This window comes from Hamadaea sp., from assembly GCF_013362815.1.
Lineage (GTDB): Bacteria > Actinomycetota > Actinomycetes > Mycobacteriales > Micromonosporaceae > Hamadaea.
Genome location: NZ_JABFVK010000082.1, coordinates 1 through 47,014 on the forward strand (window position 1 = coordinate 1; position 47,014 = coordinate 47,014).

55 protein-coding genes and 1 riboswitch are annotated in these 47,014 nt (G+C 70.4%); of the genes, 31 read left to right on the forward strand and 24 right to left on the reverse strand.

From position 1 onward, the window contains the following. Positions 1 to 95: 95 nt before the first annotated feature. A complete protein-coding gene (locus tag HOV77_RS29665; RefSeq protein ID WP_290868026.1) occupies positions 96 to 1,046 on the reverse strand; it encodes a GNAT family N-acetyltransferase in 951 nt (316 codons plus the stop codon). A 52-nt stretch (positions 1,047 to 1,098) separates the two neighbouring features. On the opposite strand from HOV77_RS29665, the gene HOV77_RS29670 reads away from it, so the two are divergent. From HOV77_RS29670 to HOV77_RS29685, 4 genes are read left to right on the forward strand one after another with little or no spacing between them, the layout of a single operon-like run. Next, positions 1,099 to 1,926, forward strand: a complete 828-nt coding sequence (locus HOV77_RS29670; RefSeq protein ID WP_290868029.1) for an aldo/keto reductase — start codon at positions 1,099 to 1,101, stop codon at positions 1,924 to 1,926. Between the two features lie 54 nt (positions 1,927 to 1,980). Beyond that, the gene (locus HOV77_RS29675) at positions 1,981 to 2,472 is read left to right on the forward strand and encodes a hypothetical protein (protein WP_290868031.1); all 492 of its coding nucleotides are present in this window, start codon (positions 1,981 to 1,983) and stop codon (positions 2,470 to 2,472) included. 40 nt (positions 2,473 to 2,512) lie between these two features. Beyond that, positions 2,513 to 3,481: a quinone oxidoreductase gene (locus tag HOV77_RS29680; RefSeq protein WP_290868033.1), complete on the forward strand. Its 969-nt coding sequence runs from the start codon at positions 2,513 to 2,515 to the stop codon at positions 3,479 to 3,481. Continuing rightward, positions 3,478 to 3,900, forward strand: coding sequence for a DUF3052 domain-containing protein (locus tag HOV77_RS29685; protein WP_290868035.1), 423 nt, complete (start codon positions 3,478 to 3,480; stop codon positions 3,898 to 3,900). Before HOV77_RS29680 ends, HOV77_RS29685 begins: the two co-directional genes overlap by 4 nt. On the opposite strand, the gene HOV77_RS29690 is transcribed toward HOV77_RS29685, so the two are convergent. From HOV77_RS29690 to HOV77_RS29725, 8 genes are all read right to left on the reverse strand, one after another. After that, the gene (locus HOV77_RS29690) at positions 3,897 to 4,529 is read right to left on the reverse strand and encodes an HAD-IA family hydrolase (RefSeq protein ID WP_290868037.1); all 633 of its coding nucleotides are present in this window, start codon (positions 4,527 to 4,529) and stop codon (positions 3,897 to 3,899) included. The two genes, HOV77_RS29685 and HOV77_RS29690, sit on opposite strands and share 4 nt — an antisense overlap. Next, on the reverse strand, positions 4,526 to 5,209 hold the full coding sequence (locus HOV77_RS29695; RefSeq protein WP_290868040.1) for a 2-phosphosulfolactate phosphatase: 684 nt from the start codon (positions 5,207 to 5,209) through the stop codon (positions 4,526 to 4,528). The genes HOV77_RS29690 and HOV77_RS29695 overlap by 4 nt, the downstream gene beginning before the upstream one ends. A 111-nt stretch (positions 5,210 to 5,320) precedes the next feature. Next, positions 5,321 to 6,097: a phosphotransferase gene (locus tag HOV77_RS29700; protein ID WP_290868043.1), complete on the reverse strand. Its 777-nt coding sequence runs from the start codon at positions 6,095 to 6,097 to the stop codon at positions 5,321 to 5,323. Between the two features lie 237 nt (positions 6,098 to 6,334). Next, positions 6,335 to 7,210, reverse strand: a complete 876-nt coding sequence (locus HOV77_RS29705) for a hypothetical protein (RefSeq protein WP_290868046.1) — start codon at positions 7,208 to 7,210, stop codon at positions 6,335 to 6,337. 25 nt (positions 7,211 to 7,235) lie between these two features. Continuing rightward, complete coding sequence (locus HOV77_RS29710) at positions 7,236 to 7,457, reverse strand: ferredoxin (protein WP_290868049.1); 222 nt, start codon at positions 7,455 to 7,457, stop codon at positions 7,236 to 7,238. Beyond that, a complete protein-coding gene (locus tag HOV77_RS29715; RefSeq protein WP_290868052.1) occupies positions 7,457 to 8,671 on the reverse strand; it encodes a cytochrome P450 in 1,215 nt (404 codons plus the stop codon). The genes HOV77_RS29710 and HOV77_RS29715 overlap by 1 nt, the downstream gene beginning before the upstream one ends. 97 nt (positions 8,672 to 8,768) lie before the next feature. Beyond that, the gene (locus HOV77_RS29720; protein WP_290868055.1) at positions 8,769 to 9,527 is read right to left on the reverse strand and encodes a MerR family transcriptional regulator; all 759 of its coding nucleotides are present in this window, start codon (positions 9,525 to 9,527) and stop codon (positions 8,769 to 8,771) included. A gap of 60 nt (positions 9,528 to 9,587) precedes the next feature. Further along, positions 9,588 to 10,400, reverse strand: coding sequence for a class I SAM-dependent methyltransferase (locus HOV77_RS29725; protein ID WP_290868058.1), 813 nt, complete (start codon positions 10,398 to 10,400; stop codon positions 9,588 to 9,590). A 58-nt stretch (positions 10,401 to 10,458) separates the two neighbouring features. Between HOV77_RS29725 and HOV77_RS29730 the strand changes: the two genes are divergently transcribed. Beyond that, positions 10,459 to 11,433: a GNAT family N-acetyltransferase gene (locus HOV77_RS29730; protein WP_290868061.1), complete on the forward strand. Its 975-nt coding sequence runs from the start codon at positions 10,459 to 10,461 to the stop codon at positions 11,431 to 11,433. A 22-nt stretch (positions 11,434 to 11,455) separates the two neighbouring features. On the opposite strand, the gene HOV77_RS29735 is transcribed toward HOV77_RS29730, so the two are convergent. Continuing rightward, positions 11,456 to 12,370 (reverse strand): serine/threonine dehydratase, encoded by a 915-nt coding sequence (locus tag HOV77_RS29735; RefSeq protein WP_290868064.1) that lies wholly within the window; start codon positions 12,368 to 12,370, stop codon positions 11,456 to 11,458. A gap of 114 nt (positions 12,371 to 12,484) precedes the next feature. Then, complete coding sequence (locus HOV77_RS29740) at positions 12,485 to 14,761, reverse strand: glycosyl hydrolase family 18 protein (protein ID WP_290868068.1); 2,277 nt, start codon at positions 14,759 to 14,761, stop codon at positions 12,485 to 12,487. A 272-nt stretch (positions 14,762 to 15,033) separates the two neighbouring features. Here HOV77_RS29740 and HOV77_RS29745 point away from each other — a divergent pair, with 272 nt between their 5' ends. The 3 genes from HOV77_RS29745 to HOV77_RS29755 all read left to right on the forward strand — a co-directional run bounded on the left by HOV77_RS29745 (position 15,034) and on the right by HOV77_RS29755 (position 17,187). After that, complete coding sequence (locus tag HOV77_RS29745; RefSeq protein ID WP_290868071.1) at positions 15,034 to 15,339, forward strand: GNAT family N-acetyltransferase; 306 nt, start codon at positions 15,034 to 15,036, stop codon at positions 15,337 to 15,339. A gap of 223 nt (positions 15,340 to 15,562) precedes the next feature. After that, positions 15,563 to 15,970 carry a YciI family protein gene (locus tag HOV77_RS29750; RefSeq protein ID WP_290868073.1) on the forward strand — a complete coding sequence of 136 codons (408 nt, stop codon included), beginning with the start codon at positions 15,563 to 15,565 and terminating at the stop codon, positions 15,968 to 15,970. Then, positions 15,967 to 17,187, forward strand: a complete 1,221-nt coding sequence (locus tag HOV77_RS29755; RefSeq protein ID WP_290868076.1) for a sigma-70 family RNA polymerase sigma factor — start codon at positions 15,967 to 15,969, stop codon at positions 17,185 to 17,187. The genes HOV77_RS29750 and HOV77_RS29755 overlap by 4 nt, the downstream gene beginning before the upstream one ends. Here the strand turns inward: HOV77_RS29755 and HOV77_RS29760 are convergent. Then, positions 17,162 to 18,007 (reverse strand): hypothetical protein, encoded by an 846-nt coding sequence (locus HOV77_RS29760; RefSeq protein WP_290868080.1) that lies wholly within the window; start codon positions 18,005 to 18,007, stop codon positions 17,162 to 17,164. The two genes, HOV77_RS29755 and HOV77_RS29760, sit on opposite strands and share 26 nt — an antisense overlap. Positions 18,008 to 18,078: 71 nt before the next feature. Here HOV77_RS29760 and HOV77_RS29765 point away from each other — a divergent pair, with 71 nt between their 5' ends. Further along, positions 18,079 to 18,369, forward strand: a complete 291-nt coding sequence (locus HOV77_RS29765; RefSeq protein ID WP_290868082.1) for a CD225/dispanin family protein — start codon at positions 18,079 to 18,081, stop codon at positions 18,367 to 18,369. A gap of 2 nt (positions 18,370 to 18,371) precedes the next feature. Here the strand turns inward: HOV77_RS29765 and HOV77_RS29770 are convergent, their stop codons facing one another. Then, positions 18,372 to 20,258 (reverse strand): TetM/TetW/TetO/TetS family tetracycline resistance ribosomal protection protein, encoded by a 1,887-nt coding sequence (locus HOV77_RS29770; RefSeq protein WP_290868084.1) that lies wholly within the window; start codon positions 20,256 to 20,258, stop codon positions 18,372 to 18,374. A gap of 172 nt (positions 20,259 to 20,430) precedes the next feature. Between HOV77_RS29770 and HOV77_RS29775 the strand changes: the two genes are divergently transcribed. Beyond that, positions 20,431 to 22,053 carry a RecQ family ATP-dependent DNA helicase gene (locus HOV77_RS29775; protein ID WP_290868087.1) on the forward strand — a complete coding sequence of 541 codons (1,623 nt, stop codon included), beginning with the start codon at positions 20,431 to 20,433 and terminating at the stop codon, positions 22,051 to 22,053. Here the strand turns inward: HOV77_RS29775 and HOV77_RS29780 are convergent, their stop codons facing one another. Then, positions 22,054 to 23,352 carry an FAD-dependent monooxygenase gene (locus HOV77_RS29780; protein ID WP_290868089.1) on the reverse strand — a complete coding sequence of 433 codons (1,299 nt, stop codon included), beginning with the start codon at positions 23,350 to 23,352 and terminating at the stop codon, positions 22,054 to 22,056. A gap of 71 nt (positions 23,353 to 23,423) precedes the next feature. On the opposite strand from HOV77_RS29780, the gene HOV77_RS29785 reads away from it, so the two are divergent. The 4 genes from HOV77_RS29785 (at position 23,424) to HOV77_RS29800 (ending at position 26,143) form a co-directional block, all read left to right on the forward strand. Then, positions 23,424 to 24,071: a TetR/AcrR family transcriptional regulator gene (locus HOV77_RS29785; RefSeq protein ID WP_290868090.1), complete on the forward strand. Its 648-nt coding sequence runs from the start codon at positions 23,424 to 23,426 to the stop codon at positions 24,069 to 24,071. Beyond that, complete coding sequence (locus tag HOV77_RS29790; protein WP_290868093.1) at positions 24,037 to 25,266, forward strand: transglutaminase domain-containing protein; 1,230 nt, start codon at positions 24,037 to 24,039, stop codon at positions 25,264 to 25,266. Before HOV77_RS29785 ends, HOV77_RS29790 begins: the two co-directional genes overlap by 35 nt. 85 nt (positions 25,267 to 25,351) lie before the next feature. Beyond that, positions 25,352 to 25,597 carry a DUF3040 domain-containing protein gene (locus tag HOV77_RS29795; RefSeq protein WP_290868095.1) on the forward strand — a complete coding sequence of 82 codons (246 nt, stop codon included), beginning with the start codon at positions 25,352 to 25,354 and terminating at the stop codon, positions 25,595 to 25,597. Between the two features lie 57 nt (positions 25,598 to 25,654). Further along, positions 25,655 to 26,143, forward strand: a complete 489-nt coding sequence (locus HOV77_RS29800; RefSeq protein WP_290868098.1) for a MaoC family dehydratase — start codon at positions 25,655 to 25,657, stop codon at positions 26,141 to 26,143. A gap of 7 nt (positions 26,144 to 26,150) precedes the next feature. Here the strand turns inward: HOV77_RS29800 and HOV77_RS29805 are convergent, their stop codons facing one another. Then, positions 26,151 to 26,606 carry a MarR family transcriptional regulator gene (locus tag HOV77_RS29805; RefSeq protein ID WP_290868100.1) on the reverse strand — a complete coding sequence of 152 codons (456 nt, stop codon included), beginning with the start codon at positions 26,604 to 26,606 and terminating at the stop codon, positions 26,151 to 26,153. 66 nt (positions 26,607 to 26,672) lie between these two features. On the opposite strand from HOV77_RS29805, the gene HOV77_RS29810 reads away from it, so the two are divergent. Further along, positions 26,673 to 27,887, forward strand: a complete 1,215-nt coding sequence (locus tag HOV77_RS29810) for an MFS transporter (protein ID WP_290868102.1) — start codon at positions 26,673 to 26,675, stop codon at positions 27,885 to 27,887. 95 nt (positions 27,888 to 27,982) lie between these two features. Next, positions 27,983 to 28,432 carry a hypothetical protein gene (locus HOV77_RS29815; RefSeq protein ID WP_290868105.1) on the forward strand — a complete coding sequence of 150 codons (450 nt, stop codon included), beginning with the start codon at positions 27,983 to 27,985 and terminating at the stop codon, positions 28,430 to 28,432. Positions 28,433 to 28,434: 2 nt separating this feature from the next. Here HOV77_RS29815 and HOV77_RS29820 read toward each other — a convergent pair whose 3' ends face one another. Then, the gene (locus HOV77_RS29820; RefSeq protein ID WP_290868107.1) at positions 28,435 to 28,827 is read right to left on the reverse strand and encodes a GntR family transcriptional regulator; all 393 of its coding nucleotides are present in this window, start codon (positions 28,825 to 28,827) and stop codon (positions 28,435 to 28,437) included. Continuing rightward, positions 28,824 to 29,606, reverse strand: coding sequence for a hypothetical protein (locus HOV77_RS29825; RefSeq protein WP_290868109.1), 783 nt, complete (start codon positions 29,604 to 29,606; stop codon positions 28,824 to 28,826). The genes HOV77_RS29820 and HOV77_RS29825 overlap by 4 nt, the downstream gene beginning before the upstream one ends. A 37-nt stretch (positions 29,607 to 29,643) precedes the next feature. On the opposite strand from HOV77_RS29825, the gene HOV77_RS29830 reads away from it, so the two are divergent. Then, complete coding sequence (locus HOV77_RS29830; RefSeq protein WP_290868111.1) at positions 29,644 to 30,210, forward strand: hypothetical protein; 567 nt, start codon at positions 29,644 to 29,646, stop codon at positions 30,208 to 30,210. A 15-nt stretch (positions 30,211 to 30,225) separates the two neighbouring features. Next, positions 30,226 to 30,293, forward strand: a riboswitch (guanidine-III (ykkC-III) riboswitch). 6 nt (positions 30,294 to 30,299) lie between these two features. Further along, positions 30,300 to 30,545, forward strand: a complete 246-nt coding sequence (locus tag HOV77_RS29835) for a hypothetical protein (RefSeq protein ID WP_290868114.1) — start codon at positions 30,300 to 30,302, stop codon at positions 30,543 to 30,545. On the opposite strand, the gene HOV77_RS29840 is transcribed toward HOV77_RS29835, so the two are convergent. From HOV77_RS29840 to HOV77_RS29850, 3 genes are all read right to left on the reverse strand, one after another. Further along, entirely contained in the window at positions 30,542 to 31,054 is a 513-nt protein-coding gene (locus tag HOV77_RS29840; protein ID WP_290868117.1) for a hypothetical protein, read from the reverse strand. The two genes, HOV77_RS29835 and HOV77_RS29840, sit on opposite strands and share 4 nt — an antisense overlap. An 83-nt stretch (positions 31,055 to 31,137) precedes the next feature. Next, a complete protein-coding gene (locus HOV77_RS29845; RefSeq protein ID WP_290868120.1) occupies positions 31,138 to 31,347 on the reverse strand; it encodes a hypothetical protein in 210 nt (69 codons plus the stop codon). Positions 31,348 to 31,460: 113 nt separating this feature from the next. Beyond that, positions 31,461 to 32,357: a MurR/RpiR family transcriptional regulator gene (locus tag HOV77_RS29850; RefSeq protein WP_290868122.1), complete on the reverse strand. Its 897-nt coding sequence runs from the start codon at positions 32,355 to 32,357 to the stop codon at positions 31,461 to 31,463. Positions 32,358 to 32,526: 169 nt separating this feature from the next. Between HOV77_RS29850 and HOV77_RS29855 the strand changes: the two genes are divergently transcribed. The 4 genes from HOV77_RS29855 to HOV77_RS29870 all read left to right on the forward strand — a co-directional run bounded on the left by HOV77_RS29855 (position 32,527) and on the right by HOV77_RS29870 (position 36,801). After that, entirely contained in the window at positions 32,527 to 33,810 is a 1,284-nt protein-coding gene (locus HOV77_RS29855) for an extracellular solute-binding protein (protein ID WP_290868125.1), read from the forward strand. Positions 33,811 to 33,905: 95 nt separating this feature from the next. Beyond that, the gene (locus HOV77_RS29860) at positions 33,906 to 34,850 is read left to right on the forward strand and encodes a sugar ABC transporter permease (protein WP_290868127.1); all 945 of its coding nucleotides are present in this window, start codon (positions 33,906 to 33,908) and stop codon (positions 34,848 to 34,850) included. Continuing rightward, the gene (locus HOV77_RS29865) at positions 34,847 to 35,695 is read left to right on the forward strand and encodes a carbohydrate ABC transporter permease (protein WP_290868130.1); all 849 of its coding nucleotides are present in this window, start codon (positions 34,847 to 34,849) and stop codon (positions 35,693 to 35,695) included. Before HOV77_RS29860 ends, HOV77_RS29865 begins: the two co-directional genes overlap by 4 nt. Continuing rightward, entirely contained in the window at positions 35,692 to 36,801 is a 1,110-nt protein-coding gene (locus tag HOV77_RS29870; protein ID WP_290868133.1) for an anhydro-N-acetylmuramic acid kinase, read from the forward strand. The genes HOV77_RS29865 and HOV77_RS29870 overlap by 4 nt, the downstream gene beginning before the upstream one ends. Here the strand turns inward: HOV77_RS29870 and HOV77_RS29875 are convergent. After that, complete coding sequence (locus HOV77_RS29875; protein ID WP_290868136.1) at positions 36,784 to 37,239, reverse strand: GNAT family N-acetyltransferase; 456 nt, start codon at positions 37,237 to 37,239, stop codon at positions 36,784 to 36,786. The genes HOV77_RS29870 and HOV77_RS29875 overlap by 18 nt on opposite strands. Positions 37,240 to 37,276: 37 nt before the next feature. Here HOV77_RS29875 and HOV77_RS29880 point away from each other — a divergent pair, with 37 nt between their 5' ends. The 4 genes from HOV77_RS29880 (at position 37,277) to HOV77_RS29895 (ending at position 39,652) form a co-directional block, all read left to right on the forward strand. Next, positions 37,277 to 37,813: a gluconokinase gene (locus tag HOV77_RS29880; RefSeq protein ID WP_290868138.1), complete on the forward strand. Its 537-nt coding sequence runs from the start codon at positions 37,277 to 37,279 to the stop codon at positions 37,811 to 37,813. 165 nt (positions 37,814 to 37,978) lie between these two features. Further along, positions 37,979 to 38,794 carry a hypothetical protein gene (locus HOV77_RS29885; protein ID WP_290868141.1) on the forward strand — a complete coding sequence of 272 codons (816 nt, stop codon included), beginning with the start codon at positions 37,979 to 37,981 and terminating at the stop codon, positions 38,792 to 38,794. 90 nt (positions 38,795 to 38,884) lie between these two features. After that, entirely contained in the window at positions 38,885 to 39,232 is a 348-nt protein-coding gene (locus HOV77_RS29890) for a hypothetical protein (protein WP_290868144.1), read from the forward strand. A gap of 63 nt (positions 39,233 to 39,295) precedes the next feature. Further along, complete coding sequence (locus tag HOV77_RS29895; protein ID WP_290868147.1) at positions 39,296 to 39,652, forward strand: hypothetical protein; 357 nt, start codon at positions 39,296 to 39,298, stop codon at positions 39,650 to 39,652. Positions 39,653 to 39,731: 79 nt separating this feature from the next. Here the strand turns inward: HOV77_RS29895 and aroH are convergent, their stop codons facing one another. The 3 genes from aroH to HOV77_RS29910 form a co-directional block, all read right to left on the reverse strand. After that, on the reverse strand, positions 39,732 to 40,112 hold the full coding sequence (gene aroH / locus HOV77_RS29900) for a chorismate mutase (RefSeq protein ID WP_290868150.1): 381 nt from the start codon (positions 40,110 to 40,112) through the stop codon (positions 39,732 to 39,734). 46 nt (positions 40,113 to 40,158) lie between these two features. Beyond that, positions 40,159 to 41,001, reverse strand: coding sequence for a helix-turn-helix transcriptional regulator (locus HOV77_RS29905; protein WP_290868153.1), 843 nt, complete (start codon positions 40,999 to 41,001; stop codon positions 40,159 to 40,161). A gap of 161 nt (positions 41,002 to 41,162) precedes the next feature. Beyond that, the gene (locus tag HOV77_RS29910) at positions 41,163 to 41,363 is read right to left on the reverse strand and encodes a lipid A biosynthesis lauroyl acyltransferase (RefSeq protein WP_290868156.1); all 201 of its coding nucleotides are present in this window, start codon (positions 41,361 to 41,363) and stop codon (positions 41,163 to 41,165) included. A gap of 423 nt (positions 41,364 to 41,786) precedes the next feature. Between HOV77_RS29910 and HOV77_RS29915 the strand changes: the two genes are divergently transcribed. The 5 genes from HOV77_RS29915 to HOV77_RS29935 all read left to right on the forward strand — a co-directional run. Further along, complete coding sequence (locus tag HOV77_RS29915; RefSeq protein ID WP_290868159.1) at positions 41,787 to 42,443, forward strand: response regulator transcription factor; 657 nt, start codon at positions 41,787 to 41,789, stop codon at positions 42,441 to 42,443. Beyond that, a complete protein-coding gene (locus HOV77_RS29920; protein ID WP_290868162.1) occupies positions 42,415 to 43,473 on the forward strand; it encodes a HAMP domain-containing sensor histidine kinase in 1,059 nt (352 codons plus the stop codon). Before HOV77_RS29915 ends, HOV77_RS29920 begins: the two co-directional genes overlap by 29 nt. A gap of 384 nt (positions 43,474 to 43,857) precedes the next feature. Beyond that, on the forward strand, positions 43,858 to 46,083 hold the full coding sequence (locus HOV77_RS29925; protein WP_290868165.1) for a sensor histidine kinase: 2,226 nt from the start codon (positions 43,858 to 43,860) through the stop codon (positions 46,081 to 46,083). Further along, positions 46,080 to 46,712 (forward strand): response regulator transcription factor, encoded by a 633-nt coding sequence (locus HOV77_RS29930; protein WP_290868168.1) that lies wholly within the window; start codon positions 46,080 to 46,082, stop codon positions 46,710 to 46,712. The genes HOV77_RS29925 and HOV77_RS29930 overlap by 4 nt, the downstream gene beginning before the upstream one ends. Positions 46,713 to 46,799: 87 nt before the next feature. Continuing rightward, positions 46,800 to 47,014 (forward strand): hypothetical protein (locus tag HOV77_RS29935; RefSeq protein WP_290868171.1); only part of this gene is annotated, 215 nt, incomplete at its 3' end.

Genomic DNA, 47,014 nt, shown 5'->3' on the forward strand with positions numbered 1-47,014 from the left:
TAGGCAATCACCAACCCACCCTGCCCGGCCGGCTGACATCCCTGCCCATCTAAACGATCATGGACCCACGGAAACCCTCGAAGACGCCCGAAGGTTCATGATCGGCGAGACAGGGATCTCTCGACCCGGACGTGACCGCCGCGGCGCCGGTAGCCGTAGCGCTCGTTGACCGCCAGCATCGGCGCGTTCGCCGAGTCGTTGCCCGCTCGCAGGAAGTCCGCGCCGATGTCGCGGGCGTACCGGATCGTCGCGCGTTTCAACGCCGACGCGACGCCCCGGCCGCGCCACTGCGGCAGCACGCCGGTGAAGGCGTGGTTGAGCGAATTCGTCTCCGGCTGATACGTCACAAGGGCCAGCCCGACCGCCTCGCCGCCGGCCAGCGCGAGGAACGCGCCTTCCGCGCGAAAGCCCCGCCGGTTGAGCACCGCCTTCTCGAACTGCTCGTACGGCCGGGCCGACGCCGTACGCGCGCCCGGCATGTCCGGCACGGTCCGCTCGTGCACCTCCCACAACATCCGCCGGGCCTGCTCGCCGCCGCCCAGCGCGGCCAGCGACACCACGCCGACCCCCGGCGGATCCGGCATCGCGAGCAGGTCCAGGTCGGCGTCGGCCACCATCAAGAACGACTGGTACGCACGGCGCACCACCACGTATCCGTGACGCAGCGCGAAAGCCGTGCCGGCGTCCTCGACCGGTCCGGGGACGACCCCGCCGATCCGGGTCGCCCCGTGGCCGGCCGCGAACTGCTCCACCTGCGCCAGCAGCCGGGAGCCGAGGCCGTCCCGGCGACGCGCGGCGGTCACCACGACGTCGGCCTGGAACAGCCCCTCCGGGTTCGACGGATCGCGGATCGCGTTGGCGTACGCGACGACCCGGTCGCCGGCCAGCGCCACGAGTTGCACGGCGATCCGGCCGGCGGGAGCGGTGCGGGCGTGCTCGACGATCTCGTCGGCCGGCACCGGCCGCTGCCAGATCTCCGAGACGAGAGCGGCCACCCCGGCGGCGTCATCGGGATCTCCGGGGTCGTATGCGCGGACGGTCGTCACACTCCGCAGCGTTGTCCGGCCGCCCGCCGTTCGCAAGTGAAATCATCGGAGCATGCAGACAGTCACGTTGAACAACGGCGTCGTCATGCCGCAGCTCGGTTTCGGCGTCTGGCAGGTGCCCGACGACCAGGCGCACGACGCCGTCGCCACCGCGCTGCGCGCCGGATACCGCAGCATCGACACCGCCAAGCTGTACTTCAACGAGCAAGGCGTCGGCCGGGCGCTCGCCGAGTCCGGGATCGCCCGCGACGAGTTGTTCGTCACCACCAAGCTGTGGAACGACGAACACGACCACGACAAGGTGCTGCGGGCGTTCGACACGAGCCTGGCCAAACTCGGTCTGGACTATCTGGACCTCTACCTCATCCACTGGCCGGTGCCCCGCCAGGACAAGTACGCCGAGGCGTGGCGCGCCCTGGTCGAGCTCTACGAGGCCAAACGCGTACGCGCGATCGGCGTCTCCAACTTCACCCAGGCCAACCTGACCCGGATCATCGACGACAGCGGCGTCGTCCCGGCGGTCAATCAAGTCGAGCTGCACCCGCGGTTCACCCAGGCAGCCCTGCGCGCGTTCCACACCGAGCACGGCATCGCCACCGAGGCGTGGAGCCCGCTCGGCCAGGGCAAGGGACTGCTCGACGACCCGGCGCTGGCCAAGATCGCCGACGCGCACGGGCGTACCCCGGCCCAAGTCGTGCTGCGCTGGCACCTGCAGCTCGGAAACATCGTCATCCCGAAGTCGGTGACCCCGTCGCGTATCGCCGAGAACATCGACGTGTTCGGCTTCGAACTGTCCGACGCGGACATGGCCGCGATCGACGGGCTGCACGCCGACGGCCGCATCGGCCCCGACCCGGCAAAAATGAACTGGATGGGCTGAGCCGACCTCACCGGTGGGGCGGTACGGGTTGATCGGGCGAGGCAGACTGGACTTATGACAGCCCGCATCGCGCTCGTGGCGCTGGTCGACCGCCAAGGACGCATCCTGGTGCACCTGCACGACGACCAGGCAGCCGACCGGCCCAACCGGTGGAGCCTGCCGCACGCGCGCGTCGAACCCGGCGAAAGTCCTGCCGCGGCGGGCGTGCGCGTCGCGGCACAGGTCGCCCACGTGCCCGTCGACGGCGACCTCGAACAGTTCTGGTCCGGGTACGCGCCCGGCCACCCGGTGCTGACCGTCGCCTTCTGCGGGCGTACCCGGGCGACGCCGGAGGACGTGGCACAGGTCGTCGAGATCTCCCCCGCCGGTGAGCTGCCCGAACCCACCCGGGTGCACAAGGTGTTCCTGCCCGGCGACGAGATCCTGTCCGGCCGGGCGTTCACCCTGGCGTCGGGCTACGTCCTGGCCCGGTTCGTCGACTCGGCCCAATATCAGCGGCTCGCACCGGGCGCCGCGCTGCCGCCGTACCTGCCCGGACTGGCCTGACGAGCGCGCCACCCGGCCCGGCCCGCACTAGGGTGAGGGGATGCATGCGATTGTCGTCGACGCCCCCGGCGGTCCCGAGGTCCTGACCTACGCCGAACGCCCCGACCCGCGGCCCGGCCCCGGGCAGGCGCTGGTGAAGGTCGCCGCGTCCGGGGTGAACTTCATCGACGTCTACCACCGGGAAGGCCGCTATCCGCTGCCGTTGCCGCTGGTGCCCGGCTCGGAAGGAGCCGGGATCGTCGCCGAGGTCGGCGACGGCGTGACCCACGTGGCCCCCGGCGACCGGGTCGCCTGGTGCTCGGTGCCGGGCAGCTACGCCGAACTGGCGGTCGTGCCGGAGAAGATGCTGGTCCACGTGCCGACCGGGGTGGACCTCGACCTCGCCGCCGCCGCGATGCTGCAAGGCCTGACCGCGCACTACCTGACCCGCACCACGTACCCGGTCCGCGAAGGCGACCAGGTGCTCGTCCACGCCGCCGCCGGAGGCATGGGACTGCTCCTGACCCAGCTGATCAAGCTGCAAGGCGGGCGGGTCATCGGCACAGTGTCCACCGAGGAGAAGGAGAAGCTCGCCCGCGAAGCCGGAGCCGACGAGGTGATCCGCTACGACCACGTCTCCTTCCCGGAAGCGGTCAAGGAACTCACCGGCGGCCGCGGCGTCGACGTCGTCTACGACGGCGTGGGAGCGTCCACCTTCGAAGGCGACCTGCAATGCGTACGCCCCCGGGCAATGATCGCCCTGTTCGGCGCGGCCAGCGGCCCGGTGCCGCCGTTCGACCTGCAGCGGCTGTCCGGCCTCGGCTCGCTGTTCGTGACCCGGCCGACCCTGGGCCACTACATCGCCGACCGCGACGAACTGCTCGGCCGGGCGCACGACCTGTTCGGCTGGATCGCCGGCGGCCAGCTGCGGATCCAGGTGTCGCAGCGGTACCCGCTCGCCGACGCCCGGCGTGCCCATGAAGAGCTCGAAGGACGGCGTACCACCGGAAAATCGATCTTGAACGTGTGAGCCGGAGGCGACACATGGCGGGTTACTCCGGCACTCCCCTGCCGCGCAAGCTCGGCATCACCGCGACCACCCGCCTCGCGGTCCTCCACCAGCCCACGGACCTCACCCTCGACCTGGGCGTCACCGCCCGCGCGACCCTGCGCGGCCCCCTCGACGTCATCCTGCTGTTCGCGACCGCCCGGTCCGAGCTCCGCCACGCCCTTCCACGGGTACGCACAGCGATGGCCCCCGACGCCGCCTTCTGGGTCTGCTGGCCCAAACAAGCCGCCGCGAAGAAAGGCCTCGCCGCCCCGACCGACCTCACCGAAGACGCCGTACGCGACATCGCCCTGCCGACCGGCCTCGTCGACGTCAAAGTCGCCGCGATCGACGAAATCTGGTCCGCCCTCAAACTCGTCATCCGCCGCGAACTGCGCTAACGCACGATCCCGACCAGCTCGCCGAGCGCGGCGATCCGATGAGTCGCCTGCGAGAAGTCCTGCCCCCGGGTGAACTCGTTGTCGACCACGACGCAGTCGATGCCCGCCGCCACCGCCGACCGCAACCCCCGCGCCGAATCCTCCACGACCAGCGTCTCCGCCCTGCCCGCCCCGAACCGCTCCAACCCCGCCAGATACGGCTCCGGATGCGGCTTCGCCCGCGTGTAGTCCTCCCGGACCAGCACGAACTCCATGAACTGCCGAAGCCGCCGCTCAGCATGAATCAGCTCGAAATCCACCCGCTTCGACGTCGTCACGATCGCCAACCGGGCATACTGCGCCAACTCGGCCAGCGCCTCGGCGACACCGTCGATCTCGATCGCCTCCGTACGCAGAAACTCCTGGTAGTAGACGTCCCTAGCCACCCGCTGCCGGCCGATCGTCTCCTCGTCGAGCCCCGCCGCCCGCGCCTGCACCCACGACCCCAGACCCAGACTCATGTCCCGCAGATACCGATCCCGGTCCAGCGCCACCCCGACCTCGGCCAACGCGCGCTCAGCCGCCCGGAAATACCACAACTCGGTGTCCACCAGCACACCGTCATGATCGAACAAGATGTACTTCTTCACACCCGGCCCCCCACCGTGGACCTCAGCACCATCAGCCCATCCTCGACGGCAGCCACCATCGCGAACGCGAACCGGTCGACCTCCAAACACATCGCGACGTCATCGGGATGCACCCCGGGGCGTACGCCCTCCGACAACTCCGCCGCAGCCCGCGACCGCGCCGCCCGGCGCACGAAATCAGCGGCATCCGTCGCGACCCCGGCCGCCCGGCCGGCGATGTACTGCGCACACGCCAGATCCTCCTCCGCCCGACCGTCCTCGCCGGTCACCACGAACGTGACACCGTCACCCCCGTACGCCCGCACCCGCTCCGCCGTCGCCCCGGCCACCACGAAACTCGCGCACAACACCAGCGAAGCATCCCTCACCGCCAGCGCGCCGACCGTCCCCGCCGTCGTCTTCTGCACGATCGTCCGCCCAGCCACATCCACCGACCGCAACCGCCCCGGCGAGTTCACACAATCGAACCCCGGCGCAGGCGGACCATCCTTCAACGCCAACCAGTCGCCATGCCGGCCCTTGAGCGCCAGCGCCTCCTCCAGCGACCCGGCCAGCACAACCTTCTCCGCACCCAACGCGAACGCCCAAGCCGCCGTCGTGAAAGCCCGCATGACGTCGACCACCACCGCCATCGACGGCGACTCAGCCAACTCGCCGATGCCGACGAAACGCGAACCCATGACACCCATGATCGTGTACGCGACACCGGAAGCGAGCGCCAGGGGGCTATCGTCTGCGCCGCTGTTCGAAGACATCGTGCTCATGGCGCGGGGGTATCACACGGCCGCCGCTCACCCCGCCAACGCGAGCAGCCTCGCCGCCTGAACCTCCAACGCCCCCGGCGGATTCCGCCGCGCCGCCGGCCCACCCGGCAACAGCAGATGCAGCCAGAACGCGGCCCACCACATCCGCGCCAGCAGCAACCGGTCACCGTCGACACCCAAATCCACGAACCGCGCACAGAACAGCTCCGCGTCCACGTCACGCGCCGACAGATGCTCCACCAAAGTCGCCAACTCGTACGCGACATCGGACGAACCGGCGTCCTCGAAGTCCACCACCCGGACGCGTACGCCGTCCCACAAGTAGTTCGCCAGATTCGGATCCCCATGCCCGACGACCAGCGCAGTGCCTGGCGGTGACGCCGGCAGCGGCCGCAGGCCGAGCGCCACGTCGTACGCTTCCCCGGCGATGCCCACCGGCCGCGGAGCACCTACCAACCGGTGGCGTACCTCCTCACAGCAGTACGCCGGATCGAACCGCCGCAACGGCAACGACCCCACCGGCACCGACCACAGACGCCGCAACGCCACCTCCAGCGCCGCCAGGCGTACGTCGTCCAGCGGGCCGGACATCGGCTCGCCGGGAAGGACGGTCATCGACAGCCACGGCGGATCGTCGTCCACCCCCGACTCGATCAGGCGCGGCACCAGATCCGGAACCGACCGGGCCACCTCGGACAGCACCGTCCACTCGCGTACGTGCTCTCCCCGGTCCCACGAGGCGTACCGCTTGACCAGCACATCCTCGGTCACGACGAACCGATGCGTCGAATTCAAGATCGACAAGGGCGGCTCCTTTGAGTCGGTGCGCCGAAGGCGCTCCTGTTAATAGGTCTACGTAGCATCACACCGCGTAGGACGTCCTAGGACACTAGAAATGACGACAGACGCCGGTGGTACGCGGTGCACGCTTCACTAGCCCGTAGACGTCGATGACGTACCACCCGGCGGCGCATCCGAAGGCGACGCCTTCGCGGTCTCCCATCGGCGAGCCGATCACTTCCCGTAGGGCGTCCTAGGACATCAGATATGCGGTGGAGTCAGCGCGCTGACGGTGAACGGATGCCCGACGGGATAACCGCTGCGCTCGGCGAACAGCTGCGAGTTGACCACGAACAGCCGCCCGTCGAGGTACGCCGCCGTCGTCGGAGTGTCCGCCACCGGGCGCTCCCACCGCCCGAGGATCTTGCCCGTACGCCCGTCGGCCGACAACGACAGCGCGGTCAGCCACATCTTGATGACGCCGTCGGACTCGGAGTTGTCGCAGGCGTACAGGACGTCATCGACCCAGACGAGGCCGTCCCCGGCGACGTGCGCTCCCCCGAGATCCACCCGTTCGGCGGTGGCGGTGACGGTGTCGACCCGCCACAGCACCTCCTCCGCCTGATCGCACACGATCAGGGTGCCGGGCGCCGGACCGGGGACGATGCCGTTGAGGAAGCAGTCCTCCGCGTCGGGCGCGCCGAACGGGCCGAGGTCGACGAACTCCTCGGCCGGGCCCACCTCGCCGTCGACGGCCAGCCGCCAGATCACCGGCCGTTTCGAGTCGCTGACATAGGCGTACCCGTCGAGGATGCAGATGTCGTTGAGACCCGTGACCTCGGCCTCGACCGTGACCCGCGCGGACAGTGTGCCGGTGGCCGTGTCGTACGCGAAGATGTGGCCGGTCTCCCAGCCGCACACCAGCAGGCGGCCGAGCGGGTCGCCGGTGAGCCCGAGCGCGTGGGTACGCCCGTCGGCGCCGGCCGGTTGCCAGACCTCCAGCGTGGGCGTGCCGATCCGTCCTCGATAGATGGTGCCGTGCCGCGAGCTGGAGACGTAGAAGGCGTCGCCGTGGGCCGCGATGCCTTCGGGCATGACGTCGGGCGGACCGGGCGGCAGCGCGTAAGAGTCGATCACCCGCCGCAGGCTACCCGAGGGACGCTCAGGCGTAGGGGTCGATGATCTCCCCGGTCGCCGCGTCGCGCAGCTCGATCGCCTCCATCGGGCAGTTGGCCGCCGCGTCCCGTACGCGCTCGTCCGGCTCGATCGGCGACGTCACGGGAACCGAGCGGTCATCCGCGTCGAGCTTGAACCGGTCGCGAGCGACCCCGACGCACATCGCCGAACCGATGCACTGCGACCGGTCCACGGTGACGGTCCACATCAAGCGTCCCACCGGACCGGCAGGGTGGCGACCGAGCGCACGATCATCGTCGGCTTGAAGGCGATGTCGGCGTCGTCCACCGCGATCTCGAAGCCCGGCAGGTTGCGCAGGATTCCCGACAGCGCCTCCTGCAGCTCCATCCGGGCCAGCTGCGCGCCCAGGCAGTGGTGTACGCCGGCGCCGAACCCGAGGTGGCCGTGCGAATCGCCGCGGTCGAGGTCGAGGCTGTCCGGGTCGGCGAAGACCCGCGGATCGCGGTTGGCCGAGGCGAGCGCCGGCAGCACGGCCTGACCGGCCGGGATCGTGACGCCGGACAACTCCACCGGCTCGGTGGTGACCCGCGCGATGCCGCCGCCACCCGCGCCGAGCTGCGTGAAGCGCATCAACTCTTCGACCGCGGCCGGGACCTGCGACGGATCGGCCTGCAGCGCCGCCCACTGTTCCGGGTGTGCCCGCAGGGTCAGCAGCATCATCACGATCTGGTTGGCCGTCGTCTCGTGCCCGCCGATGAGCAGCGACACCCCGAGGTTGACCAGTTCGGCCTCGGACAGCCGATCGCTGTTGTCGCGGGCGTTGATGAGGGCGGTCATCAGGTCGTCGGCCGGATGCCTGCGCTTGTCGGCGATCAATTCGGACAGGTAACCCTGCAGACTCTCGAACGCCGCCGAGATGATGGCCGGATCGCGGCTGCGGTCGCCCATCACCGAGTCGGACCAGCCGTGGAACCGGTACTGGTCGGACTCGGGCACGCCGAGCAACTCACAGATGACGCGTACGGGCAACGCCAGGCTGAAGTTGTCGACCAGGTCGGCGGGCTGGGGCAGCTTCCGCAGCGCGAGTAGCAGGTCGTCGACGATGGACACGACTTGGGGCCGCAGTTGCTCGACCCGGCGGGCGGTGAACGCACCGGCGACGAGCCGCCGCAACCGGGTGTGCTCGGGCGGGTCCAAACCGATGATGGACTCGCTCGCCAACCGGCCCAGTCCCGACTCGACGTTGCCCGCGACGGCCTGCGCCCGGGAGAACCGCGGATCGGTGAGCACCTGGCGTACGTCGGAGTGCCGGGTGACGAGCCAGGCGGTGGCGCCGTCGGGGAAGACGATCGGCGCCACCGGCTGCTCTTCGCGCAGCTCGCCCAGCTCGGGCGACGGATGGTAGAGCGACGGCGGCTCGGCGAACGGAAACGAGACAGGCGACCGGTCGGCCATGGTCATCACGACCCCCTCGTGGTGGTTTACCCCGCCGACGCTAGCAACAAATGCGTCAATTTCTCAATGCGTCCGGCATGAGTGAACCAGGCCCCGGGAAGGGTCAGGCTCGCGTGATGGCGTTCGCCACGATCGCGTCGTGCACGTACTGCGCCAGACCGGGGCGGTGCTGGTCGTAGTTCCGGGTGAACCGCTCGTCGGCCAGGTAGAGCTCGGCGAGACCGGTGTGGATCTCGTAGGTGCACTCGTAGTAGAACTTCGTGATCTGCTGCCGGTGCTCCTCCGCCAGCGCCATGGCCGCCGCGCTGTCGGCCGGCACGCCGGCGGCGTACGCGGTGACGAAGCGCTCCAGCAACTCGGCCGACTCCTGCTGGATTCGCTGCCAGTCCTCCTTGGTGTACCGCTTCGTCCGGCGCGCCGACTCGGCGTACGCGTCGGTGCCGCCCCAGCGCTGCTCGGCCTCCTCGGCGTACTGGTCGGGGTCGAAGTCTCCGAAGACTTCGAACTTCTCCTCGGGAGTGAGGTCGATGCCCACCTTCTTAGCCTCCAAGACGTATTCGACCGCCGCCACCATCTCCCGGAGCCGGGCGATCCGGCTGGTCAGCAGCCGGTGCTGCCGGCGCAGATGCTCGTCCGCGTCCGCGTCCGGGTCGTCGAGGATGACGGCGATCTCCTCCAGGGTGAACCCGAGCTCCCGGTAGAGCAGGATCTGCTGCAGACGGTCCAGGTCGGCGTCGTCGTAGCGCCGATACCCGGCACTCGTGCGGCCGCCCGGCGTCAGCAGCCCGATCTCGTCGTAGTGGTGCAGCGTGCGTACCGTCACTCCGGCCAGCTCGGCGACCTTGCCCACGGTGTAGCTCATGGTTTCCCTCTCTCCACCGACCTACAGTGCCGCCTCCCGTTACGTGAGGGTCAAGTTCCGTTAGAAGTCCACGACGATGATCATGGGACGGCGGCGGCTCAGCCCGGGAACGCTCTTCAGCCGCGGCGCGAGCCAGCCCGCCAGCCCCCGGCCGACCCGGGGCTGAACCTCACGGACGCTGGAGATCCCCGGCGACAGCGCCCGCAACCGGGGCAGATCCCGCGGGGTGACGAACCAGTGCAGCGGCGGCGGCTCGAACGCGCTGCGGCCGCGTACGTGCCGCACGACCTGCTGATCGATCGCCGGGGTGATCGCGTCGAAGATCATCCGACCGCCGGGAAACCGCTCGGCGAGGGTGGCGATGAGTCCTTCGGCCTCGGCGGGCTGCAGGTACATCAGCAGGCCTTGGGCCGTGACGAGTACGCCGCGCGCCGGATCGGCCTCGGCCAGCCACGCCGGATCGAGCGCGGAACCGGCCCACAGGTGCTGCCGGTCCTCCTGCGGCAGCAGCCGCCGGCGCAGCTCGACCATCGGCGGCAGGTCCACGGTCAGCCAGCGCACCTGCGGGTCGCCGACCCGCCAATAGGTGGTCTCCAGGCCCTCGCCCAGCGCGACGACCTGCCCGCCGGGGTGCTCACCGAGGAACCGGCGCACCTCGTCGTCGAAGGTCCGCGCCCGCAACGCCATGATCTGCGGCTGCACCGGGAAGCCCGCGCCGAACCGGGCCTCGAACGGATAGTCGAACTGCTCGATCAGATGCACCGCCATCGGGTCGGGCAGCACGGTGTCCGGCCGACGGGCCTCGCGTACGCGGTGATAGAGCGTCCACAACGCGGTCTCCGGCACACCGCTCAGGCCCGGGTCGATCCCCATGATCGAATCGTATCGGCGCGAGGCCCGCTACAGATGCACCGACCGGTAGGGTCGTCAGGTGACCGAAGAGACGGATGTCGCGCCAGAGCCGGAACTCGAGACCACCTGGGACGGGCTACCGATCGCCCCGGACAATCCGCGCGGCTCCGGCGTGGTGGTGCGCCGGTCCACCCCGGACGGGCCGGAGTTCCTGCTGCTGCATCGTATGCACGAAGGCCCCGACTACGAGGGCGACTGGGCGTGGACCTCACCGTCCGGCGCCCGGCACCCCGGCGAACCCGTGCTCACCGGCGCGCTCCGGGAACTCGCCGAAGAGGCGGGCCTCGAAGGTCTCGACGTACGCCCGGTCGACCTGTCCGGCGGCTGGGCCGTGTTCGCCGCCGAGGCCGATGCGGCCGCCGACGTCGTCATGGTGGATCCCGAGCACGACCGATTCGAGTGGCTGCCTCGCGAGGTCGCGCTGGCCCGGCTCGCGCCGGAGTCGGTCGCCGACAACTTCCGGCGCGGGTCCGGCGTACCGCTGCCCCGGATCGCCTTCCGGCCCTTGGCGCGGACGGACTTCCCCACCCTGCTCGGCTGGCTCGGCGAACCGCACGTCGCCCGGTGGTGGCGGCACCGGCCCGAGAACCTCGACTCCATCGAGCGCAAATACGGACCCCGCGTCGACGGCAACAGCCCGGTACGCGTACACGTGCTGCTCGTCGACGGCGTCCCGGCCGGGATCTTCCAGGATTACCGCACCGCCGACTATCCGGCGTACGCCGCCGCAGTCGCCGATTCCGAGGCGATCGCGATCGACTACCTCATCGGCGATCCCGGGCTCGTCGGGCGCGGCATCGGCCCGCAGGCGATCTGGGCGTACGCCCGCGACGTGGCCCCGGCCGCGCCCCGCGTGGTCGCCTCACCGGACGAGACCAACGAAGCGTCGATCCGGGCCCTACTCAAGGCCGGTTTCCGGTACGAACGTGACGCCGCGGTCGAGGACCGGACCGAGGCCGTCTGCGTCCTCGACCGGGCCCGCGTCTTCGGATAAGGCCGCCGGCCCGCGCTTTCGGTCAGAGGTCGCCGGGATCGGTGTTGGCCCCGCACACGACGACCGCCACTCGTTCGCCGTCGGCGGGCCGATAAGCGGTCAGCCCGGCGTACGCGGCGGCGGCGCCCGGCTCGGCGACGATCCGCCACTCGTCCCACAACCGCTGCCGGGCGTCCCGGATGGCCGCGTCCTCGACCAGTACGCTCACCAGCCCGGTGTGCGCTGCGACGGCGTACGCGATCGCACCGGCGCGCCGCGCACCGAGGGAGTCGGCGGCGTACCCACCGACCTCGACGTCCACCGGGCCACCCCGATCGAGCGCCGTATGCAGAGTCGGCGCGGCGACCGGTTCGACGGCGACGACGCGTAGCGGTGTGTCGGCGAGGGCGGCCGCGATGCCGCCGACGAGCCCGCCCCCGCCGACCGCCACGAGCACGGTGTCCACCGGCGCGGCCGCGTCCTCGAGCAGTTCGAGCGCGATCGTTCCCGCGCCGGCCACCATCTCGCGCTGGTCGTACGCATGACAGACGAACGCGCCGGTCTGCGCGGCGCGGTCGGTGGAGGCGGCCAGCGCGTGGCTGTATTCGCTGCCGGTCTGCACGACCGTCGCGCCGAGCGACTGGAGCCGCTTGACCTTGACGGCCGGCGCAGTGGCTGGAACGTGGATCTCGGCCGGCACGCCGACCTGGGCGGCGGCCCACGCGACGGCCAGCCCGGCGTTGCCGCCCGACGCCGCGATCACCCCGGCCGGGCCGAGATCGCCTCGTTCGGCGGCGGCGAGCACGTTGTTGAGCGCTCCCCGGGCTTTGAACGAACCCGTGTGCTGGAGGTATTCGAGCTTGAAGACCAGGTCGGGAGCCGCCTCGAAGACCGGCGTACGCCGGATCCGGCCCTCGATGCGATGCCGGGCGGCGGTGATGTCCGCAAAACTGATCATGCGACCAGGGTAGGCGGCTCCCCGCTTCGCGCCGGATCAGGGTTCCCGGTCGTATCCTGGCCAAGATTCGACCGGGAACCCTGATCCGGCGCCAGAAGCGACAGCCCGAAAGCCTCAGAGGCCGGAGCTCACCGCCGTGATCAGCGTCCCGGACGCGGTGTCGCCCGACATCTCCCAGATCATCGTGCCGAGCAGGCCCTTGCTCTTCAGCCAGGCCATCTTCTGCCCGATCGACCAGGTGTCGTCGAACGACCACCACTGCCCGTTGGCCCCGGTGTAGCAGTACGTCGAGATCGACTGCGGGTCGTGGTAGACCGTGCAGCCGGGCACGCTCGCGATCAGGTTCGAGTAGCCGCGCGTACCGGCTTCCTCGGCGAACTGGCCCGGAGCGGCCCCGGTGGCCGACTGCCACTCGCCGTTGACCCCGCCGGCCGCCACGCCCTGCCAGCCCCGGCCGTAGAACGGCAGGCCGAAGGTGAGCTTGCGCGGGCTGACCCCGGCGTCGAGGTAGCTCTGGATCGCCAGGTTCACGCTGAACTCGAAGGCGTACGGGTCCTGTGTGTCGCGGTAGAGGTTGGCCTGGTGGCCGGTGCGGTTCGGCTCCCACGAGTTGTCCGAGCCGGCTCCGTGGAAGTCGTAGCCCTGCACGTTGGCGAAGTCCAGCGAGCTGAACACCCCGGTCGGGCTGATGTCCCAGCCCGCCGCGATCTTCGCCGGGTCCGCCGGGGTGAAGGCGGTGAGCAGGTACCGCTTGCCGGTGGTCACGGTCAGCGCGTCCATCTGCCGCCGGAACTCCGCCAGCAGCAGCGTGTTGTTCGCCTTGTCCGCGGGGCTCACGTGATTGCCCGCGTGGCCCTCCGCGCCGGGCCACTCCCAGTCCAGGTCGATGCCGTCGAAGATGCCGGCCGCGGTGCCCGGGCCGCCTGCCCCGTTGTACGCGGGCAGATTGCCCTTGAGGTAGATGTCCAGACAGGACTGGACGAACTTCTGCCGGCTCGCCGCGGTCGCAGCGACGTCGGAGAAGTACTTGGAGTATGTCCAGCCGCCGATCGAGATGAGCACCTTGAGGTTCGGGTACTTCGACTTGAGCTTCTTGAGCTGGTTGAAGTTGCCGCGCAACGGTTCCCAGCCGGTGTCGGCGACCCCGTCGACCGACTGCGCGGCCGACATCGGGCGGCCGTAGTCGGCGTCCGCGTCACCCGCGCCGGTGCCCTGGTCGGGATCCTGCGGGTTGCTCGTCACGCCCTTGGTGACGCCCTGCAGGCAGGTGAGGTTCACCGGGTCGATGTTGGCGAACGCGTAGTTGATGTGGGTCAGCTTCGCCGCCGAGCCACTGGTGTCGAGGTTGCGGACGAAGTACTGACGTCCATAGATGCCCCATTGGACGAAGTAGCCGACCTTGGCGTACTGGCCGGAGCCGATCACGTCGTCCGTCGTGACGCTCACGGAGTTGCTCGCCGCCGACACGTTGTCGTAGGTGTCGCGCGCCTTCACCGTGAACGCGTACGCCGTCAGCGGGGACAGCCCGGACACGGTGGCGCTCGTGCCGGTGACGCTGGCCCGGAGGGTGGTCCCGGTGTAGACGTCGTACCCGGCGATCCCGCTGGCGTCCGTGCTGCCGGTCCAGGCCAGGCTCACCGTCGTCGAACTCTTCGCGGTCGAGCGCAGCCCGCTCGGCGCTGTCGGCGCGGTGGTGTCGTCGGCCGGGTTCAGCGTCGTCACGCTCACCGGCGTACTGGCCGCCGACAGATTCCCCCGGGTGTCCTTCGCCCGGACACTGAGCGAATAGGCGGTGTTCGGGGTCAGCCCGGTCACGACCGCGCTGGTGGTGGTGCTGGAAGCGACGACCGTCGTCCCCGACAGCACGTCATAGCCCGCGATCGGGAAGTCCGTCGCGGCCGCGGCGGTCCAGGACAGCGACGCCGTCTTGGTGGTACGCCCGGTGACGGTCAGGCCAGTGGGCGTACCGGGGGCGCGGTCGGCGCTGCCGTCGCACTTGTTGCCGTTGATCCGGCAGTTCAGCGGAGCCGCCCCCGACCCGTACGCGATCCACCAGGGGCTGTAGGGCTCGGTCGTCGCCCCGGCGGCGACCGTCCCGTTGTAGTGCGCGTTGACGATGGTCACGTGCGAACCGGACTGGCTCGCGACTCCGTTGTAGACGTTGCCCAGGGTGGCTCCGGACGGCAGATCGAACTCCAGCGACCAGCCGGTGATCGCCGCCGCCGTGGGATTGGCGACGACGTACTTGTCGAGATACCAGGAACCGTTGTTCGCCGCCGAGAAGGTGGCGGTCAGCCCGGCTGCGGCGTACGCGGCGGGCGCGGCCGCGAGCAGCGTGGTCGCCACGATTCCCGCGGTGAGCAGCGCGCCCATCAGGCGTCTGGTGCGCATGAGCCCTCCTCAATATTTTTAGGAAACTTTCCTGAATATTTAAGGCTGGACCGCGCCCGCGTCAATGCCACATTCAGATTTCTGAATAAGTTGCGCGAGACAACGTCCAGCGGGGAGGCGGCTCATGGGCTCTGGCCGGCGTCAAGGCTGGGCCTGCCGCGCTCGTCTTACTTCGAATGAGCTGCCCGCTTTGATGGCAACGGGCAGTCTCAGCGGCGGCGCGAGACACCTGCGATTCGTTCACGATCTGGCGGTGTCGATAACCTGCGGCCATGTATCTGTTCGTTCTCGACATCGATGGGGTGGTCGTCGCGACGACGTACCTGAATGTGATCCCGAACCTCACTCGGGCCGCGTCGCCGTACGCCGTGATAGAGAACGTCGTGGTTGACGAGACGCTGCGGGGCACAGGCCTGGGCAAGCGGATCATGGCTGACACGCTCCAAGCCGCATGGGACGTGGGCTGCTACAAAGCAATGCTGATGACGGGCTCGCGCAAGCCTGCTGCACACGCGTTCTACAGGGCGTGCGGTTTCTCGCCGGACGCCAAGACGGCGTACCTCGCTCGACCATCGTGACGCCGCACCAGATCAGCACCTCGCTCGTGAGGCTCGGTAGACAAGCGGGAAAGGAAAGCTGACGACCGGCAACATCGCAGTCGCCTGGCGGGCCGGGCACACGATCGCGGCGCCGCTGCCGAACCGTGGGGCGAACGGCGAATTAGTCCGCGCAGCGTGTCCGGTCTCCTGCCGCGGCTCCGACGTCCCAGGTGAAAGGATCGTCCAGGAGAAGGAGACCACGATGAAGTACATGATCCTGACGTTCGGCTCGCAGGCCGACTACGACCTGATGAGCGGCAAGGGCGACTACGCGCCGGAGGACTGGGCGCCGATGTACCAGTTCATGGAGAACTTCAACCGCGAGCTGGCCGAATCCGGCGAACTCGTCGACACCAAGGCGCTCGTCGCCCCAGTGCACACCCGTCGCGTACGCGGGCTGGAGAACGGGGTCCCGGTGGTGACCGACGGCCCGTACGCGGAGACCGAGGAGGTGCTCGCGGGCTGGTGGATCGTCGAGTGCGACGGCTTCGACCGGGCCACCGAGATCGCCGCCAAGCTCTCGGCCTGCCCGAGTCCGGGCGACATCTGGGCCAACGGGTACGCCGACGTCCGGCCGATCGCCGACGGCCGCGACGAACTGGAACTGTGACCGGGTTCGAAGTACCCGAGGATCTGCTGCGCAACCTCGCGCCGCAGGTCCTCGGCGCGGTCGTCCGCCGGTTCGGGCACTTCGACCTGGCCGAGGACGCCGTTCAGGAAGCGCTGCTGGCCGCGGCGACGAGCTGGCCCGCCGACGGGCTGCCGGACAATCCCCGGAGCTGGCTCGTCGCGGTCGCCGGCCGCAAGCTGACCGACCTGTTGCGCAGCGAGCAGGCGCGGCGCGCCCGCGAGGAGCGGTACGCGCTGCTGACGGCGGGCACGAACACGCAATCGGGCGGCCCCGAGGAAGACGACACCCTCGTCCTGCTGTTCCTGTGCTGCCATCCGTCGCTCACGCCCGCTTCGCAGATCGCGCTGACGCTGCGGGCCGTCGGCGGCCTCACCACCGCCGAGATCGCCCGGGCGTTCATGGTTCCCGAGGCCACGATGACCCGGCGGATCACCCGCGCCAAGCAGACCGTCGCCACCAGCGGCCAGCCGTTCGCGCTGCCCTCGCCGGCCGACCGTGATCAGCGGCTCGCCGCCGTGCTGCACACGCTCTACCTCGTCTTCACCGAGGGGTACGCGACGACGGCCGGTCAGGCACTGACCCGGGTAGAGCTCACCACCGAGGCGATCCGGCTCACCCGGATGCTGCACCGGCTGCTGCCGGACGAACCCGAGGTCGCCGGGCTCCTGGCGCTCATGGTGCTCACCGACGCTCGCCGCGCTGCGCGTACCAGCTCGGACGGAACCTTGGTGCCGATGGCCGAACAGGACCGCGGCCGGTGGGACCGTGATCTGATCGCCGAGGGCGTCGCCCTGATCACCGAGACGCTGCCGCGCGGGCCGGTGGGCCCCTACCAGCTGCAGGCCGCGATCGCCGCGCTGCACGACGAGGCGGCGACCGCCGCGGAGACGGACTGGCCGCAGATCCTCGCCCTCTACGAGGTGTTGCTGCGGTTGGGCGGCAATCCGGTCGTCGCGCTGAACCACGCGGTGGCCGCCGCGATGGTGCACGGCCCGCAGACGGGGCTCGATCTGCTCGAACCGCTCACGGCCGAGGATCGCCTTCGCGAAGATCACCGCTTGTACGCCGTCCGCGCGCATCTGCTGGAGCAGGCCGGGCAGGCGGAGGAGGCCAGACAGGCGTATCGCGACGCCGCCGACCGAGCGCGCAACCTCCAGCAGCAGCGCTATCTCAACGGTCGGGCCGCTCGGCTGTAACCGGAAAGATCAGGCGCCACCAGCGGATCGCCGCCCAGATGGCAACGGTCACGCCGCCGCCGACGCCCGAGAGCAGAAACCAGACGACCGCCTCGGTCGACGGGTTGTAGTGATCGCCGGTGCCGCCGTTGAACTGCACGAGAATCGTCGAGACGGCACAGAGCAGCACCGGAGCGGTGAGCCCGGCGGCGATCGGCGAGCGATCCTTACGCAGACCACACCACACCCCGATCCCGGCGAAGACCAGCAACGGCGCGAACAAGGCCAGCCACTCGGCCACCGTGTGGTTCTGCGCCGTCGCCGGCAGCCCGAACGGCGTCGCGCTCCAGCCCCGCCAGGTCCACAGCAGCGCCGTCGCCCAGGTCCAGGCGATCCAGACGGCGTACCCCCGGCGGGCCGCAGGCCCGGCCGAGACCGCGAGCGCGGCCACCACGCCGGCGATCAGCCCGACCACGACCGCGCGTACGCCGACCGCAGCGGTGTCGGCGACCGACACCGCTCCGGCGGACCAGGCGTACGCCATCGGCGCCGCCACGACACCGCCGGCTCCGGCGCTCAGCGCGGCGGCGACCCGGATCATCCACCGCCGACTCGGCGGCGAGGCGTCTCCCCCGGCGAGAACAGCCCATCCGGCGGCGCCCGCGACCGCGCTCGCGGTGTACCAGGCGAGGAGGAACTGCTGGAACGGCCAGCTGTCATTGCCGGCCGAGTAGTCCTGCGCCGGACGCACGATGTCGGCCGCCCGGGCCACCCACAACTGGCCCGAGGTCAGCAGAGCCGAAGCCACGACGCTCAATGCGATGACGCGAACCGTCCGCATCGGCCGAAGGTACCAGCCGCACGGTCATGCCCGGGACAACGGAATTGGCGCGGCTTTGCTACACAATGAGCATGACCGATCCCTACGGCAGCCCCTCGTACCGCACCACCGACACCTCGCCGGGACTGTGGCTCGGCCTGTCCATCGCGGCCACCCTGTTCTGCTGCATGCCGCTGGGCATCGTCGGCATCGTGTTCGCCGCGATGGCGATGGACGCCAACAGCCGCGGCGACTACGGCCTGGCCGAGGAGCGGGCGGCGCGCGCGAAGAACTGGACGATCGGCGCGATCGTCCTCGGCCTCATCGTGCTCGTCCTGTACATCTGCCTCGTGGCGAATCGGGTCAACGCCAGCAACTATTAGGGTCACACCCGCCGCAGGACGTGCAGCAGATACTCCTTGCGGTGCAACGGATTCAGGTCGGTACGCGCCCGCTCCGGCGCCGGACCGCGTACGGGACGGTAGTGGTCGAACTCCGCCTCGACGACGCCTTCGCCGCGGGTCAATCCGGGCAGGCGCTGCTGGACGGCGTGCACCTCGGCCGCTGGGAGGTCCGCTGTCACCTCGAACACCGTTCCGGCCGCAACCGGGGCGTACGGCGTCGCACCGTGCTGGGCGAGCAGGCGCAGCACCGGGCTGAGCGAGTCGGCCGGGCCTTCCAGGGTCAGCCGGTGGATCGGCTCGCAGACGACCGTGCCCGCTTCTCGCAACGCGTCCATGAGTACGAGCGGCAGCAGTTTGCGATAGTCCCCCGCGTTCGTTCCCGGCGGTTGGTACGCGCAGTCGGTCAGCGTGACGACGCAGTCGTCGACCGGCCAGCCGCGCAACCCCTGCTGGAGCGTCTCGCGTACGGTCTGCTCCAGCGCGTCGCGGAAGACGTCGACCGCCTTGTAGACGTAGAGCGGCATCGCCTCGACCGGCACGTCCAGCCGGAACGTGATCCCGCTGCCCGGCGTACCGGGTTCGACGCGCAGCCCGACCGTGGCGAGGAACGGGTTGTGGAAGATGTGCTCGACCGCCGTGCCAACGCCGGTGACTCGCTCGGCGCAGATCATCGTGGTCTCGCGGAACTCGACCGCTACGCCGTACTGCTCGGCGAGAGTGCTCTGGATGACCTCCTTCTGCACCTCACCGTAGAGCGACAGGTACAGCTCGCCGCGGATGTCGTCCTGCCGCAGGTTGATCAGCGGATCCTGCTCGGCGAGCTGGCTCAGCGCGGTGTGGACGGCCGCTCGATCGCCCGTGCCGGGCACGACGACCGTCTCCAGCGTCGGCGGCGCGAACAGGTGACCCGTCGCCGCGCGGCAATCCCCGAAGGTGTCGCCGATGCGTACGTCGGTCAGGCCCCAGACCTTCGCGATCCGCCCGGCTTCGACCTCAGCCCGCGGGACGGTCACGCCGTCGTCGAACACGTGAAGGGCGGTCACTTTCGCCTCGGCTCCGCGTATCGGTATCCGGTCGCGGACGCGCAAGGTCCCCGTCACGATCTGCGTGTACGCGATCTTCTCCCCGGCCGGGCCTCGCTCGACCTTGAACACGACCCCCGACAACGGGCCAGCTGTGGCCGGCACCTGCGACGGCAACAACCCCGGCAACCCCGCCAGCAAGGCGTCCACCCCGTCACCGGTGATCGCCGACCCCGCGTACGCCGCCTGCACCAGCCCGGCCCGCGACAACCGCCGCACCGACCCCTCGACCGCGGCATCGGTCGCCGTGCCGTCCACGAACGCCGTGAGCAGGTCGTCGTCCCACCGAGAAAGCACGTCCACCGCGGAGTCGTCCAGCGGCATCGCCACCAGATCCGGGCTCAGCTTCACCCGGATCTGCCCCAGCACCCGCGCCACATCCGCACCGGCCCGGTCGGTCTTGTTCACGAACACCACCACCGGCAACCCGAGCCGGCGTACCGTGCGGAACAGCACCCGCGTCTGCGCCTGCACACCCTCGACCGCCGACACCACCAAAACGACGCCGTCCAGGACACCCAGGACCCGTTCGACCTCGGCGATGAAATCCGGATGCCCCGGAGTGTCGATCAAGTTCACCGTCGTGCCGTCCACCTCGAACGACACCACCGCCGACTTGATCGTGATACCCCGGCGCCGTTCCAGCTCCAGGGTGTCGGTCTGCGTACTGCCGGCGTCGACGCTGCCCAGCACGTCGATCACACCGGCCGACCACAACAGCCGCTCGGTCAGACTCGTCTTACCGGCGTCGACATGCGCCAAAATTCCCAGATTGAGAGTAGCCACGAAGCGAGAAGTCCTCTGCGTTGACGGAAATCGGACGGAGCAGAGAACGTCCTCGCATCGGATCTCCCAACCTCAAGCCACTTCAGCGTGGTCGCTGCGTTGTGCGTACCAGATGAGCTAACAGGGAGCACCGCGGACCGGCAACTGGATTTCGCGTGCAAGGATGCTGCGCATGAGCAGCGAGACCCAGAAGCGACTGAGCGAGGTAGCCCGGACCACCTTCGGCTGGGAGAGCCTGCGTCCCGCGCAGGCCGAGGCGATGGAGCACGTGGTGGCGGGCCGGGACACGCTGGTGGTGTCGCCGACCGGGTCTGGCAAGTCGGCGATCTATCAGGTGCCCGCGGTGCTGGTCGGCGGCCCGACGATCGTCGTGTCGCCGCTGATCGCCTTGCAGCGCGACCAGGTGAAGGGTCTGCTCGGCCGCGGCGGCCCGGAGGCGCACGTGGTGAACTCCTCGCGGTCGGACCGCGCGAACGACGCCTCGTTCGAGGCGCTCCAGACTGGCAATGCCGAATTCCTGTTCCTCGCGCCCGAACAGCTGGCCAAGGACGAGGTCGTCGCCGAGCTAGCGGAGGCCAAGCCGTCGCTGTTCGTCGTGGACGAGGCGCACTGCGTCTCCTCGTGGGGCCACGACTTCCGCCCCGACTACCTGCGGCTCGGCGAGGTCGTGGAGCGCCTCGGGCACCCGACCGTGATCGCGCTGACCGCGACCGCGTCCCCGCCCGTTCGGGCGGACATCCTCGAACGGCTCGCCATGCGCGACCCGGTCGAGCTGGTCAAGGGCTTCGACCGGCCCAACATCCGGCTCGAGGTCTCCCGCGAGGTCACCGAGCGCGAGAAGCGCCGCGAGATCGTGGAACGCGTCGTCGCGCTCGACCCGCCCGGCCTGCTCTACGTGCAGACCCGCGGCGAGACCGAGGAGTACGCCAAGGCGCTGCGCGACGCCGGTGAGGAGGCGTACGCGTACCACGCGGGGCTGTCCGCGGCCGAGCGGGCCGAGGTCCACGACGCGTTCCTGCACTCCGACCGGGCGATCGTGGTCGCCACCTCCGCCTTCGGCATGGGCATCGACAAGCCGGACGTGCGGTTCGTCATCCATGCCGCCCCGGCCGAGTCGCTCGACTCGTACTACCAGCAGATCGGCCGGGCGGGCCGGGACGGTCAGGCGGCCACCGCCGTGTTGTACTTCCGGCCCGAAGACCTGCGGCTGCCCCGGTTCTTCTCCTCCGGCAAGGTCGACTCCGCGCTCATCGAGCAGGTCGCCACCTCGGTCCGGGACGCGGGCGGGCCGATCCGGCTCGACGACGTCGCCGAGGCGCTGGACGTCAGTCGCTCCCGCGTGACGCGCTCGGTCAACCTTCTGCAAGCGGCCTCGGCGGTGCTGACCACTCCGGACGGTCTCGTGTGGAGGGGCGAGATCGAGGCAGCCGCCGCCGTCGAGGCAGCCGCCGCCGAAGCCGAACAGATGCGCACGATCGAGCTGACCCGAGTCGAGATGATGCGCGGGTACGCCGAAACCGAAGACTGCCGCCGGCAGTTCCTCCTCGGGTACTTCGGCGAGGAGCTCGACGAGTTGTGCGGCAACTGCGACACCTGCGCCGCCGGGACGGCCGAGGACAAGGCCGGGCTGGACACCGGCTTCGCCGTGCAGTCTCGCGTACGCCACGCCGAGTGGGGCCCCGGCATCGTCATGCGCGAGGAAGAAGACCGGATCACGGTGCTGTTCGACGAGGTCGGCTACCGGACGCTGGCGCTGAAGGCGGTCCGGGCCCGGAACCTGCTGACCCTGTCCTGACTAGGCCCGGGTCGGCGCGGCGTGGCGGGCCAACGCAAGCCGGCCGAGCCCGCGCCAGCCGACGATGCGGCGTAGCCGACCGGGACGGAAGAACCGGTCGGGCGGAGTGATCCCGGTCAGCACGCCGAGGAACTCCGTGACGAGGCGCGGATCCTCGGCCAACGCGGGGAACACCACTGCCCCGGTCCGATCTGGACGGTACGCCGCCAGCTGCGTCGTCATGTCGAACACCGGCTTCCGGTACGCGTCGCGTACGCGGTGGGCTTGGGCGAAGTCGCCGGAGAGGACGGCGTCGCCGAACAGTTCGGCGTCGTGCAGGGCATGTCCGATGCCGAGCCCGGTGCACGGATCCATGACGACGCCGGCGTCGCCGACCAGCGCCCAGCCCGGCCCGTAGGGCTGCCGGAACCGGTTCGGCAGATCCGGGGTGGCGCGCAGCCGCTCGGCCTGGGTCGCCGCGGCGAGCCGCGGTCCGAGGTCGGCCACTTCGCCGACGAGATGCCGGTACGCAGCGTCCAGATCGGACCGCATCGCCGCGAACCGAGCGGCCGGGACGGAGAGGAAGACGATGGTGAGCCCGTCGTTCGTCGGCCACAACCCGACCATGCGATCGGGACGGAGGTAGACCTCGCCGCCGCTGACCGGCAGCCCGGCGAAGTACGTGTAGCACGCCGCCGCCGTAGCACCCCGGTCCAGATAGGTCGCCGCCCCGACCGCCTGGGCGACGGTGGAGTGCTTGCCGTCCGCCCCGATCACCAGGTCGGCCTCGATCTCCTCGGTCACGCCGACTGACGCCCCACCGCCCGATGAGCCGCCAACCGCGCCACGGGATGACGAGCCACGTGACGCCGCGCCACGGGATGAACCGCGGGACGAGCCGCGAATACCGGTCACCCGCCCATCCCGCCCGGTACGCAGGCCGTCGACCACGAAGCCGTCCCGCACGTCGGCTCCCGCCTCCGCCGCGGCCTCCTGCAGCACGACGTCGAGCAGCGTACGCCGGGGGCTGTAAACCGCGCCGACGCCGCCATGGGACGGGTAGTCGCCGGAGAGGACGCCGAAGCCGCTGTCGAACCGGACCGACGACGCGGGCGGGCAGCCGGTCGCCACGACCCGGTCGAGCAGCCCCCACTGCTTCAGCCGAGCGCCGCCCGGAAGCTGGATCTGGTGGGTGGACAACGTGTCACTGCCCTGGTGCGCCCGGTCCACTGCGAGCACCCGTACGCCTTGCCGAGCCAGCAGTAACGCAATCGCAGCCCCGGCCACCCGGGTTCCCACGACCACGACGTCGTACTTCACAGCGCCCCCAATTTTTTGAAACACCGTTTCGTTACGGTGTAACGTAACACCGTTGCGCTATCCTGTCGAGCGTGGGACGACCCAGGGAACACGGCGACCAGACCCGCGACGCATTGCTGAGCGCGGCGGCCGCCGTGCTGCACAGCGAGGGCCCGGCGGCGATCAGCGTCCGGCGGGTCGCCGACGAGGCCGGGACCAGCACCCGGGCGGTCTACAGCCTGTTCGGCGACAAGAGCGGCCTGCTGACCGCGCTCGCCCACGAGGCGGCCGAGATCATGCGGCGTCATCATGAGGCGGTCCCCGAGGAGGACGACCCCGTCGACGAACTCCCCGGGCTCGTGCTCGCCTACCGGGCCGCCGCCCTCGAACGCCCGCACCTGTACGGCATCTATCTCGGCGAAGGCGTCGACCTCGACCACGACACCCAGGCGCTCTACTACCGCAGCTTCGATCGCGTTCTGCGTACGCTGCGCCGCGCCGCCGCCTCCGGCCGGCTCGGCGGCCACGATCCGGTCGACGTCGGCCGCCACCTGTGGGCCCTGGTCCACGGTCTGGCCTCGCTGGAGCTCAAGGGATTCCTCGGCGATCCGGCGCGGGCGCGGCAGCTGTGGCTGGAGTCGCTCGCCGCCACCCTCCGGGGGTACGCCGACTCACCCGTCCGGCGTGAGCGGCACAATGACGCACATGACCGACGGGGGGCAGCTGCGCGTACAAGCTGAGGATCTGATCCGCGCCGGAGATCACGCGGAGCTGATCGAACTCGCGCCGAGGCTGCGCGAGGACGAGTTCTGGGCGCATCAGTGGGCGCCGTCGTGTGCGATCGCGGCCGCCCGGCTGGGTCGCCGCGACGAGGCGCGGACGCTCTTCACCGAGGCGCTCGATCGCGGTTTCTTCCAGCCGGAGCTGTTCGACGGCGCGATCGAGCAGGCGTTCGCCGACGATCCGGACTGGCCACGGTGGCAGGCGAGGCTCGCCGCGAACCTGCCGCCCGCGCCGGTGGAGATCCTCGTGTGGCCGTCGCTGACGCCGAAGCTGCCGCTGGAGCTCTTCCGCACCACCCCCGATCGCGAGGAACAACTGCGCGCGCTGTTGCCGGAGTTGACGGGGTCCTCGTGGCAGCGCGCCGTGACGTTGCTGCACTGGGTGGCGCAGCGGTGGGAGCACGCCAACGATCACGTCGAAGCCCAGGCGGACGCCGTCGACGTCCTGCGCCACGTCGACGAGGACGGTCTCCGGTTCGCTTGCGTCGAATACAGCACCGTGTTGTCACACGCGCTCAACGCGGCCGGGATTCCGGCCCGCCGGCTCGATCTGCGGCAGCCGAATTATCACGCCGGATGGGCCAAGGGTCACGTCGTCAGCGAGGCCTGGATCGACGACTTCGGCAAGTGGGTGCTGCTCGACGGGCAGAACGGCGCGTACTGGTCGTTCGGCTCGACGCCGATGTCCACACTGGAACTCCAGCAGGCTTTCGCCGACGGGCGGCAGCCGGATCTGCGCACGCCGGACGGTCCCGCGCCGCAGGCGGTGACCGCGTGGTGGTTCAGCTACTTCCACCAGATCGGCACCACCGGCGCGACCTGGGCCCGGCCGCCGTTCGTACCGCACTTCCAGTACACACTCCACCCCAGCATGCTCCTCGCCGGGTCGCCCCAGGACGTCTACCCCGATCTCGCGGAGATCGGCCTCAGCATCGACGTCCGCGCTGGAGCGGCGGCCACGCGCTTGTTCAGCCGGCATCCGTTCACCATCGGGTACGCCGTTCACCACGACGGTCGACACCAAGTGGTCGACGGGGCGGACCCGGTCTGGCCGTTGCCGGCGACCCCCGGTACGCACACGGCAACCGTCGCTGTGCGTACGCCGAACGGCGAGCTGACGCCGCAGCCGCTCGTGTTCCGGGTGACCGGCTGAGTGTGCCGGGCTGACCGCATTGCGTTAGCCCGCACCGAGATCCGGGTATGCGGGCGGGCACACGGCCGGCCGGAGGTGGTTCACGGTGCTCACGAGCGAGGAGCGGCGTCAGCTCGCCGAGATCGAACGCAATCTGGAGTTGGGCAGCCCCCGGCTGGCGGTCGCGCTGTCGCGGGGCGAGCTGCCGCCCGGGCGGTGGCCGCTGGTGGTCTGCGCCGCCGCCTGGTGCCTGATGCCCCTGGCTGTCGTGCTGGTGGGCGCGCTCATCACGGCCATGGTCGCGGTGGTCCTGGCGTCGGTCACCGCCCGGCTCTGGTACACCCGGCGCTGAGCCGGCGCGGCGGGCCGTAAGATCACAGGGGTCCGCGCACCCGAGGAGCCGTAGCCGATGACCCAGACGATTCACGTCCGTGACCTCGCCGCCCAGCTCGGCGAACCGCTCGGCACCAGCTCCTGGCACGAGATCACGCAGAAGCAGGTCGACCTGTTCGCCGACGCGACCTGGGACCACCAGTGGATCCACGTCGACCCGGAACGGGCGGCCACCGGCCCCTACGGCGGCACGATCGCCCACGGCTTCCTCACGATCTCGCTCGCGCCCTCGCTGATCGGTGAGGTGTTCGAGATCGACGGCATCGACATGATGGTCAACCAGGGACTACGCGAGCTGAAGCTGCGCGCCGCCGTTCCGGTCGGATCGCGCGTACGGCTGTCGGCGACGCTGACCGGTCATCGGCCGCGCCCGCGCGGCTTCACCGAGCTGGTGCTCGGCCTGGTCTACGAGGTCGAGACGGGCGACAAGATCCAGAAGGCGGCGACCGGGGAGATCGTGCTGCTCGTGCACGAGCCCGAGACGAACGGCGAGAACGCCGCCTGAGCGACCGCTAGGCCGGCTGCGCAGCCGGCAGGCGATGCAGCGCGCCGACCAACGGCGCGAGTTCGGGCAGGCGCCCGGCCTCGGCGAGCGCGTCCGCCAGCACCTCGTCGTGGGTGGGCCGGGCCTGATCCAGCGCCGTCGACCCGGTCGGCGTGAGCTCGGTGTAGATGCCCCGGCGGTCGTCGGCGCACAGCACCCGGGTGAGCAGCCCCCGCTCCTCCAGCCGGTTCACCAGGCGGGTCGTGGCGCTGCTCGACAGGGCCGCCGCCCGGGCCAGCTGCTGCATGCGCATGTGCCAGCCGTCCTGCCGGGACAGCGCGTCCAGCACCGTGAACTCCACCACCGACAGGCCGTGCCGGGCCTGCAACGCCTTCTCCAGCGCGGTGTCGATCAGGCCGTGCAGCGCGGCGAGCGTGCGCCAGCCCTGTGCGCGGATCTCTACGGCGTCATCGGCGATGCCCATGCCCCGATAGTACCAGTGAGCAGGAGCACGCTTGCGCGGATATACGGCGTGTGCAACTATCGGGTCATGCCGCGGAAAATGCCATTGGGCCTGCTCGCACTGGCCATCGGAGGGTTCGGCATCGGCCTGACCGAGTTCGTGCTCATGGGACTGCTGCCGGAGGTCGCCGCCGACTTCCAGGTGACCGAATCGGTCGCGGGCTGGCTGATCTCCGGGTACGCCCTGGCGGTGGCGGTCGGGGCGATCGGGCTCACCGCCGCGGTCACCCGCCTCGGCCGCAAACAGGTGCTGATCGGCCTGATGGCACTCTTCATCGCGGGCAATCTCACGTCGGCCCTCGCCGGAACCTACGAGGTGATGATGGCGAGCCGGGTGCTGGCCGCGCTCAGCCACGGCGCGTTCTTCGGCATCGGCTCGGTCGTCGCCGCGAGTCTCGTCGAGCCGTCCCGCCGGGCGGGTGCGATCGCGATGATGTTCACCGGCCTGACCGCCGCCAACGTGCTCGGGGTCCCCTTCGGCACCTTCCTGGGTCAGCAGCTCGGCTGGCGGGCCACGTTCTGGGCGATCACCGGCATCGGCGTCGCCGCCCTGATCGGCGTCGCGACGCTGGTCCCCGCGCAGTCCTTGGCCCAGCCGTCCGGCGGACTGCGGCGCGAGCTGCGCGCCTTCGCCGAACCGCAGGTGTGGTTCTCGCTACTGATGACGGTGCTCGGATTCGGCGGCATGTTCGGCGCGTTCACCTACATCGCGTACACCCTGACAGCCGTGAGCGGGTTCGCCACCGGCACGGTCCCCTGGCTGCTGGTGCTGTTCGGGGCGGGCCTGTTCGCCGGCAACTCCCTCGGTGGCCGCGGCGCCGACCGCTCCATCCCGCGTACGCTCGCGGTCGTCCTGGCGGGACTCACGACGGTGATGGCGGTCTTCGCGCTGACCGCCAGCAGCCAGACCCTGACGGTCATCGCCCTGTTCCTGATGGGGGCCTTCGGCTTCGCGACCGCCCCGGGCCTGCAGATGCGCATCATGAAGTACGCAGGCCAGGCCCCCACCCTCGCGTCCGGCTCCAACATCGCGGCCTTCAACGTGGGCAACGCCCTCGGAGCCTGGCTGGGCGGCCTCACGATCACCGCCGGTCTCGGGTACGCCGCCACCCTGTGGGCCGGGGCCGCGATGAGCTTCGGCGCGCTCGTGGTCCTCGGCGTGGCCACCGTGACGGCCCGGCGTCGTCCGTCCACGTTCGACATCGAGCGCACCGGGATGGAGCAGCCCGCCGTCGCTCCTTAGTGCGATGCTCAGGCGGGCGAAACGGTCATGCGGGACAGCAGAGATCGACCGATAGCACTACCATCGGCGTCCACAACCACCCTTCGGAGGCCGCCGTGGACGTACCGACTCTCGCCACCCGCGTCGTCGACACCCTCGCCCGGGAGAAGACCCGGATGCAGGGCCGGGTCTCCGCCAAGCGCAAGGCGATCGCCCGGGCGACGCTCCACCGGGTCGTGGCCGACCGGCTGCGTCGGTCGGCCGCCGGAGCCGACGCCTTCGCCCGGTTCGAGGCCGAGTGGACCGATCCCGAGGCGCAGCGGGCGACGACCGAGGTGCTGGCCGCCGAGGCCGCCCGCGATCCGCAGTACGCCCTGGAGCTGCTGAACCGGTGGAAGGCCGCCACCAGCTCGCCGGGTCTGGGCTGGATCGTCGCCGTCGTGGTAGTCGGCCTGCCCATGTTGTGCTGCTGCGGTTTCGTCGTCCTCCGGCCCAGCGAGTCGGCGAACCTCGTCAAGGAAATCGGCAACGGGATCATCGACTGGGTCAACGGCGTCCTGTCGTAGGCCTACGCAGTGGGCGTACCCGTCGCTCTCGCCTGAAGCGCCCGAAGCACGGCGGCGTGGGCCTGCTCCCCGGGTACGCCGAGCCGCTGCGCGATCGCGGCGTACTCGGCGGCGGCGTCGCGGAGCCGCTCGGCTATCTGCGTCCGGCTGAGCGTCGACCGGTCGGCGACGACGGTCCCGTGGCGTACGCGGCTCGTCACAAGCCCGGCCGCCTCCAGTTCCCGGTACGCCCGGGCGGCGGTGTTCACGGCCAGCCCCAGATCGGCGGCGAGCTGCCGGACCGGTGGGAGTTGCCGCCCAGCCGGGAGGAGCCCGGTCTCGATCATCGTCGCGAGCTGGGCGCGGATCTGTTCGTACACCGGGACGGCGCCACCGGTGTCGATCTCGACGATCATGCGGCCGGACGCGGGGCGGGTCTGCGGCTGCGGGCGGCGGTGATCCCGACCGCCAGCACGGCCAGTCCGGCGACGGCGGCGACACCCGCCTCGGTGGTCCCCCGGGTGGCCAGCGCGGCGAGCGCGCAGTACGCCGCCAGCGCGAATCCGCCGCCGCTGAGCACGTGCAGCGACCGGCTCCGGATGGCGTCGTCGGCCCGGATCACGTCGGCCGGTTCGACCGGCTGCGCCCGAAGGAGCACCTTGCGGCGTACGAGGGCCACCACCAGCACGATCGCCAGCGCCAGTGCGGTCCAGCTGACCGTCGCCGCGGTGAGCGTGCCTTCGGCGACCGCTCCCGGCAGCACGGCGATCCCGGCGAGCGCGCCGACCGGCAGCAACCCCCACACGACCGCACTCACATAGCGTTTCGGCGTACGCGGGACAAGCGAAGCGGTGCGCCGTCGCCCGTGCACGACGATGGCGAGGTGGATCTCGGCGGCGAGCGCGCCGGCGAACCAGCCCGCGAACAGCACCAACGGATTGAACGAGACCCGGCCCTGGGGCAGCTCGACGGCGAAGGCCACCGCCCACCCCGTGATCAGCCCAGCACTGCGCCATCGGCGAGTCACCGCGAGATAGCGGATCACCTGATTGCCGTTGGCCGTCGTGATGGGTAGCTCATGCCAGCGCGCGAACGCCGTCAGCCGCGATCGGCTGATCGGCCCGTACGCGTGGTAGGCCGCCGCCAGGGCGGGCAGCGCGACGAGGAAGGCCGGAATGATCCACCAAGGAGTCACCTCCCCAATGTAGCAATGTCTTGCTACATTGCACAGCATGACGCTCCCCGACGAGGTGTGGCACACCCTCGATCGCGACGCCGGACGCCTGAGCCGGCGGACGTTCCGGCTGCTCGTGGTCGGTCTTGCCGTCTTGGCGCTCGCCGGCGCGACGACCGTCGCCGGATGGCAGACTTTCACCGCACCGTTGACCTTCGTGGGCAACTCCTCGAGTGAGACGATGCCTTACCCGATGCGGTTCAGCACCACGTTCGAGGTGCGCAACGACGGCCGCGTGCCGATCACGATCGAGGGGGTCGGCCGGGGTGACGAGTCGTTGAGCCTGCTCAGCGCGTGGGCGTCGCCGGAGACGGTGCCGCCGGGCGAAATGATCACCATGCACCTGGAGTACGCCGTCACCGACTGCCGCGACTACCCACACGGCAGCTGGCCGATGCCGGTGCGAGTGAAACGCCCCTGGGGTACGCAGACCTTGTACGTCATGCCGCCGTCTGAACCGAGTCCGGACGCACCCTCGGAATACTGGTTCACCGGGGAAAGCGATCCATATGCGCTGCAGTGGCAGGAGAGCTTCGTTCGGATGGTCTGCTCGCCGCGACCGTGAGCTATCCTTGACCACGGCGTACGCTTTCCCGCGTCGCCCCGGACGAGAGCCCGCCGTACCCGGCCCAGCGAAGACGGCGCGCAGACGCCATGACTCTTCTCGATTTCATCGAAATTGCCGGATCCCTGCTGATCCTGGCCGCCTTCGCCGCCGCACAGGCGGGTCGGCTCGACCTCCGCTCCCGGACCTACCTGATCCTCAACCTCGCCGGCTCCGGGGTGCTCGCCGTGATCGCGCTCGACCAGCGGTCCTGGGGCTTCCTGCTCCTCGAAGGCACGTGGGCAATCGTCTCCGCGCTCTCGTTGCTGCGCGGATCACCGGCTGCCAAGCACTAACGCGCGTCGCGGTTGGCCTGCCGTCGCGCGCCCATCGCCTTGGTCGACGCGTGCCGTTTCCGCAGCGCGGGCGAGTCGGGCGCGGGACGGCTGCGCTGGCTCGGCGTACCGCGTTTGGCCGGTGGCCGTCGCGTACCGGTCGAGGCCGGAGCAGCCGGGCGGGCGGCGCGGGCCATCGCGAGCCGTTCCGCGCGGAGGGCGTTCGCGCTGGCGCGGGCAGCTGCGGCCAGCGCCCGGCTGACTCGGGCAAGCGCGTCCTCGAACACCTCGGCCGTCTCCCGGTTGCGGGTGTTCTTCGCGTGCGCCTTGCCTCGGCCGCCCACGCTGGCGACCTTCGAGGCCGCCTCCCGCCGATACAGGCCGACATGCTTGTCGCGGGCCCGGCGGACGCGGGTGTGCAGCTCGACCAGGCCGTCCTCGTCGAGCTGCGCGAGGTTGTCGCGCTCGGTCTCGCGCAGCAGATCCTGCTGCGCCCGGGTCAGCGAGTTCACCAAAGCCTTGGCTGCCATGCCTCCCACGGTAGGACACCGGCGACGCCGCCGGGCCGGATTGCCCAGGGCCGCCTTGATGGCGCCTGGGACTGCGGAAGAGATCAGGCGTGCACGAACTTCAGCACCTCGTACACCAGGAAGGCCGGCCACACCAACGCCTTGAGCAGGCCGAGGACTCCCGACCAGAAGCCGTCCGCCTGCTGGAGGTAGTACACCGCCGCGCCGATGAAGCCGATGAAGTACCCACCGCCTGTGCCGCACCCGCTGCCGCCGCGCCGCCAGCGGCGTCCATGCCGATCGTCGTCGCCCATGCCGGTTCCCCTCTTTCGCCCACCGATGTCTCGCCGCTTGCCGATCCGATCGCTTGTGCACTGTCCAGTATCGATGGCGTACGCAACGAGTGGGTCACGTTCGGCGACACAGCTCAGCGACGCCGCCGGGCTCGGGACTCCGCGACGAACCGGTCGACGGCGTCGCGGGTGTTCTGCAATGCCGGCTGCGAGGTCTCGAAGGTGCGCTGGGCGACGCCGACGAAGATGCAGTCCACCACGAGCAACTGGCTGATCCGGCTGGCCAGCGCCGCCGGGCGGAACGCCGTCTCCCGCCCGGCGGAGACCAGGGTCAACGCGGCGGTGGCGGCGAGGGTAGACCGGGGATTGTTGGTGATCGCCACGGTGTACGCCCCGGCCGCGGCCGCCCGCCGGATGGGCTCCAGGACGTCGGGCGTCTCCCCCGACGTGGACACCGCGACCGCCACATCCCCCGTACGCAGCAACGCCGAGCTCGTCAGCGCCAGATGGGCGTCGGAGAACGCATGGCTGACGATGCCGATACGCAGCAGCTTCTGCGCCATGTCCGCCGCGACGAGGCCCGAGGCGGCGACGCCGTACACGTCGACCCGGCGCGCCGCGGCGATGGCGTCGACCACCGGGGCGAGCTGCTCCGGAGTGAGCTGCCTACCCGTGTCGGACAGCGCCTCCGTCTCGGCCCGGGTCACCTTGGTGATCACGTCGGACAGCGGGTCGTCCGGGCCGAGGTCGCCGGGGACGAGGCGGTCGCCGTCCTCGGTGTGGGCCGCGGCCGCCGCCAGGGCCAGCCGCAGGGGCGGATAACCGGCGAAGCCCAGCGATCGCGCCGTACGCACGATCGTCGCCTCGCTGACTCCCGAAACCGCGCTGAGCTCCGTTATGGTGTGCCCGGCGACCATCGCCGGGTCGTGCAGGATCAGCTCCGCGATACGACGGCCGGACGGCGTGAGCGAGGGCAGCACCGCGCGTACCGCGGCCACCAGGTTCTCCGGCCGCACCGGTGTCGTCGTCATCGCACCACCTCCTGTAACCCGCACTTCGTAACTGGTTAATGACGATTTCCTTCACCCACATTGACGGGGGCGGAGGTTTCTGCCAGCGTAGCGGTCCAGCACGGTTCAGTCATCTCCACCGATCATCTGATGAGCATCCAGCAACCGCCACCTGTCCAGGGAGGATGGAATGCAGAAAAGGATCATCGCAGCGGCGGTGGCGGCAGCCACATTGTTCGCCGCAGCGGCTTGCGGCAGCAAGGAGGACTCGGGCGGGGGCAAGGACGCCAAGGGCGACCTGACCGTCTGGCTCCAGGTCGACGCCCAGACCCTCTGGCCGAAGGCGGTCGAGACCGCCACCGCCGAGTTCAACAAGGAATACCCGAACGTCAAGGTGACCGTGGCGTACCAGGCGTGGGCCGACCACCTCACCAAGTTCGACGCCGCGGCGCAGGGCGGCACCGCCCCCGACGTGATCGAACTGGGCACCACCGAGATGGGCCTGTACATGGGCAACGGGGCGTTCGCCGACCTCACCGCCGACAAGGGCTCGTTCTCGAACTCCGACACCTGGGTCAAGGCGCTTCAGGACTCGGCGACCTACCAGGACAAGTTGTACGGCGTGCCCTACTACGGCGGTCTCCGCGCGGTGATCTACCGCAAGGACATCCTCGCCGACGCGGGCGTCACCACCCCGCCGGCGACCTGGGCCGACCTGATGACGGCCGTCCAGAAGCTGTCCGACAAGCACAAGGCCGACCCGACCTTCTCGGCGTTCTTCCTGCCCGGCCAGCACCAGTACGGCGCCATGCCGTTCATCTACGACGCCGGCGGCCAGGTCGCCAAGCAGGGCTCGGATGGCAAGTGGGACGCCACCTTCTCCTCCCCCGAGTCGGTGGCCGGTCTGAAGACCTGGAAGGCGCTGATGGACGCCGGTTACCACGGTGACCGCACCATCAACGACCTCACCGCGTTCAGCACCATGGTCGCGGGCAAGGCCGCCATGTTCTACGACACCAGCGGCCAGATGAAGAAGGTCTTCGGCAAGGACGGCGACGCCAAGCTCAAGGACCAGATCGGCTCGTTCGTCATGCCGAGCCCGACCAAGGCGGGCGGCGCGATGCCGGCCTTCATGGGCGGCTCCGACCTCGCGGTCCCGGCCAAGGGCAAGCACAAGGACTGGGCGAAGGCCTGGATCAAGGCGTACACCTCGCCGGCCGCCCAGCAGATGTTCGTCGACGGCGGCTTCATGGCCAACACGACGACCATCAAGACCAGCGACCCGCTGATGAAGGGGTACGTGGACACCCTCGCCAGCACGTGGACGCTGCCCGCCGCGAAGAACTGGGCCCAGGTCGAGAAGAACAAGACGGTGCTGAACATGTTCGTGGACATCGCCACGAACAAGGGCAGCATCGAGGACATCACGGCCGCTGCGGACAAGGCGATCGAGACTACCCTCAACGCCAGCTGACCTAGGGCCTAGCTGAGCCGACGGTCCGGGTGGGCGGAGTGCCGCCGTCCACCCGGGCTGCCGTCGGCGCCGCCGTCCGCTCGACAGGAGGAGCAGTGTCCACACTCGACGAACCGGCGGTCGCCCGGTCGCTCCCGGCGCCGACGCCGCGGGCCATCCGCAATCGCCGGCCCCGCCCGCGCCTGCCCTACCTGCTCATCCTGCCCGCGCTCGCGGTGTCGCTGGCGGTGATCGGCTTCCCGCTGGGCCGCGTGATCGTCCTGTCATTCCAGCAGTGGGGCGTGGCCCAGATCTTCAGCGACGCCGGGCCGCCGTTCGTGGGACTGAAGAACTACACCCGCATCCTCGAAGACCCGGTGTTCTGGACCGTCGTGGTCCGCACGCTCATCCTGACCGCCGTCATGGTCGGCCTGTCGATGAGCGTCGGCGTCGGGCTGGCCCTGCTCATGGAGCGCGTGCCGGGCTGGGTACGCGGAATCATGACGTTCTCGCTGATCATGGCGTGGGCGGTGCCGACCTTCGTCTCGACCCAGATCTTCGCCTGGATGACCGAGCAGAACTTCGGCGTCCTCAACTACGTTCTCGGGTTGGGTCAGCACAACTGGTACACCGACGCGAAGCAGGGTCTCGCGGTCGCGACGCTCATCGTGGTCTGGGGCGCGGTGCCGTTCATCACGGTGACCACGTACGCCGCGCTCACCCAGGTGCCCGCGGAACTGGTCGAGGCGGCCAAGCTCGACGGCGCGGGCGGCCGTCAGGTGTTCTTCGGCATCACCCTCCCGTCGATCCGGCCGGTGCTCGTCATCGTCACCGCGCTGTCGATCATCTGGGACTTCAGCGTCTTCAACCAGATCTACATCCTGCGCAACGGCGCGCCCTCCCCCGAGTACCAGACGCTGGCGATCTACGCGTACATGCAGGCCTATCAGGGTCACGAATACGGGTACGCCTCCGCGGTCGCGGTCGTGACGGTGCTGCTTCTGCTCGTGGTGAGCGTCTTCTACATCCGGCAGCTGATCAAGACGGGAGAAGCCGAATGAGGCGAGCGGTCCGCATCGGGTACTCCGCGCTCGGCCTGCTGGTCGCGGCGGTGTGGGCGTTCCCGATCTACTGGATGGTGTCCACTGCGTTCAAGTCCGGCCGCGACATGTACTCGGCGACGCCGCAGTTCGTGCCGCTGCACCCGACCGGACACAACTTCGCCGAGGTCTTCGGCGACAGCACGTTCTGGCAAGCGGCCGTCAACAGCCTCATCGCGACCGTGCTCACCGTCGTCCTCGCGATGGCGGTCGCGTTCGCCGCCGCCGTGGCGGTCGCCCGCTTCCGGTTCTTCGGGCGGCGTACCTTCCTCATGTCGATCCTCATCATGAAGATGGTGCCGTCGATCGCCCTGGTCATCCCGATCTTCCTGACCCTCACCGAGATCCAGGACGCGTCCCTCGGCGCGCTTCAGCTGACCGACGCGGTGCCCGGCCTCGTGATCGCGTACCTGGCGTTCGCGTTGCCGTTCGCGGTGTGGGCGCTGCGCGGCTTCGTCCTCGGCGTACCGCCCGAGCTCGAAGAGGCCGCGATGATCGACGGCTGCTCACAGGTGCAGGCGTTCCGCCGGGTGACCCTGCCGCTCATCGTCCCCGGTCTCGTCGCGACGTCCATCTTCACGATGATCCTGGCCTGGAACGAGTACCTGCTTACCTACTTCCTGATCAGCAGCCCGGAGAAGTACACCCTCCCGCTGTGGCTGTCGCACTTCGTCACCACCGAGGGCACCTCGTTCGGGCCGCTGATGGCGGGCGCCACGATCATCGCCGCGCCGGTCGCGATCTTCTTCATGTTCGTCCAGCGCAACCTCGCCCGCGGCCTCACCGCCGGAGCAGTACGCGGATGAGAGTTCTCGGGCTCAGCTCCGGGACGTCCTACGACGGGATCGACGCGGCCCTGGTGGACTTCGAGGCCGACGGCGACACGCTCACGGCACGCCTGATGGCGACGAGCTTGTCGCCGTACACCGAGCGCACCCGGGCCGCGATCCAAGCCGCGCTGCCCCCGAATCAGGTGGACCTCGGCGCGGTGTGCCGTCTCGACACGTGGATCGGCCAGGAGTTCGCCGAGGCTGCGGCCGCGTACGCCGAGACCGGGCCGGAGCTCGTGTGCTCGCACGGGCAGACCCTCTACCACTGGGTCGACAACGGACAGACTCGGGGAACGCTGCAACTGGGCCAGCCCGCCTGGATCGCCGAGCGCACCGGGCTTCCCGTGATCGCCGACGTCCGGGCCCGCGACGTGGCGGCCGGCGGGCAGGGCGCTCCACTCGTGGCGATCCTGGACTACTTGCTCCTCAGCGGCCGGCCGGACGCCGGGGCGCTCAACATCGGCGGCATCGCCAACCTGACCGTTCCGGGCCGTGGGCTCGCGTACGACACCGGACCGGGCAACGCGCTGATCGACGCGGTCGCCCGGCAGGCCACCGGCCGGGCATACGACGAGGACGGCGAGCTGGCCCGCAGCGGCCGGGTGCTGCCGGGACTGCTCGGCGACCTGCTGCAGGACCCGTACTACGCGCGCCGCCCGCCGAAGTCCACCGGCAAGGAGCTGTTCCATCCCGGGTACCTCGGGACGGTCGAGGCCGACCCGACCGACCTCCTCGCCACCGTCACCGAGCTCACCGCCGTGACGATCGCGGCCGAGATCGCCGAACACGGGCTCGCGACGGTCGTCGTCTCCGGCGGCGGCGTACGCAACGGCTATCTGATGGAGCGCCTCACCGAGGTGGCGCAACCGGCCGTGCTGACGACGTCCGCCGCGCTGGGCGTACCAGCTGAAAGCAAGGAAGCGCTGCTGTTCGCGCTGATCGGCTGGCTGACCGCGCACGGCCTCGCGGGATCGATCGCCACCTGCACGGGAGCGCGGACCGCGAGCGTCCTGGGGTCGGTGACCGGACCGCTCGAACCGCGGACCGCGACCATGCCCGCCCGGCTAATCGTCCAGCCGTAGCACGATGAACCGGATGTCCCCGTCGACCTCGACGCCGACCCGCGCGAAGCCGCATTTCTCCAGCATCCGCAGCGAGCCGGCGTTGCCCTCGTCGGTCTCGGCGTAGATCGGGCGGGCCGAGTCGACCTCGGTGAGGAAGAGCCGCAACGCGGCGGTGCCGACACCCCGGCCCCAGAAGGCGCGATCCAGCCAATAGCCGATGCAGCGCCGGCCGTTGAACGGGAACGAGAGGATGTTGCCGGCCAGTACGCCGTCGGCCGTGATCGCGCGGACGATCCCCTCGGAATTGGGCAGCACCTCGGTCCGCCACTGGGTGAGGAAGGCATCCCGATCCTTCGGCGGAAGCTTGGACCGCTCCACCGCCTCCGGATCTCGCCGCCACTCGTAGAACACGGGCAAGTCCGCCTCGAGCACCGCCCGCAGGCGCACGTCGATCATGCGGCGAGTCTGCCACGGCGGCGGTACGCTCGTCACGATGGACAGCGCACGGGCGAACCCAGTACGGCACGTGGTCGTGATGGGTGTCTCCGGCTGCGGCAAGTCGACGGTCGCCCGGCGGATCGCCGAGCGCACCGGCTTCCTCTTCGCCGACGCCGACGACTTCCATTCCGAGGAGAACATCGAGCGGATGCGCCGGGGCGTGCCGCTCAACGACGCCGACCGCGGGCCCTGGCTCAACCGCCTCGCATGGTGGCTGGCCCAGCAGGAACGGCTGGGCGTCTCCACGGTCCTCGCCTGCTCCGCGTTACGCCGCAGCTATCGCGACGTCCTGCGCAGCGGCGCGCCGTCGCTCGACTTCGTCCATCTCGACGGGCCGATGCAGGTCATCCAGCTCCGGCTGGCCCATCGCGCCGGACACTACATGCCGGCCAGCCTCCTCGAGTCCCAGTACGCCGCCCTCGAACCCCTCCAGCCCGACGAGCACGGAGTCGTCCTGAACCTCGCGGAAACCCCCGACGAACTCGCCGACGACGCCATCGAGCAGCTCGGCCTGCCGACCGCACCAGGCTGACGTGTCACCCGGACGGGCGGGCCGACGACTCGGGCGTATCCGGGCAACCTTCGCGGGGCTATCTCCAGCGCCGGTTTCACGCCATACTTTCCCAGGCCGGTCCGCGCCCAGGAGACTCCGGCCGTACCATGATCCAGTTCGCAGCTGCCGAGGAGAGGGGCACCGATGACCGAGAACCGGCTGAAGGGTCGCGTCAAGGGTCTGTTCGCGCCCCCGGCCACCGCCGACGACCTCCCGCCGATCCCCGGCTCCGGCCACCCCGCGCCGCTCGCGGCCGGTCCCGAGGCCGACCCGGCGGCCTTCGACTCCGACGCCGAAAGGCAGGCCCTCCAGGTGCTCGTCCTCGCCCGCCGCACCGCCGACGAACACCTCGCCAACGCCCAGCGCGAGGCGGAGCGGATTCGCGCCGAGGCGCACGCCCAGGCCGAGGACATCCTCGGCGAGGCCCGGGCGGGGGCCAACGTGCTGCACCGGGACGCCGAAAAGGCGCTCGGCGACGCCCGGAGTGAGGCCGAGCGGATCGGGCGGGACGCCCGTTCACACGCCGACGCGCTGCAGCGGGAGGCGGACAAGACGCTCTCCGACGCCCGGCTGGCCGCCGAGGAGACCATCAACAGCGCCCAGGCTCAGGCCGACGACCTCGTCCGGGACGGCCAGCAGCGCTACGAGGACATCGTGGGCAGCCTGGAGGCCAAGAGCACGGCGTTGCAGCAGGAGATCGACGGGCTGAAGCAGTTCGAGCGAAACTACCGCGATCGCCTCGTCACCTTCATGCAGGGCCAGCTGCGGGTTCTCGGCGTCGGCGCGGAAGCCCTACCGCCATCGCAGGCGCAATCCCAGCCGCAATCGCAGCCCAGCGGCAAGCAGCAGTCCCGGGGCAAGCAGCCGATCGTGCCGACCCAGGTCGCCAAGGCCCCCGAACCGGTGCCGGTCGCTCCGCGTACGCCGGACGCCCTGCTCGGCCTCAACGACCAGGACTAGGAGCGGGCTCGGGCGGATCCGCGCCCGATCTCAGCCATGGGACTCTCAGCCATGGGACCGAGGATAGGCCGGGTATGGGACCATGAGGTGGTGGACCGCCTCGAAGTCCAGTCGGCCTGGTCGATCGCCTTGCCAGAGTCATCGTTGCTGCCCGAGGCCCACCGCGAGTCCTTCGCCGCCGCGATGGCTGCGTTGATGGCGGAGTTCACGGCGTACCTGGACCGCCCGGACGCCGACCCCGCAGCCGACATGGTCGGCTATCGCCAGCACACGGTCTGGCTCACCGCGGCCGAGCTGGACGGGCTCATCGAAGACCTGCGGCGCGCCATCCTGCCCCGGCTCGCCCAGGAGCCGACCGCCGAACGGGCGCGCTACCTGCTCAGCCCGATCCTGTTCCCGATCGAGAAAGCGCCGGTCAACGAGGCCGAACCGGGCTGAGCGCCTCCGGCGCGACATCATCGTGCCGACGGCCGGCGCGCGACGCCCGTTAGCCTGGAGGGCGTGACCGACCGACCTCGCCAGATCGGCGACCTGACGGAGATCCTGGCCGACGCGAAGGCAGCCGGGGCGGTCTGGCGGGTCGCCGAGGAGCCGCGTCAACTCGACGCGAACGTGATCCACCTGCCGGCCGGCGACCGGATCGCGTCCCACCAGGGGCCCGACCTCGACGTGCTCATCCACGTGCTTGCCGGTGGCGGCCGGCTCGACAGCGGCGAGCAGTCGCTCGAACTGACGCCCGGCGCGCTCGTCTGGCTTCCCCGGGGTTCGCAGCGGGCCGTCGTCGCGGGGCCAGACGGGCTCACCTACTTCAGCGTGCACCCCAAGCGGCCGCCGCTCGGGATCACCCGGCCTTCGTGACGGCGTTCATGATCAGCGGAAGTTCCGCGGGGCTATGACCCCACGAAACTTCCGCTGATCATGAGGCGGGCGGGACGGGTCAGTCCGGCACGGCGTGCACGTGCGTGAGGTCGCGCCGCAACGCCGCTGCACCGTGCAGGTAGACGTGGGTGATCCCGTCGCGGGGCAGCTCGGTCTCGACGTGCGCCATCAGGCGGATCACTCGCGGCATGGCCCCGGCGATGTCGAGCTCCTGGGCGCAGATCAGCGGCACGTCCGACATGCCCATCAGGCGCGCGGCGTACGCCGGGAACTCGGAGTGGATGTCGGGCGTGGCCGTGAAGATCGCGCTGATCAGATCCTCGGTGTCGAGGTCGTTGCTGTGCAGGACCTCCTTGACGAGCTCGGCGACCCGGTCCAGCAGGTGCTCCCGCTCGTCGACGTCCAGCTGGGTCGCCCCGCGTACTGCCCGAATCGGCACTGTGCCTCCTCCAAGAGCCCGGCTTAAGGAAAGCCTGCTAGAACGATCACTCTAGCGAGGCGATGGAGGCCGAGAGCAGCGCGTCGAGCTCCGAGCCCACCAGGGCGTCGTCCCAGAGCCGGTCCAGGGTGCGCGCGTACAGGGCGGTCGCGCCGTCGGAGAAGAAGATCTCGCCGCTGAACGTCTCGACGACGGTCACGGAGTCGTAGATCTGGAAGCCGTTCTGCGGCGTCGTCGCGATGGGGCGATCCAGCGGCAGCACCCCGAACCGGATGTTCGGCAGCACGATGATCTCCCGCATCGCGGCCAGCTGTTCCCGGAGCACCTCCGGCGGGCAGGTACGCCACCGCAGCACCGGCTCGGCGAGCAGGAACTCGAAGCGTTTGGCCGGGTTGTAGAGCTGCCGTCCCCGGGCGAGCCGAGTCTGGACGGCAGCTTCCTCGTCGTGCACGTCGAGCCCGTGCAACACCACCTGCTCGCGGAACACCCGCCGCGCGTACGCGGCCGTCTGCACGAGCCCGGGCACCCAGGCGACCTCGAAATGGCGTACGGATGCCGACCGTTCGACGAGCTGGTTGTAATCGGCCTGCACGGAGCTCTGCCCCTGGCGCATCCGGCGTCGCCAGTCCCGGTGCTCCGCTTCGACCCGGCGCAGCAGCCCGGTGAGCTCGGCGGATTCGGATCGGCTGACCTGGCACAGCGCAGACCAGGCGCGCAGATCGGCGGCGGTCGGAATCTGGCGGCCGTGCTCGATCCGGCTCACCCGGGAGGCGTGCCAGCCCAGCTGGGCGGCGAAGTCCTTACCGGACAGCCCGGTACGCCGGCGGAGGCCTCGTAGCGCCTCCGCCAGCATCCCGGTTTCCCGCTGCCGCTCGGTGAGGGTGGTCATCGTCTACTTCGTCAACTTGGCCGGACATGGCACCCGAGAGCCGTCCCCAGTACCGCCCCCCGAAAATGCGACCCTGAGGTGCCGCTGATTCACGGTAGGCCGCCAAGTCCCGACGTTGCCCGTCCACCGGTAAAGGCACCGCTTCGGGTGACGTCGTGTAGTCAGACGACTTCGCGGAGCCGATCAAGGACGTCGGCCGGAACGTACACCGCATCCTCGTCGTCGGCCAGGTCGCGCAGGGCGGCGCGGGTGGCGTCGTCGAGCTTGACCCCCTGCACGACATAACCGCCGTCGGTCCGGTAGAGCGCCGGGCAGCCGCCGCCGCCGGACCACACCGTCTTCCAGAGGTACTCGATCTCCATGACAACTCCCAGTGTGTATTGGGGTCAGTTGATTGTGGAGACACACCGTCGCGGCGTCTGTCGGCCGTATGGAGCCGTTTGCACGGTGTCGCGATCGGACACTCGCCACGTGGACGATGTCTCTCCCCTCCACGCTAGCGTGAATGCCACTAAAGCTCCGCAAATCCCACATTTGGGAGCGGTCACGTTTCGCCGATGTCGCCGATTCAACGGCCGGATATGCGAAGAGGTACGCGACGATCACCGTCCGGCGTGATCGTTGAGTGGTCACCTAAGTAGCGAACCTCGCCGATGCGTACCGCCGGTCGGCGGCTCTCGGCCCGAACGCCCGTCTTGACCTGCCGGAGCCGCGTGCCATCATGAGGAATCGTCACGACCATCGCCACCCCCCTCGAGGCGGCTCCCGCCCGCACCGCGCGCCTGTTGCTCATCGAAGACGACGACGGCGTCGCGCGGTTGATCGCGCGTGCCCTGAGCCGGGACGGCCACGTCGTCGAGCGCGCCGGCACCGGTGAAGAGGGTCTCCGGTACGCCACCGGCGAGGACTTCGACCTGGTCCTGCTCGATCTGATGCTCCCGGGGCTGCACGGGTCGGCGGTGCTGGCCGAGCTGATCCGGCGACGCCCCCATCAGCGGATCATCGTGCTGTCGGCGGTGCCCGAGGTCGGCACCCGGGTGGCCTGTCTGGAGGCGGGGGCGGCCGACTTCGTCAGCAAGCCGTTCGCGCTGGCCGAACTGCTCGCCCGGGTACGCGCGCGGCTCCGCGACCGGGCACCGGGACCGGCCGCCGACTCCGTCGTGATCGGCCCGATCTGCCTCGATCTCGCCCTCCACCGGGTGGCCGTCGACGGCCACTGGACGGCGCTGAGCTACCGGGAGTTCCTGCTGCTGCGGCACCTGATGGAGTCCGGCGGGCGGGCCTGCGACCGGTCGGAGCTGCTGCACGCCGTCTGGGGCATGACCTTCGACCCCGGCAGCAACGTCGTCGACGTGACCGTCCGCCGGCTGCGCGCCAAGCTGGATCACCCCGACCGGATCGAGACCGTACGCCATGTCGGCTATCGCTTCGCCACTCCGTGACGATCTCCGGAGCGCTCCGGGGAGCCCGTTCGGCCCCAAGCTGCCCGAGTCGTTCCGGCTGGGCTGGACCCTGCGCGCGATCTGGCTGATCGGCGCGGCGGTCTGCGCGACCGCGATGTGGCTGCTCCCCGCGACGGCGACGATCCCGTTCCACCTGATGTGGATCGGCCTGTCCCTGCTGTACGGCTTCACCCGCTGGCGGCCGGTCGAGCTGGCCGTCATGGTCGGCGTGACCGCCGCGGCGACCGGCGGGATCCTGATCAGCCACGCGGCGGGCGGAAAGATCGAGTGGCTGGAAACGCTCGAAGTGCCGCTCAGCGTCGCCTTGATCGCGGTCACCGCCGCCCTGGTACGCCGCCGCCATCTGGCCCTCCTGGCGCTGGCCGACGCCGCCGACCGGGACCGGCAGCTCGCCGAGGCCCGGCAGCACATGATGCGGCAGGTCGCACACGAGCTGCGTACGCCGATCACCGTCGCGCGCGGTTTCACCGAGCTCGTCGCCGACCGGCACACCGATCCGGACACCCGGGAGGATTCCGAGACGGTCGTGGCCGAGCTGGACAAACTGGCCCGGATCACGCAGCGCCTGGTGACGCTGATCGACGCCGACGGCGCGTACGTGCCCGAGGCGCTCGACCTGCCGACCGAGGTGACCCGGATCGTGCGGCGGTGGACGCCGGCCGCCGGCCGGACCTGGTCCTGGGCGTGCACACCCGGGACGGTCCTGGCCAACCGCGACCGGCTTGAGGCGGTCCTCGACTGCCTGCTGGACAACGCCGTGAAGTTCACCCGCCCCGGCGACCCCATCGCCGTCGACGGCCGCGCCGACGACCTCGGATGGACGATCACCGTCACCGACGCCGGCCCGGGGCCGACTCCGGGCGGGCCGGGCACCGGCACCAGCCTGGGCCTGGTGATGGCCCGGACGGTGGTGGAGGGCTGGGGCGGACAGGTACGCCTGTCCCACGACGCCGCGACGGGCACCACCGTCACGCTGCACGTTCCGGCGCAGTCGCCGGAAGGCAGATGACAGTCCTGTCACGCGGCTGATCTTCGGCGCTCGCCGCTTCTAGGCTGAACAAAGCGTCGGTGCAGGTAGGTGCGCTGGACGCGGTCGGTCCGTCTGTCCTCCCCGACAGGCTCCATCGAGCTCCCGCCAGCTGCTGCAAACAGGCGGGACGCGGACCCAGTGTGACCGGGGCGCGGGACAAACCGGCTTTTCCCGCCCCGGTCACCCAACTCCCCGGCGAACCGCGAACCCACGAACCCACCGAAGCCGCGAACCCAGCGAAACCGCGGGCCCGCGAGACCGGGCCCGTGAGACCGCGAAGCCCGCGAAACCGCGCACCCTGGGAATGCGAGAACCCGCGAAGCCAGCACCCCGGGAAAGCCGGGCATCAGCGATGATGAGAGCGTGTCGCGCAGAGCCCCGGCGGTGGCGGCGATCGTCCTGGCGGTGCTGGGCGTCGTCGGAGTCGCCGTGCGGCTCGACGCCCCTGGTGACGGCACCATCGTCCCGCTCGGCTGGTCGTCGCTGCGTCCGGACGGCGTCGTCGTCGAAGTGCCCGATCCCGATGGGACCGTGCTGCGTACCGGGGATCGTGTCGTGGCGGTCGACGGGCAAGTGCTGGCCGAGAAGCTCGGCGCGGTGGACCGTCCCGACCCGGGCGCGACTCTGCCCTACGTCGTCGGCGACCGGACCGAACAAGTCACCGTCGCCCGGTCCGAGGTCGGGCCCCTGGTGCACCAGGCGTGGGGTGACCTGGTCTTCGTGCTGGCCCTTGCGGCACTGGCCGTCGCGCTCTACGTACGCCGCCCGGACGAACCGTCCACCGGCCCGTTGCTCGTGCTGTCAGCCGGTCTGCTGGGCAGCACAGCCGTCGTGGTCGCCGGACTACCGGTGCTGTCGCTGGCCACGGGCGGTCCGCAGTTCTGGTTGTTCCATCTCAACGCCGTCGGTGCGTACTCGGTCGCCTGGGGCGCGCTGCTCGCGTTCACGCTCACCCTCACCCGGGATCATCCGTGGGCATCCCGCCGCACGGTCGGACTCGCGTACGCCGCTCCCCTGGCGGTGATGCTGCTTCTCACCGCATACGTGGGGCTGACCGGGGACGATCCGCTACGGTCGCTCGCCTGGATCCACACTGGAGAGACGGCGGTCGCCGCCGCCACGCTGATCATCACGACGGTCTCCTGGGTGATGACCTACCGCCACACGAACGCCGTCATGCGCGGCCGCCTGCGCTGGCTCGGCGTCGGCGGCGCGGTGACCGCTGTCGTCGGTCTCCTCGGCTGGCACCTGCCGCAGCTGCTCACCGGGCATGCGGCGCTGCCATGGGGCGCGCTGGGCCTGTCCGGGCTGCCGTTCGTGGCCGGGGTCGGGGTGGCGTTGCGCCGCCACCGGCTGTTCGACATCGAACGGCTGGCGAACCGGTCGCTCGTCTACGCCTCGACCGTCGCCGTCCTCGTCACCGGGTACGCCCTCGCCGTCGGCCTCCTCGCGAGCCTCTTGCGGCTGTCGGGACCGGTGGCCGCGGCGCTGGCCGCGGCCGGCGCGGCCTTCGCGCTGGCCCCGTTGCGGAGCGCCGCCCAGCGTGCCGTCGACCGCATGATGTACGGCGACCGCCACGACCCGGCCGGGGCGCTGGACCGGCTCGGCGCACGCCTGCAGGCGGTCCTGCTTCCGGCCGACGTGCTGCCCGCGCTGGTGGAGACGGTGGCTCGCTCGTTGCGCGTGCCGTACACCGCCATCGATCTGGCGGACGGCGCGGGTGGGTTCGCCCTCGGGGCCGAGCACGGGCGGCCGCCCGACGCCGAGCCGGTGCACACCGAACCGGTGCACTACCAAGGCCAGACCGTGGGCCGGTTGCGCGTCTCCGCTCGCGGGCGCGACGATCCGCTCGACCCGGTCGACCTGCGGCTGCTCGGTTCGCTGGCGCAGCAGGCCGGACCGGCGGTGCAGGCGGTGCGCCTCCACGACGACCTCGTCCGGTCCCGCGCCGAGGTGGTCGCGTCCAGAGAGGACGAACGGCGGCGGCTCCGGCGCGATCTACACGACGGTCTCGGCCCGACACTCGCGGCCATCGGGCTCAAGGCCGGGCTCGCGGCCCGCGGCGTGCCGGACGACTCGGCCGCGCACGCCGCGCTGCGGGAGATCGCCACCGAGGCCACCGCGTCCCTCGGCGACGTCCGCCGCCTGGTCGAGGCCCTGCGCCCGCCCGCGCTCGACGAACTCGGCCTGGTGGGCGCGGTCCGCTCCCGCGCCGCCACGCTCGCGGGCGAGGTCGCGATCGCGGTGTCCGGCGACGACGCGCCGGGTCCGTTGCCGGCCGCGGTCGAGACGGCGGCCTACCGCATCGCGGTCGAGGCCATGACCAATGTGGTACGCCATTCGGCCGCCACGAGTTGCCTGGTCGAGATAACGCTGCGACCGGAGTTCGTCGAGGTGACCGTCACCGACGACGGCCAGGGCATCGACCCCGCCCGGGCGGCCGGAGTGGGTCTTCGGGCGATGCGTGAGCGCGCCGCCGAGGTCGGCGGCGAGGTGTCGATAGGCTCAGGCGTTGACGGAGTGGGCACTCGGGTGCACGCTCGTCTGCCGATCGCCGCCATGACGCCGCCTGACGGGAGAACCGGATGATCCAGGTGCTGGTCGCCGACGACCATCCGATGTTCGTGTCGGGGCTGGCCGCGCTACTTGCCGCCGAGGACGACCTTACCGTCGTCGCCGTCTGTGCGAGCGGCGCCGAGGCGCTGGAGCAGGCCGGCGTCCATCAGCCCGACGTCGCCGTCCTCGACGTCAACATGCCCGACGGCGACGGGCTCACCGTCACGGCGGCGATGCGCACGCAGGGCCTGCCGACCCGGGCGCTCATCCTGACGATGTATGACGACGACGAGAACGTGCTGGCCGCGCTGCGCGCCGGGGCGTACGGGTATGCGCTCAAAGGCTCCGGTCCGGAGGAGATCGTCGCGGCGGTCCGCGCCGTGGCTCGCGGCGAAGCCGTATTCGGGGCGGGCATCGCGGCGAAACTGCTCGGCCACTTCGCCAAGGCGGCGTCCGCGTCCCCGTTCCCCCAGCTCACCGAGCGCGAGCACGAAGTACTCGGGTTGCTCGCCCGGGGCATGGACAACACGGCGATCGCCCGGCGGCTCGGGGTCAGCGGCAAGACCGTCCGCAACCACGTCTCGAACGTGATCACGAAATTGCACGTCACCGACCGGTCGGGTGCGGTGATCAAGGCGCGCGAGGCGGGCCTGGGCGGGTGACCGCCCCCATCCGGTGACGCGAGATTCCTGATCCGCCCGGGACAACGTCCCGTGACAGCGGGACGGCGGCCCGCCGACGCTCAAGGCATGAACTCGGGCTGGACCGGTGTCGCCGGCAGCGTCGCGGCCTGGCTGACGGTGGCCACGGCCGCCGCCGGCTATCGCCGGGTCGCGCGGCGCGGCGGCGTACGCCCGGCCGCCCTGGCGCTGACCCTTCTCGGGGTCGCCGCCTCGGCCCTCACCATCGCCACCGTCGTGCGGATCGCCTATCCCACCGGTGACCTCGGCCTACCGATGTATGC

What these genes read in the sequence shown, in the direction of transcription:
- HOV77_RS29670 (WP_290868029.1), top strand. Translation starts at nt 1,099, where the DNA reads ATGCAGACAGTCACGTTGAACAACGGCGTCGTCATGCCGCAGCTCGGT.
- HOV77_RS29675 (WP_290868031.1), top strand. Translation starts at nt 1,981, where the DNA reads ATGACAGCCCGCATCGCGCTCGTGGCGCTGGTCGACCGCCAAGGACGC.
- HOV77_RS29680 (WP_290868033.1), top strand. Translation starts at nt 2,513, where the DNA reads ATGCATGCGATTGTCGTCGACGCCCCCGGCGGTCCCGAGGTCCTGACC.
- HOV77_RS29695 (WP_290868040.1), bottom strand. Translation starts at nt 5,209, where the DNA reads ATGGGTTCGCGTTTCGTCGGCATCGGCGAGTTGGCTGAGTCGCCGTCG.
- HOV77_RS29710 (WP_290868049.1), bottom strand. Translation starts at nt 7,457, where the DNA reads ATGTGGACCGTCACCGTGGACCGGTCGCAGTGCATCGGTTCGGCGATG.
- HOV77_RS29715 (WP_290868052.1), bottom strand. Translation starts at nt 8,671, where the DNA reads ATGACCATGGCCGACCGGTCGCCTGTCTCGTTTCCGTTCGCCGAGCCG.
- HOV77_RS29720 (WP_290868055.1), bottom strand. Translation starts at nt 9,527, where the DNA reads ATGAGCTACACCGTGGGCAAGGTCGCCGAGCTGGCCGGAGTGACGGTA.
- HOV77_RS29725 (WP_290868058.1), bottom strand. Translation starts at nt 10,400, where the DNA reads ATGGGGATCGACCCGGGCCTGAGCGGTGTGCCGGAGACCGCGTTGTGG.
- HOV77_RS29735 (WP_290868064.1), bottom strand. Translation starts at nt 12,370, where the DNA reads ATGATCAGTTTTGCGGACATCACCGCCGCCCGGCATCGCATCGAGGGC.
- HOV77_RS29740 (WP_290868068.1), bottom strand. Translation starts at nt 14,761, where the DNA reads ATGCGCACCAGACGCCTGATGGGCGCGCTGCTCACCGCGGGAATCGTG.
- HOV77_RS29745 (WP_290868071.1), top strand. Translation starts at nt 15,034, where the DNA reads ATGTATCTGTTCGTTCTCGACATCGATGGGGTGGTCGTCGCGACGACG.
- HOV77_RS29750 (WP_290868073.1), top strand. Translation starts at nt 15,563, where the DNA reads ATGAAGTACATGATCCTGACGTTCGGCTCGCAGGCCGACTACGACCTG.
- HOV77_RS29760 (WP_290868080.1), bottom strand. Translation starts at nt 18,007, where the DNA reads ATGCGGACGGTTCGCGTCATCGCATTGAGCGTCGTGGCTTCGGCTCTG.
- HOV77_RS29765 (WP_290868082.1), top strand. Translation starts at nt 18,079, where the DNA reads ATGACCGATCCCTACGGCAGCCCCTCGTACCGCACCACCGACACCTCG.
- HOV77_RS29775 (WP_290868087.1), top strand. Translation starts at nt 20,431, where the DNA reads ATGAGCAGCGAGACCCAGAAGCGACTGAGCGAGGTAGCCCGGACCACC.
- HOV77_RS29790 (WP_290868093.1), top strand. Translation starts at nt 24,037, where the DNA reads ATGACCGACGGGGGGCAGCTGCGCGTACAAGCTGAGGATCTGATCCGC.
- HOV77_RS29800 (WP_290868098.1), top strand. Translation starts at nt 25,655, where the DNA reads ATGACCCAGACGATTCACGTCCGTGACCTCGCCGCCCAGCTCGGCGAA.
- HOV77_RS29805 (WP_290868100.1), bottom strand. Translation starts at nt 26,606, where the DNA reads ATGGGCATCGCCGATGACGCCGTAGAGATCCGCGCACAGGGCTGGCGC.
- HOV77_RS29810 (WP_290868102.1), top strand. Translation starts at nt 26,673, where the DNA reads ATGCCGCGGAAAATGCCATTGGGCCTGCTCGCACTGGCCATCGGAGGG.
- HOV77_RS29820 (WP_290868107.1), bottom strand. Translation starts at nt 28,827, where the DNA reads ATGATCGTCGAGATCGACACCGGTGGCGCCGTCCCGGTGTACGAACAG.
- HOV77_RS29830 (WP_290868111.1), top strand. Translation starts at nt 29,644, where the DNA reads ATGACGCTCCCCGACGAGGTGTGGCACACCCTCGATCGCGACGCCGGA.
- HOV77_RS29835 (WP_290868114.1), top strand. Translation starts at nt 30,300, where the DNA reads ATGACTCTTCTCGATTTCATCGAAATTGCCGGATCCCTGCTGATCCTG.
- HOV77_RS29840 (WP_290868117.1), bottom strand. Translation starts at nt 31,054, where the DNA reads ATGGCAGCCAAGGCTTTGGTGAACTCGCTGACCCGGGCGCAGCAGGAT.
- HOV77_RS29845 (WP_290868120.1), bottom strand. Translation starts at nt 31,347, where the DNA reads ATGGGCGACGACGATCGGCATGGACGCCGCTGGCGGCGCGGCGGCAGC.
- HOV77_RS29850 (WP_290868122.1), bottom strand. Translation starts at nt 32,357, where the DNA reads ATGACGACGACACCGGTGCGGCCGGAGAACCTGGTGGCCGCGGTACGC.
- HOV77_RS29855 (WP_290868125.1), top strand. Translation starts at nt 32,527, where the DNA reads ATGCAGAAAAGGATCATCGCAGCGGCGGTGGCGGCAGCCACATTGTTC.
- HOV77_RS29865 (WP_290868130.1), top strand. Translation starts at nt 34,847, where the DNA reads ATGAGGCGAGCGGTCCGCATCGGGTACTCCGCGCTCGGCCTGCTGGTC.
- HOV77_RS29870 (WP_290868133.1), top strand. Translation starts at nt 35,692, where the DNA reads ATGAGAGTTCTCGGGCTCAGCTCCGGGACGTCCTACGACGGGATCGAC.
- HOV77_RS29875 (WP_290868136.1), bottom strand. Translation starts at nt 37,239, where the DNA reads ATGATCGACGTGCGCCTGCGGGCGGTGCTCGAGGCGGACTTGCCCGTG.
- HOV77_RS29880 (WP_290868138.1), top strand. Translation starts at nt 37,277, where the DNA reads ATGGACAGCGCACGGGCGAACCCAGTACGGCACGTGGTCGTGATGGGT.
- HOV77_RS29885 (WP_290868141.1), top strand. Translation starts at nt 37,979, where the DNA reads ATGACCGAGAACCGGCTGAAGGGTCGCGTCAAGGGTCTGTTCGCGCCC.
- HOV77_RS29905 (WP_290868153.1), bottom strand. Translation starts at nt 41,001, where the DNA reads ATGACCACCCTCACCGAGCGGCAGCGGGAAACCGGGATGCTGGCGGAG.
- HOV77_RS29910 (WP_290868156.1), bottom strand. Translation starts at nt 41,363, where the DNA reads ATGGAGATCGAGTACCTCTGGAAGACGGTGTGGTCCGGCGGCGGCGGC.
- HOV77_RS29920 (WP_290868162.1), top strand. Translation starts at nt 42,415, where the DNA reads ATGTCGGCTATCGCTTCGCCACTCCGTGACGATCTCCGGAGCGCTCCG.
- HOV77_RS29930 (WP_290868168.1), top strand. Translation starts at nt 46,080, where the DNA reads ATGATCCAGGTGCTGGTCGCCGACGACCATCCGATGTTCGTGTCGGGG.